Source organism: Microbacterium sp. GXF7504, from assembly GCF_054798235.1.
Window position 1 is genome coordinate 398,724 of sequence record NZ_JBSJZI010000001.1, and the last position, 54,790, is coordinate 453,513.

Sequence of the window (54,790 nt, forward strand, 5' to 3'; positions counted from 1 at the left end):
ACGTCCCGCAGGGCGCCGTCGTCGACCGTGAGGGTCATGAACGTGTGGTGCGGCTGCCGGCGACGGTCGGTGGGCGAGCCCGGGTTCAGCAGGCGCAGGCCCTGCGCGGTCACGGTGTCCCACGGGATGTGGCTGTGCCCGAACACGAGCACGTCCGCATCCGGATACGTGCGGTCCATACGCGCCTCGCGACCGGTCGCAGCACCCGTCTCGTGCACGACCGCGAACCGCACACCCTCGATCTCGCGCCGGGCGACCTCGGGCAGCCGCGCACGCAGGTCGTCGCCGTCGTTGTTGCCCCAGACCCCGAGCACCTCGCCGTGGGTCTCGAGTTCGTCGAGCACGGATGCCCTCACCCAGTCGCCCGCGTGCACCACGAGGTCGGCGGCGTCGGCCGCGGCGAGCACGGATGCGGGCAGCGCTCTCGCGCGCCCGGGGATGTGGGTGTCGGAGATGAGGAGCAGCCGCGTCGCCATGTCGGCGAGGCTACCCGCCGGATCCCCGGCGAGGTCATTCGGGCGAGCTCACTCGGGCGAGGTCACTCGGGCGCGGTCACTCGGGCGACGTCACTCGGGCGACGTCACTCGGGCGACGTCACTCGGGCGAGGTCGTCGGGTCGCCGGGGCGCACCGGTGCGTCGTCGGCGATGTCGATGCGGGTGACCCCGTCGTGCTCGCTCACCTCGATGCGCGGCTTCGCGTCCTCCTCGGTCGCGTTCGGCGCGGTCGTGAGCTGGTCATGCCGCTTCTCGTCGTCGGTCATGCCGGTGTCGTCGGTTCCCATGCGCCGACCATACGGCCGCGACCGCGGAATGTGACAGCGCTTGACGGGAGGGTGGGGACAACCCGCGGCGCCGGCCCGGTGCGTGGCAGGATGCCGGGAGGGAAGGGGGCCCTGCAGGTGGTGTACTCGGACAATTCGCGCCAGCGACTGCTGGACGCGGCCGTCGAGCTGATCAGCACGGATCCGGACCAGAACATCTCGGTCCGCGAGATCTGCGCCCGGGCGGGCGTGCAGCTGCCGACGCTGTACCACTTCTTCGAGCACAAGCGCGGGCTCCTCGACGCCGTGGCAAGGGTCGGCTACGAGCGGCTCGTCGCCCGCGTCGACGCCGCCCTCGAGACCGCCGGCGACGACCCGTTCGACCGGCTCGCCGCCGCGTGGGACGCGTACGTGGGCATGGGCACGGAGCAGCCCCTGCTCGCGACGTTCATGTACGGCAGGCTCTCCCCGGGCCGGCCCGTGCCCGGGGCGGAGCTGCGCCAGGCGCAACTCCTGACCCTCACCTCGCACGCCGCCGCGAGCGGCCTGCTCACGGTGTCGGCGGAGGAGGCCGCGGCCCGCTTCCACGCGGCCGTGACCGGCGTCGTGGTGCACCTGATCTCGACGGCGCAGCCCGACCCGGCGCTCTCCGCCGCCGCCCGCGCCGCGACGTTCGACGCGATCCGACGCCGGGGCGAGGGGTCCCCGGCGATCGCCGGACAGGAGGTCGCGATCCATGCGGCCGCACTCGCCGCCGCCCTGGAACGGCGACCGAACAGCCTTCCCGCCGAGGAGTCGCAGCTGCTGGTGAAGTGGCTCCGCGCGCTCGCCGTCGGCGCCGCCCGCTGATCCCGCGCCGCGCCCGCGGGACCGACTCCTGCCGGACGTGCCGGAACACGCTGTTACAGAGTCCTCTGTAGATTTGCTATGTTCAGGATCGCGGCCCCGCAGACTCCGTGGCGGGCCGCGAACACAGGGATTCCGATGGACGACGCCGACATCACCGTGGCGGGACCGCCGAGGCGCCGCGCATGAGCGCGGCCGTCGTCGCGGACGCCTGCGAGGCCACCATCCGCGAGAAGGACGTCCGCCGCATCCTGCCGCACCTGCATCCGCGGGTGCAGGTGACCTCGTTCGACGGCGCCGTCCACACCGGTGCCGAAGCGGTCATCGCCTGGATCCGCACGGTGTTCACCGACCCGGGCATCACCGTGACGCTCGTCGAGCGCTACATCGACGAGCCCGTGGCCGTGCTCTCGCTGCTGTGGGTCACCGAGGAGGACCCGCAGGGCACCGAGTACACCGCGGCGCTCATCACCCTCGAGGACAAGCTCGTCCGGGTGACGCTCGACGGCTGATCAGGCCCGCTCGGACGCGAGGAACGCCAGCGCCGCCTCGCGGAACGCCCGCGCGCCCGGTGCATTGAAGTGGTGCCGCCCGGGGATCTCGACGAACCGTCCCTGCGGGCAGGCCTCGGCGAGTGCCCGCGACCCGGCGATGATCGCGTCGAGGGTCCCGGTCGCGAAGAGGATCGGCTGGGTCGGCGCGTGCGCGGGGTCGGGGTCGGCGGCGCCGGAGGAGCGGAGCCCCTCCGCGATGGCGAGCAGGGCGCGCAGGTCGTTGCCGCCGACGCGCTCGATGAGCTGCACGTAGTTCTGCGTCACGCGGTCCTCGACCGGCGTGCCGTGCAGCGCGAACGCACGGGCCTGGTCGAGGTCGAGGCGGCTGAGCGGCACGCCGTCCGGCACCCCGCCGAGCACGACCCGCGGGATGCGGTCGCCCTCCGCCCGGGCGACCTCCCACCCGACGCGCGCGCCGAGGGAGTACCCGACGTAGACGGCCTCGTCGAGGAGGTACGTGTCGAGCACCGTCTCGACGTCGCCGGCGAGCTGCGCCAGGGCGTACTCGCGGGCATCGTGCGGCTTGTCGCTCGCACCGTGCCCGCGCTGGTCCATCGCGAGCACGCGCCGGCCGGCGCGGAGCAGATCGCGCACCCACCCGGTGTTCACCCAGTTGTCGCGCGTGCTCGAGGCGAACCCGTGGACAAGCAGGACCGTGGGGTCGGCGTCGTCGCCCCACGTGTACGTCGCGATGCGGTGCCCGTCGGAGGACATGACGTACACCGGGTCGGGCATCTGCGTCAGCTCGGGGATCACGCTCATGTGACCGATTCTGCCCGGACCCGGTGTGTCGGCGATGTTTCCGACCGGGGCGATCAGGTCTGCCGGCGGATGAAGCGCATGAGCGCCGCGATGATGCCGATGACCAGGATGATGATCCCGATCCACAGCAGGAACTTCACGGCCTCGACGAAGATGCCGAGGAACAGCAGCACGAGACCGATGATGACCAGGAGGACTGCGAGGGCGACCATGCCGACAGTGTGCCCGGGCGCCCTGCGCACGGCGGCATCCCTTCCGCCGGAGCCGCCGACGCACTACCCTCGTGCGGTTCGGGGTGCAACCGGGTGACACGGCCGGTCGCCGCTGCGACGCTGCTGCGATGACCGAACACACGCAGACCGGACACGCCCACTCCCCCGAGAACCACGAGAACCACGAGAACCACGAGAACCGCGAGACGCTCGTGCGCCTCATGAAGGACTTCCGTTTCGCGATGCTGGCGACCGTCGCACCCGACGGCAGTCTCGTCGCGCACCCGCTCACCGTGCAGGACGCCGAGTTCGACGGCGACCTCTGGTTCGTGCTGTCCACCCGGTCGACCACGGCGCAGAACCTCGCGCGCGACCGGCAGGCGAACGTGTCGCTCAGCTCGAACACCGCCTGGGTGTCGCTCTCCGGCGAGGCCTCGTTCGTCGAGGACCGCGCGAAGCTCGAGGAGGTGTGGAGCCCCGTCCTCGAGGCGTGGTTCCCCGACGGCATCGACGACCCGTCGGTCGGCCTGCTGAAGTTCACCGCCGACGGCGCGGAGTACTGGCACAGCCCCGGCGGTGTGGTCGTCCGCGCGGTCGCGCTGCTGCGCGGCAAGCCCTCGGCGGGCAGCGAGAACGAGACCGTCGACCTGTGACCCTCGCAGGGGGCACCCGGCCGGGTGCGGCAGACTGGAGGGATGAGCGACGTCCCCACCGCAGCCGGATCCGATGACGAGCGGAACGGTTCGCCGTTCGACCAGCTGATGCAGAGTGCGCCGGAGCCCACCGAGGCCCACCACACCTCGTTCACGGTGGGGTTCCGCGGCTACGACAAGCAGGAGGTCGACGCCGCGATCGCGGACCTGAACGCCCGCATCCAGCAGGGCGGCGCCGAGGTCGCCGAACTCGACGAGCGGCACCGCCGCGAGCTCGAGCAGCTCCGCGAGGAGCAGAACGCCGTCGTCGACCAGCTTCGCGCCGAGCACGACGAGGCGCTGCAGCGGCTCGCGGCCGAGCTCTCCGCCGCCCGCGCTCAGGCTGCCGACGCCGAGCAGCAGGTGTCGACGCTCACCGCGCAGCTCGTCGACGCACCCGCCCGTCCCGAGGACGACCCGCAGACCCGCCAGCAGTTCGAGGCGGTGCTCCGCGTCGCCGAGGAGCAGGCGAGCGTGCTCGTGCAGAACGCGGCCGCCCAGGCCGAGCGGATGCTGGAGGCCGCGCGCGAGGAGGTCGCCACCCAGCGCGCCGCCGCCGAGGCCGACGCCGCCCGGCTCAAGGCCGAGGCCCAGCACGACGCCGACCAGGTGCGCCTGCGGATGGAGACCGAGTTCGCCGCGCACGAGGCCCGCATCCAGCGCGAGGCCGCACACGCCGCCGAGAAGGTCGCGCAGGCCGAGCAGGAGGCCGCCGCGGTCCGCACCGAGGCGGAGAAGGGCGCGGCCGCCCTCCGCGCCATGGTGACGCGCGAGACCGCACAGCTGCGCGCCGACGCCGAGCGCGACGTGCGCGAGATGAACGCCCGCGTGCTGGAGTTCGAGGAGACCCTCACCCGCCGACAGGACGACGCGCAGCAGGAGTTCCTGCTGCTGCACAACCAGGCGGTCTCCCACGCCGAGCGCATCACCACCGACGCGAACGAGCAGGTCGCCGCATCCCTCGAGCACGCGCAGCGCATCTCGGCGAAGGCCGACGACTACGAGCGCCTCATGCGCGCGCAGGCCGCGCAGATCGAGGCCGACGCGCAGGTGCGGGCACGTGAGACCCTGGACCGGGCACGGGTGAAGGCGCAGAAGATCGTCGACACCGTGATCGGCCACACCACCGGCGTCCTCCGCGACGCCGAGGACCGCACGCGTCAGCTCCGCTGGCAGCAGCAGCAGCTCGGCAGCTTCATGGCCGAGGTACGCGAGCTCATCCGCCCCGAGGGCGTGCCCGCCGACGCCGAGCAGTCCGACGCGGCACAGTCGGACACGGTGCAGTCCGACGCGGCGGACGCGCGGCAGGAGGACTGACCCGGACCGCGCAGAGGACCCGGACAGCTCTGTCGGGGTCCTCTGCTGGGGGTGTCGCACTCCACAACCGGTGGCCTTCGCGGGGTACCGGTTCGGGACGAGTATGACCCCATTCCGGCACGGAAGCCAGCCCCGCCGAGGGCGTTTCCGGACGGGACCGCTCCCGCGCGTGACTGATGTGACCGGAGTGGCTCAGGAGGCCAGTGCGTGGCCGGTCCCGGCCTTCCCGGCGTCGCCGTCGTCACTGCGCGATGCATCACGGGGTTCGGTGCGCGCTTCGGTGAACTGGCGCTGCGGCACGGTCGCACTGTCGGCGACGAAGTGGTCCAGCGCGTCCGAGAGGTCGTCGAGGAACGCGACGACACGGCCCGCCGCGCCCTCGTCGAACCGCTCCGCGACACCGATGGCGGTGTCCGACACCCCACCGTAGATGTCGTCGATGCGCTCGATCGCCTCGGGCGTCGCCTCGAGCACGAGGCTGCGGCGGTCCTTCGGATGTGGAAGACGGACGAGGTGTCCCGCACGCTCGAGGTGATCGACCATGATCGTCACCGCCGCGGATTTCGTCTGCAGGTGCTGCGCGACATCGGTCGGGGTGACGTACTCCCCCGCCCGCTGCCGGCGGATGACGTACCGCAACGCCTGCAGGTCGTTCTCGGTCACGTTCATGGCGCGCGCGCTGCGGGCGCGCATGGCGGCCTCGGCCGCCTCGAACCGGCGCAGCGCGTGCAGCACACGGTGCGCGCGCACGGCCGCCGGATCGCTCTCGTCCCAGGGCGTCGTCTCGATCTCAGTCCACATCGGTCCAAATCCTAATATGAGGCGGTTCTCATGAATATCCGTTTGCGATGTAGCTAGCTTAGTGAGTAAGTTCAGGTCTAGGAAGTCCGAGTGAAGGGAAAACTGCAATGGGGAAGTTGTTCTACGGCACGAACTCGGCGCCGATCGAGATTCCTGACCGTCTCCTCGCTCACGTCAAGGTCGTCATGGCCACCAAGCTCCGCCGCGGCGAAGCGTTCACGCTCAGCTGGACCACGGCCCAGGGCCGCGAGTCGATCTGGGTGCAGCAGTCGATCCCGATGCGCTTCGTCTTCTCGTCGCCCGAGCCCGAGACGCTCGACCCCGAGCTGCTCACCTCGCTCGCGAAGGCCGCGAACGTCGCCGGCAATCTGCCGATCGACCTGCGCGACGTCGACGTGCCCGCCGAGGCCGCCCCGGCACCGGTGTCCGCCCGTACGGTGTCGGCACGCACCGCCCGCCGTCCGGTCGCAGCGTGAACACGACCATGAGCATCACCGCACCACCCCCTCCCCCGTCCGTCGCCCCCACGTGGGCACAGGTCGACCGCGGCTTCTTCGTCGCGTCGACCGAGGGACGCTTCATCGGGTCCGTCGACCGCACCTCGCGCGGTCGGTACCTGGCCCGGGACGGGCAGGCCGCGAAGATCGGCGTGTTCGCCACCATGGTCGAGGCCCAGCAGGCCGTCATCGACCGGAGCTAGGAGCCCGGACGGGCTCGGCGTGCCCCGGCGTCGCCTCGATGCCGTACGCTGGGGCAGAGCAAGGGGAGTACTCCCACGCGGTGAGGTCGTCAATACGGATGCGTCGACGCATCCCGGCCCACCGGTCCGCGCTCGCGGATGGAGGAGACCTTGGGACGCATCATCACGCCCCGAGGAGTCTCGCTTGGACATCACCCCTGTCACCTGGATCATCACGATCGCCGTGACGATCGCCTTCTTCGTGTACGAGTTCTTCGCGCACGTCCGCACCCCGCACGAACCCGGCATCCGCGAGTCGGCGAAGTGGTCGCTCTTCTACATCGGCCTGGCGGTCGTCTTCGGCATCGGCGTCGGGGTCGTCAGCGGATGGGGCTTCGGCGGGGAGTTCTTCGCGGGGTACCTCACCGAGAAGGCGTTGTCGATCGACAACCTGTTCGTCTTCCTCATCATCATGACCGGGTTCGCGGTCCCGCGCGCCTCTCAGCAGAAGGTGCTGCTCATCGGGATCGCGATCGCGCTCGTCATGCGCGGCGCGTTCATCGCCCTCGGCGCCGCGCTCATCGAGAACTTCTCCTGGGTCTTCTACGTCTTCGGCGCCCTGCTGCTGTTCCTGGCGTGGCGTCAGGTGGCCACGCACGGGCACGAGTCCGACCCGACGAAGAACCTGTTCGTCCGCGTCGCGCGACGCACCCTCCCGGTGACGGACGAGTTCCACGGCGACCGCCTCTCGGTGCGGGTCGACGGGCGCCGCATGTTCACGCCCATGCTGCTGACGATCGTCGCGATCGGATTCATCGACCTGGTGTTCGCGCTCGACTCGATCCCGGCGATCTACGGCCTCACGAACGAGGCGTACCTCGTGTTCACCGCGAACGCGTTCGCGCTCATGGGACTCCGGCAGCTCTACTTCCTCGTCGGCGGCCTGCTGGAACGCCTCGTCTACCTCGCGCAGGGGCTCGCCGTCATCCTCGCCTTCATCGGCGTGAAGCTGCTGCTGCACGCCCTGCATGTGAACGAGGTGCCGTTCATCAACGGCGGCGAGGGCGTCGCGTGGGCGCCGGAGATCCCGATCTGGTTCTCGCTCGCCTTCATCGCACTCACGGTCGCCGTCGCCACCGCGGCGAGCCTCATCGCCACCCGGCGGAAGGCAGCGGCCGAGGTGGAGTGAGCGCGATCAGACGAGCTGGTCGACCCGGGCGAGGAGTTCGCGCGAGGAGAAGGGCTTCGTGACGTAGTCGTCGACGCCGACGGAGAACGCCTGCTCCCGGTCCGTGTCCTTCGCACGGGCGGTGAGCATCATGATCTTCGTGCCGAGGAACCGGTCGTCGGCGCGGAGCTCCGCGCACACCTCGATGCCGTTCTTGCGCGGCATCATCCAGTCGAGGATCACGAGGTCCGGCACCGTCGCCCGGGCGGCCTCGATCCCGGCCTCGCCGTCCGGGGCGACCTCGACCAGGTGCCCCGACGACGACAGGCGCAGGCTGATGAGTCCGGCCACGTCGGCGTCGTCCTCCACGACGAGAATGCTCGCCACCGTTCCCTCCCAGGATCGTCTCGTCCTCGACGCTACCGGCAACCGCGCCGACCGCGCATCTCGACCGGGCCGGGGAACCGACCCCGCTCCCGCCGGACGGATGGTGGGAACACCGGTGTCGCCGTCGACCCGGGGCCGTCCGTTATACGGTGCGTATATGGAGCGCGCCTTCCGACCCGAACGGATCGCCGCCGCCGAACCTTCGCCCCGTCCGCTCACGACGTGGGCGTGGCCCGTGGCGGCGGTGGGCATCTTCCTGCTCGCGGCCGTCGGCGTGAACTTCCGGCCGGACGGCGCGAACCTCGCCATGTGGTGGCCCGCCGCCGGTGTCTCGGTGTGGCTCGTCATCCGCGCCGGTCGCGACCGCCGCTGGCCCGCGCTCGCGATCGTCTTCGCCGGGGTGTTCCTCGGCAACCTCGTCACCGACTGGAACGCGGTCTCGGCCGCCGCCCTCGGCCTCACCAACGCGGCGGAGGCCCTCGTCGTCTCGGTGCTCCTGCACCGCCACACCCGGGCCTTCCGCGTGCGGTCGGTGCGGAACGCCCTGTGGTTCATCGCGGTGGCGTGGCTCGGCGCCGTCGTCGCGGGCGCCGGCGCCGCCACGGTTCGCGCGCTCGGCGCCGGCGGGGCGGTGGCACCGGCGGACCTGTTCGTCCTGGTGGTCCACGGCTCGGCCTCGCACCTGTCCGCGGTGCTGCTCATCGCGTCGTTCGCGGCCCTGCCCGCCCGCTCGGAGGCATGGCCGCGCGGCGAGGTCGTCCTCCAGACCGTGCTGCTGGCGTTCACCCTCACGTTCGTGTTCGCACCCGGCATGTTCCTGCCGTTGTCGTTCCTGCCGTTCGCGTTCATCGTGTGGGCGGCGTTCCGGTTCCCGGTGCGGTTCGCGCTCACCCAGGTGCTCGTGGCCTCGGTCATCGTGATGGCGCTGACCCTCGCCGACGGCGGCCCGTTCGCGCAGGTCGACCTCACGCCGCGCGGGCTCATGCTCGTCGTCGAGGTCTACCTCATCGTCCTCGCCGTCATCACGATCATGCTCCTCGCCGCCCGGTACGCCGCGCGGCAGGCGGAGCGTGCGGCCCTCAGCATGTCGCAGGTCATCACCGGCGGCTTCGTCGCGTCGCGGGTGGGGCTCATCATCGCCGAGGAGGAGGACGGCCGGATCGTCGTGCTGTGGGCCAACCGCGCCGCGGTCACCGTCATCGACCCGGAGCTCTCCGCCGACGGCACCTGGGACGGCCCGCTCGCCCGCATCGCACTGCGCTCGATGATCGAGGGCGTGGAGGCGATGCACGAGGACCGCACGTCCGGCACCACCGTGAGCCTCGTGGCCAGCCGCATCCCCGGCGAGGCGTCGCGCTTCTCCGCCCAGCTCGTCGACGTCGGCGCCACCATCCGCACCGCGCAGGCCCGGCACGACGCCGAACGCGAGCGCGCGGCGGCACGGTCGACGCTCGTCGACCTGGAGCGTCAGCGCGACGACTTCGTCGCCACCACGAGCCACGAACTGCGCACCCCCGTCACCAGCATCGCGGGCTACGCCGAACTGCTCGCGGAGTCCCCCACGCTGTCTCTGCACGAGCGGGCCTGGGTCGACATCATCGTCCGGAACGCCGCCCGGCTCACCACCCTCGTCGAGGACCTGCTCACCCTCGGCCGGTCCGGGATCGCGCCGCCGCGGGCGAGCGAACTCGACCTCGGCGACCTCGCGCGCGAGGTGGTCGCCATCCACCGACCCATGGCGGACGCCCGCCGCATCCGCCTCGAGCTGGAGGTGGCGCAGGGAGCGGCCGCGCACTGCGCGGTCGACGACGCGACCCGGGCCCTCGGCAACCTCGTCTCGAACGCCGTGAAATTCACCCCGCCCGGCGGGACGGTCCGCATCCGGTCCGAGTCGGTCGACGGCCGGGTGGCGCTGTCGGTCGTGGACACCGGACCGGGGATGCCGCCGGAGGTGCTCGACCACGCGTTCGACCGCTTCTACCGCGGGCAGGACGCGGTGCAGGCGAACACCCCCGGAACGGGCCTCGGGCTCGCGATCGCCGCGCAGCTCGCCCGCCGCAACGGGGCCGAGGTGCGGCTGTCGCTGCCGGCGGGCGGCGGGCTCGCCGCGACACTCGTGTTCGCCGACCCGGCGCCCGCACCCGCCGACCGGGTGCTGGAACCCATGGGGGAGGCCGACGGCGAGCTGGCACCCGCGGCGGACGCCGACGCGGTGCTGGAACCGACGGGGGAGGCCGACGTCGAGCTAGAACCCGCGGCGGACGCCGACGCGGTGCTGGAACCGATGGGGGAATAGAACGGACGATGGACAAGCGCCTCTACCCGATCCGTCACGATCTCAGCGCCGCCCTCGCGCACATCGAGGACGCCCGCGAGATGTACCCCGACGGCCCCGTCGTCTGCGCCCTCGACGCGCTGCAGGATGCGGTGAGCCGACTCACCGACCTGGTGCAGGAGCAGCTCGATCCGCCACGGCCGTCCGCACGGCGCGTGCGGTGAGCCGAGGGCTCAGAGGATCGCGTTCAGATAGCTGATGATCGAGGCGTAGACCAACGCCGCGACCCCGAGTGCCAGCAACCCCACCCCGACGTACAGTGCCCACCTGGAACGCCCGCCGTTCGGGTCGCGGATCTCATCGCGCGTCATGCAGGCATGGTACCGACAAAGCGCTGCGGGCACGGCATTGCGGCGGGCGTTCGCGGATCTATAACCCGGGCGCGCGAGGGGTGTCAACCCTCGATCCGAGACCCGGCCGCATCCCCATACTTGAGACAGCAACACCGCACGCCGACATGTTCGGGTCATGAAGGCGAGCGAAGACGCGGAGAGGCAACGCCCCGCGTATGAGATCCCCTCCCGGTCCCCCAGCCGGGAGGGGATCTCAGCGTGCGGGAGGCGCCGGGTGCGGCGACGCACGCCGCGCGCTACAGTCGAGGCGGTAGATCCGCCAAACCCTGGGCCTCGGCTCCGCCGGGGCTGGCGGCGCCCGCGGCCTCCGGCAACCACCCAGTGCCGGGGGCCGCTTCGTGTTCCGCGCCCGCCGCGGGCGGGGTCCGCGTCAGCGTCGGACGCGGTGCTGCCCGCGCCACGGACCGCGCGCGGCGACCACCGCGACCGCGGCGATGACGGTCGCCGTCGCCGCGAGGAACAGCGCCACCCCCAGCAGCCTCGGCGCACCCGCGTCCGCGGTCACGAGCGCCGCGACCCAGGCGCTCAGCAGCACGACCTCCAGCGCCGCCAGCACGGCGACGACGATCTGCATCCGACGGTCCATGAGGAACTCCTTCGTCCCGAGAAGCGCCGCGCGGCGGGCGCGCGGCGCCGTGCGCCGAGTCTAGGAGCGCGACCGCCCGGGAGCGGGGACCTTCCGCGCGACGCGCCGTGACCGTCCCGAACGGGCGAGTGCGGCGAGCGCGTCAGCGGACGACGGCGGTGACCGCGGCGAGGTGCGCGAGCACCTCCTCGCTCACCGACCCGAGGAGGAACCGTGCGATCCCGGAGCGGCCGTGCGAGCCGACGACGACGAGCGACGCGGTGGCCGCATGATCGCCGATGACGCCCGCGGGGTCACCCTCATCGACGTGCGCGCTCACCTCGAGCCCCGGATGGGATGCGGCGACCGCCTCGACGACGCGGTCGACGTTGCCCCGCGTGATGCCCTCGAGATCGGACAGGTACACCTCGGGGTAGACGCCGAAGTCGCCCGGCACCGCGACCGGCATCCACGCCGCGACCACGCGCAGCGGTTCCCGGAGCCGCTCGGCCTCGGCCGCCGCGAACGCGATCGCCGCGTTGGAGGTCTCGGACCCGTCGACGCCCACCACGACCCCGTGCCGCTGCTCGTCACCCGGCTCGGGCACGACGACGACCGGGCAGTGCGCGGCGGCGGCGATCCGGGCGCCGTGCTGGCCGCGACGGCCCCGCCCGCGCGGTTCGCTGCCGATCACCAGCAGCGCAGCGTCCTTCGACGCCTCGACGAGCAGCCCCACCGGATCGCCGTGCGTCACGCGCGGTTCGACCTCGACACCAGTCGCCGCGATCTCGCGGGCGAACGCGGTGAGCCGCTCCTCGGCGGTCGTCACCACGCGGTCGACGAGCTCGCGCTCCCCCACCGCGCCGACCGCGCCGCCGACGACGGCGAACAGCAGCACCCGCTGGCCCAGCTCACGGGCGCGTCGCGACGCCCAGTCCACCGCACGGCGCGAGGCCGCGGCATCGGTCACACCGACGATGATCGTGTCCGCCATGGAACGCCCTCCCCTGATCAGGGCCAGGCTAGCGCGTCGATGTCGGCGGACGGGATGCCGCGACGGCACGCCGATGCTGCAGCACCGCGAGCAGCACCATCCCGAGGCACGCACCCGCCGTGTTCGCGACGATGTCGAGCACGCTCGGGGTTCGCTGGGCGAGCAGCAGCGCCTGCACGCACTCGATCGTCACGGTCGTCAGGAACGCGACCGGCAGGACGAGCCACGGCGTGCGGCGGAGGATGAGCGGCAGCAGCAGCCCCAGCGGCACGAACAGCAGGATGTTGGCGCCGAACTCGATCCGCGCATAGGTGAGGAACGGCAGATGCCGGGTGACCGCCGCGAGCACGCGCCCGAGGCCCTGGTCGACCGGCACCGGCCACACCGCGATGAGCGTCAGCGCGACGCCGTAGAGGGAGAGGAGCACACGAGGGTCGCGCAGGGCCCGGGCCATGGCGGGGATTCTACCGATTCCACGGCCCACCCCGCGCGGGCGCCGGTCCCCGCGCCGATACGATCGGACGGTGAGCTCCTCGCACTCGCTGCGCCGCCGGCGCCGTACCCGGAAGCGCCTGCTGATCGGCGTCGTCGCGCTCGGCGTCGTCGCCGTGATCGCCATCATCGCGACCGCCGGCTGGTTCGTGTCGACCGGCCTGCAGGCCATGGCCGCGACCCCGCCCGGCGTCGGCACCCTGATCGTCGCCCCCGAGGAGTCCAAGGCCGCGAAGGCGGCCGCCGAGGGAACCCTCCCCCGGGCCGAGCAGGAGGCCGCGGAGTACCTCGCCGCGCAGCCGACCGCGTACTGGCTCACCCCCGAGATCGACCCCATCGGCGAGGTGGGCTACCGCATCCTGAACCTGGCCGAGCAGGCGCGGGCGCAGGATGCGGCGCTGACCGTCGTCGTCTACGGACTGCCGGAGCGCGACTGCAGCGAGACCCACTCGGCGGGCGGTCTGGACGACGCGTCCTACGACCGCTGGACCGGCGAGATCGGCGACGCGCTGCGCCGCGCCGGCGGGGTGCAGAAGATCGTCGTGCTCGAGCCCGACAGTCTCGCCCAGGCACCCGACTGCGGCAACGTGGAGGCGCGCGTGGACCAGCTGCGCCAGGCGGTCGACCGGCTCGCCGGCACCGACACCTGGATCTACCTCGACGGGGGCCACTCGAACTGGCGCTCCGCGCAGGACCAGGCCGCGCTCATCGCCGCGGTCGGCCTGTCGGGGAAGGTCCGCGGCTTCGCGCTCAACGTCTCGAACTACAACACCACCGTCGACGAGTTCGCCTACGCGCACGCCCTGACCGCGCAGCTCGGCGGCGGCCACGCGCTCATCGACACGTCCCGGAACGGCGCAGGACCCGCCGGCGGCGAGTGGTGCAACCCGCCGGGACGACTCATCGGCGACCCGGGCGGCACGTACGGCGACGACGTCGTCGACACGAACCTGTGGATCAAGCCGCCCGGAGAGAGCGACGGCACCTGCAACGGCGGTCCCGTGGCGGGCGCGTGGTGGCCCTCCGGCTCGGTGGAACTCACCCGGGAGGTCACCCGGTGATCCACGCAGAACCCGGCCGGGCGCGCCGGGAAGTGTGGAACAATGGCGACGCGCGGGACACCCCAGGGGGGCGTGGGCTCCGCGGCCGTACTCCGTGAAGTCGAGGCCTTGGTGACATGAGCGATGCTCTAGAGGGACAGAAGACCGCAGTGATCGTCGAGGACGATCCGGATGTCCGTCACCTGCTCGTCGAGGTGCTCGAGGCGGCCGGATTCTCGACGGTCTCCGTCGGCAACGGCATCGACGGCGTGCGCGCCGTGCTCGCCTACCAGCCGCTCATCACCACGCTCGACGTGAACATGCCCGGGATCGACGGCTTCGAGGCCGCCCGCCGCATCCGCGAGCAGAGCAACACGTTCATCATCATGCTGACCGGCCTCGCCGATGAGGCCGACGTGGTGCTCGGCCTCGGGGCGGGTGCCGACGAGTACATCGTGAAGCCGTTCCGCCCGCGCGAGTTCCGTGCGCGGGTCGAGGCGCTGCTGCGCCGTCCGCGGCCGACCCCCGCCGCCGCCGGCGCCCAGCCGCGGCAGGAGAGCGCCGGTCCGTCCTTCCCCGGTGTCCGCACGGGCACGCAGACCGGCGCGACGCCGGTCGTGCCCGACGCCCCGTCGCCCCGCGACTACCCGGCCGAGGCGGCCATGCCGAACCGCACCCAGCCCGCGCCCGCCATCGCCGCGCAGGCGTTCGCGACCCCCGGCGCGCAGGCAGCGATCCCCATGGCCGGTGCCGGCAGCGAGGTCGCCGTCCCCGCCGGACGCGCGGTCGTCCCCGGCGGCGGGTACTGGATCACCCACCGCGACCTGCAGCTGAACCCCGAGACCCGCATCGTCCTCAGCGGCGGGCAGGAGGTGGAGCTCACCCGCACCGAGTTCGACCTGCTCGCGACGCTCATGGAGTCCAAGCGGCGCGTGCGCAGCAAGGCCGATCTGACCCTCGTGCTGCGCGGCGAGTCGTACGTCACCTCCTATTACGTCGGCGAGGCCGACAAGCGCGCGGTCGAGGCGCACATGACGAACCTCCGCCGGAAGCTGGGCGACAACCCCACCAACCCGCGGTACATCGAGACGGTGCGCGGCGTCGGCTACCGGCTGACCACCGAGCTCCTCGCGCCCTGACCGGGGCCGCTCACTCCGCCTCGCCGCGGGCGTCGGCCCCGGCACGCGGCTTGCGGCTGTACGTGTTGATGAGATCGAACAGCTCCGGCCCGACCTTGCGCAGCGCCCGGTGCAGGTGGGACTCCACGGTGCGCACCGACAGCACCAGGTCCCGTGCGATCTCGGCCTGGGAGAGACCCGACACGCTCATGCGCACGATCTGGCGCTCCCGGGCGGTCATCGCGTCCTCGACCGACCCGGTCGGCGGCTCGAGCACGGCGCCGATGCGCTGAGCCTCGTCATCGGCGCGCCGTGCGGCGGGCCCGGTCGTCACCGCTGCGAACCGGCGCCAGGCCGCGCGCGCCCGGCCGAGCTGACCGAGTTCCTCCAGCACCCCGGCCGCCCGGCCCATCGCCGCGACGTCACGGGCGACGAGCGCCTCGACGACGGCGGCGTGGGCGCGGATCCCGTCGGCCGAGACGCTCTCGATCCGCGCGCGCATCTGCGCCAGGCGTTCCGGGCCCGGGCAGTACCAGGCGGCGATCACCGCGGCATAGGCGGCGTGCACCGCGGCACCGCGCGCGGCCGCCCGGTCGGCGAACACGGCGAGGGCCGCCGACGCCGCCTCCTCGTCGCCGTCACGGCGGAGGTCCGCCGCATGCCACCACTCGGCGCCGGAGCCGATGATCCCGCCGGCCGCATCCGCCACATGGGTGCGCAGCAGCCGGCCGTCCGCGTGGCCGGCCATGGTCAGCAACGACCCCGCCGCCCCGCGCAGCAACGCGGTCCGGTGGGAGGGGCCGACGTCGGTCCGCAGCGCATCGACGGCGTCGTCGACGCGGTCCAGGTGCCCACCGATGACAGCCGCCAGCACCTCGAGGTAGGCGAAGTCGTGCATCGGTTCGATGAGCGCCTGCCGGGCGAGATCGTCACGCCGGCGCGACGCGATGCGCATCGCGTTCGCGGTGCGGCCCTGCGCGACCTCGACCAGGCAGGCCAGGACGAGCACGGCGTCGTCATCGGGGAAGTCCCGCAGGAGTGCGGGCAGGGCCTCGTCCACGGCGGCCACGTCGCCCCGCGAGTACCGCGCGAACCCGCGGGCCCGCCGCAGCTCCGCCTCCACCGCGGGATCCGGATGCTCGTCGGGGAGGTCGTCCGCGTCGACGACGCCGTCGTGGAAGGACTGCAGCACCGCCGCGCGGGCGCGCAGCCGGATCCCCAGGGGATCATCGCCGGCGCGGGCCAGCAGCCCCGCGTACGCCTCGCCGCTGCGACCACGCGAGCGCAGCAGCGCCACCCGGACCCGTTCCTCGTGCAGCCGGGCGGCATCGTCGGCGTCGAGGTCGGCGGCGGTCTCCAGCATCCGTTCCGCGCCGTCGTAGTCGCGCAGCCGCCACAGGCATTCTGCGACCGCAGCAGCGGCGTGCCGGGTACGGCGGCGTCGCCACGCGTCCACGGCCAGGGCGAGCCGGACGCGGGGAATCATCGCAGGCTCCGGCAGGAGCGGCTCGTGCGCCACCGGCTCCCCCGGCTCCGCCGCCAGGGCGTCCAACGCGGCGTCGACGAACAGCAGGAACCCGGCGCCGATGTCGCTGTGGAGGAAGTGAGCGAGGATCGCGGGGCGACCGACCCGGACCGAGGGCTCACCGTCACGGACGCCGAGCACGACCGATCCGGCCCGCTCCAGCGCACGCAGCACGTCCGGGTCGATGACCTTCGCCGCGGTGTCGAGCGGGATCGGACCGAACCGCGCGACGAATTCCAGCGCATCGCGCTCGGCGGGCCCGAGCGCCGCGAGGAGCCGTTCCAGGGTCGCGGACAGCCGGGCGGTCCAGAGCGTCCCCTCCAGCGCGACGCGGCCGCCCCGCACGGTGAGCCGCCCCTCCTGCTCGGCATCGGTGATCATCGCCATCGCGATGCCGATGTTGCCGCCGGACTTCATCATGATCGCGGCGAGGGTGGCCGCGTTGAGGTCGGCGCCGCACCGTCCGCGCAGGGCCAGCGCGAGCTCCGGCGTCGTGAAGGGGTCGAGCTGCACCCGCGCGACGTGGAGGTCCTGCGCGGCACGGTCGATCATCGACGTGTCCAGCCGCGTCGTCACGATCGGCACGGCCGCGCGGTCGCGCACGAGTCGGAGCACGGACCGGCTGGCGCGGTCGAGACGATCCCAGTCGTCGACGGTGATGACCGCACGCCCGCCGACGAGGCGGGCGACCAGTGCGTCGACGGTCTCGGCGGGCGATGCGACGTCGACGCCCGCGAACGCGAGGCCCGACAGCTCGGAGTCGACGAGCGCCGGGGCGCCGGAGACGTCCAGGACGTCCCAGTGGAGCGCGGCGAAGTGGTCGCGGACCACCCGGAGGACGTGCGAACGACCGGACCCCGGTTCGCCGGTGATGTCGACGCTCACACCGCGACCGGCGAGCGCGATGGCACGCAGCACATAGCGCTCGCGCAAGGGCATGCCCACCTCCACGTCGGTGCGGCGCAGACCGCGGCGCACCCTACCGAGTATGACCCATGGCCGACGCGCCGGCCGGGGCCTCCTGCTGTGCGCGGGAGAGCGCGAACACGCCGCTGACCGCCACGGCGCCCGCCACGATGAACGCGGGGATCGCCCAGAGGGGTGCACCGGCCGCCTCGCCGAGGATCGTGATGCCGAGCACCACGGCGACCGCGGGGTCGATGACGGTGAGCCCCGCGACGACCGACTCGGGACGGTTGTGCGCGTGGGCGAGCTGGACGAACCAGATCGACAGCCCGCCGGCGACCGCGATGCCGACCAGGCACCCGAGGGTCAGGAGGTCGTCGAGGTTCCAGGCGAAGGACCCGGCCTGCAGGAGCGTCTGCACCCGCAGGATCACCGTCTTCCCGAGGGTCGCGACGAACGCGGAGAAGACGCCGCCGAGCAGCACCCACAGCACGGGCTGCGCCTGGTGCGTGCGCCCGGCCCACACGATCACCCCGGTCGCGACGAGCACGCCCACGAGGACGAGCAGCACGGCGGCGAGCTGTCCGTCGGTGATGGCGCGCTGGGTGCTCACGAGCGCCGCGACCGTCACGAACGCGGCGACCCCCAGGACGCACAGGGCGATGGCGCGCACCACCTGGGCGCTCGGCCGCCGGTGGGTGGACAGCGCGGTCGCGATCGCCGTGAACACGAGGGCGGCGACGCCGATCGGCTGCACCACGATGAGCGGCGCGAACGTGAGGCTGCCCAGCTGCAGCAGGATCGCGACGCCGAGCAGCACCGCGCCGAGGAGCCAGGCGCGGTTGCGGAGCAGGTGGCCGACCTTCGACCCGTGCCCGTCGGCGGTGCGGTGCTCCATGATGCGCACGCCCCGCGCCTGCAGCAGGTTGCCGACGGCGAGCGCCGCCGCCGAGCCCACGGCCAGGGCGATGCCCGCGAGGGGCAGGGAGCCGAGTTCGTCCATCACTTCTCGCTTTCCAGGTGCAGTTTCACACTGAGCTCGTAGGCGTCCAGCTCGTCCATGACGTAGCGCAGCGCGGCCGTGCCGTACGCGCCCGAGCGACCGACCTCGTGCAGCCGCGCCCGCATCACCGCGATCAGCGCGAGCTCGAACTCGAGCCCCTCCGGACCCGCGGACTCCTCGCGGGCGTCGAACGGCACCAGGATGCGGGACACCGGCAGTGCGTACACCTCGTCGGAGAACGCGGCCCCGCCGCCCCGGCGCAGCAGCGAGCGGTCCGCGATCGCCGCCTGTGCCGCCTCGCGCAGGGCCTCGTCGATCCGGCGGACCTCGTCGCGCGGGAGCCCGCCGCCGCCGCTGCTGCGCAGCCCCAGCATCCGGACGACCGCCGGCAGGGTCAGCCCCTGCACGAGGAGGCTCCCGGCGGCGACGAGGAAGGCGATGAAGATGAGCAGGTCGCGCTCGGGGGTGTCGTCGGAGAGGGTCTGGGCGGCCGCGAGCGTGACCGCACCCCGCATCCCCGCCCACACGATCACCGCGCTGTGCCGCCAGGTCAGCGGGTTCGCCTCGAAGTAGCGACGGTCGGTGTGCAGGCGCTCGGCCTTGCGCGTCCCCTCGTCGACCCGGTCGACCCGACGGGCCATCGCACGACGCACCCGCACGGTGTGCAGGGCCGTCATCGGGAACACGTACAGCGCACGCACCACGACGAGCAGGACGAACGCGAGCGCCGCGATCCACAGGCCGCGGCCGAGCCCCTCGTCGTCGGCGATGTTCTTCTGCACGATGCCCCACAGTTCGAGGCCCATGATGAGGAACACGGCACCCTCGAGGACGAACTCGATCGTGCGCCACGTGAGCTTGTCCGAGATCCGCTGCTCGGGGGTCAGCCACCGCACCGACCCCTGCCCGCAGATCACCCCGGCGGTGACCGCCGCGACCAGGCCCGACCCGCCGAGGAGTTCGGTGGGGACGTAGGCGAGGTAGGGCACGGTGAGCCCGAGGGCGGTGTTCGCGGTGGCGGTGCTCGCCCACGCCCGGAGGCGCAGCGCGACGAGTCCGGCGAGCGCGCCGACCACGATCGCGGCGAACACGCTCCACGCGAACGAGCCGAGCGTGGTGAGGAACGAGAACCCGGATGCGGCGGCGACGATCGCGGTGCGCAGGATCACCAGCGCGCTGGCGTCGTTGAGCAGGCTCTCCCCCTCGAGCACCGTGACCACGCGCCTGGACACCCCGACCTTCTTCACGATCGTGGTGGCGACCGCATCCGTCGGGCTGAGGATCGCCCCGAGCGCGACCCCGAGCGGGTAGCCGAGGCCGGGGATCGCCCACGCGAAGAACGCGCCGAGCACGAGCGCGCTGACGATGACGAGCAGCACCGCGAGCCCGCTGATCGCGGTGAGGTCGCGGCGGAACTCGATCGCCGGCGCCGACACCGCGGCGGAGAACAGCAGCGGCGGCAGGACCCCCATGAGGATGACCTCGGGCGCGACCGACAGCGAGGGGACGCCGGGGAGGAGGCTCACCCCGACCCCGATCGCGACGAGGATGAGGGGGCCGGCGACGCCGGTGCGCCGCGACAGCGTGTTGGCGAAGACGATGACCAGCACCGCGGCGACGAGGACGACCAGCAGACCGAGGCTCACCTCACACCGCCAGGTCCGCGACGCCGGAACCGATGAGCTTCACCCCGAGGATGAGGAAGAGCACCGTCATGATGACGGCATGGTGGGCGACGAGCCACTCCCGGGTGCTCGACAGGCGCTGCTCGACCTTCGTCGGGGAGACGACGCTGATGATCCACGGCACCGAGACGGCGAGCACGCCGATGAGCCCGAAGACGAGGATCGTCGCGACGATCTCGGGCGTGGGGAGCGAGGCCTGCGAGATGCGGCCGCCGGCGGCGATGAGGAGCGGCAGGTCCTTCGGCGAGAGCGGCCCGGAGATGATCACGCCCAGCAGGAAGGCCTTCAGCACCGTGAGCCCGTCCAGCCCCGCCATCCACTTCGGGGTGCCGGTGTGGTTCCGGCCGCGCCACTGGATCGCGGCGAGCACGAGCAGCCCGACGCCCAGCACGATCTCGACGACGTCGACCGTGATGTTCGCCTCCGAGTCGACCTCGTCCGCGCCCGACGACCGGCCGAGGAGCACGAGCAGGCCGACGAACACGATCGCGAACGTGTAGCAGCCGAGCACGAACGCGGTGCCGTTCGTCCGCCCCTTGCCGGAGGTCGCCATGAGGATGACCGCGACGATGGCCAGCGGGCTGATGGCGACCGCGACCCCGATCGTCAGCAGGTCCGCGAGCAGCGCGATCATGGCCGCGCGTGCTCCCGGCCGAGCGCCTGCACGTTCCGCAGGAACAGGATGATCCAGGCGAAGATCATGACCGCGGCGACGAGCTCCACCGCGGTGAGGTTGTAGATCCCGGTGAAGAAGAGCACCGCGAGCACGACGATGACCGCCGTGAACACGTAGCCGAGCGCGAGGAACACCCGCGGCATCCGCGGCATGAGCCAGGGCAGCCCGATGACGAGCACGCCGTAGGCGACGGCCATGCCGGTGGCCACCGTGTTGTGCAGCAGGAAGAACCGGTCGACCGGGAAGATGCCGACGCAGGCGAGCATGATCCCGAGCAGCACGAACATCGAGCGGACGATCGTGCGGCGGGTGCGCTCGGGCCGGGTGTCGGCGGGGACGGACGCCGTGCCCACCCGCGCGATGGTCGTGACGATGACCCCCGACACGATGAGTGTGAGGTTGAACGTCAGCGACGAGATGTCGTGCGTGATGCCGAGGGCGGAGAGGTTCATCTGCCACCACGCCGGGTCGCTCGAGCTGAGCATCGCGGTGACGACGCCGACCACGAGGAACACCGCGAGCACGAGCGAGAGCTGCCCGGCCGACAGGTTCATGCCGACCACGTACCCGAGGTAGGCGCTGAGCCCGGTCGCGGTCGCCGCGAGCAGCATCGCCGGCGTCGGGTAGAGCTCGGCACCCTGGAAGCTGCCCCCCATGACGGTGGCCACGCCGATCCAGCCCATGAGCGCCGTGAGACCGATCGCGACGGCGAGCGCGGCGACGTCGAACCACTGGAACCGGGCCGTGGGCGCGGCCTGTTCGCGGCGGATGCGGGCGAGCGCCCGCGCGGCGACGACACCGACGGCGGCGGCGAGAGCGCCGGCGACGGCGGAGAAGTCGCCGAGCGAGCCGCGACCGGCGATGGCGAGGTCACGGCCCCAGAACACCGGCAGGGCGACGAGGAAGCCGACCGCGAAGGCGGCGACGCCGACCAGCAGCGCCCACGATTCGTCGTCGAGCCGCCGGGCCGGGGCGCCGGCGGTCGCGACCGTCGCGGCGGTCACCGCGTGGCCGCCGCGCGGGCGGCGCGGGTCGCGTCGGGCAGCACGATGAGCGAGGCGAGGAAGAAGCAGATCGCACCGATGAAGGTGCCCCACTGGGCGAGGACGTCGTTCAGACCGCTGCCGTCGGGGAGGATGTACGCGCCGATCGCGCTGACGCCGAAGGCGACGCAGCCGATCCAGTTCACGAGCGTCGACCACCAGTTCTTGTCACCGAGGTCGACGGCGCGCCTGTTGGCGTGGGCGTAGGCGACGAACGCCATCGCGCCGGAGACGAGGAACGCGACCGACCCGCCCGCATCCGGGGCCCAGACGAAGTCGTCCTGCGCGCTCACGCTCTTGGCGGTGAGGGCCGCGGTCGTGGACACGTTGAAGAGCAGGGTGCCGAAGGACTGGCTGGATGCGGTGAGCCACTCGGCGCGCACCATCCGGCCCGGCGGGTAGGGCACCGGCACCGACACGGCACCGGAGAGGAGCAGCTGGATGAAGCCGGCGCCGGTGAAGAACCAGGCGCCGACGAAGCACATGAGGTTCGCGCCGTTCGAGCCGAGCAGCTCGCTGAGGCCGGGCGTCGTGCTCAGGCCGAACAGGAGCGAGCCGATCATGAAGCCCCAGCACTGCTTCACCAGGGTCGGCAGGAACACCCCCCGTGTGCGGGAGGTGCCGGTGGTTGCCGAGGTCATGGGAGTCTCCTCCGCCGGCCGGGCCGGCGATCGTCGGTCGGGGGCGCGGACGGGGAGGGCGCCGGATGACGCCCTCCCCGTCCGATGCGCTCAGTGGTGGAAGTGCGAACCGCTGGAGGCCTCGCGCGGGAGCGGGGTCTGCAGCGAGTCGAGGAACTCGACCTCGCCCTTGATGTCGGCCAGCAGGGCGCTCGCCAGGTCGTGGCTGAGGCCGACCTTGACGACGATGCGCTGCAGCACCATGTCGGAGAGGTCGTCCGCCATGGGGTAAGCGGGCACGAGCCAGCCCTTCATGCGCAGCCGGTCGGCGAGGTCGTACAGGCTCCACTTGTCGGTGTAGCCGTCCTTCAGGATCCACGCGAACACGGGGATGGTGTCGCCGCGGCTGACCAGCTCGAACGGGCCGATCTTCTCGATCTCGCTGGAGAGGTAGGTGGCCACGTCGATCGAGTTCTGCTGCACCGCGCGGTAGCCCTCACGGCCCAGACGCAGGAACTGGTAGTACTGCAGCAGCACCTGGGCGCCGGGGCGCGAGAAGTTCAGCGCCAGGGTGGGCATGTCGCCGCCGAGGTAGCTGACGTGGAAGATCATGCTCTCCGGCAGCACCGCGGTGTTGCGCCACACGACCCAGCCGACACCGGGGTAGACGAGGCCGTACTTGTGGCCCGAGGTGGAGATCGAGTTCACACGGTCGAGCTGGAAGTCCCACACCAGGTCGGGCTGGCAGAACGGCGCCACCATGGCACCCGAGGCGCCGTCGATGTGCATCTTGATGTCGAGCCCGGTCTTGGCCTGGATCTCGTCGAGCTTCTTCGAGATCGCGACCGCGTCGTCGTACAGACCGGTGAAGGTCTGGCCGAGGATCGACACGACACCGATGGTGTTCTCGTCGACGTAGTCCTCGAGGTTGTAGCCGTCGAGGACGAGGTGGTCCTTGTTCACCGGGATGTAGCGGGGCTCGACGTCCCAGTAGTTGCAGAACTTCTCCCACACGACCTGCACGGCCGCGGACATGATGAGGTTCGGCTTGTCGGTCGACTTGCCCTCGGCGCGACGCTTCTCCTGCCACAGGCGCTTGAGCGCCAGCCCACCGAGCATGCACGCCTCGGAGGAGCCGATGGTCGAGGTGCCGATCGTGTCGTTCGCGTCCGGCACGTGCCACAGGTCGGCAAGCATGCGCCAGCAGCGGTCCTCGATGGCCGCGGTCGCCGGGTACTCGTCCTTGTCGATCATGTTCTTGTCGGCGGCCTCGAGGTACAGCTTCTTGGCCTCGTCGTCCATCCACGTGCCGACGAACGTCGCCAGGTTCAGTCGCGAGTTGCCGTCGAGGATCGCCTCGTCGTGCACGATCTGGTACGCCGTCTCGGGCAGGCTGGGCTGCTCCGGGAGCGTGAACTTGTCGAACTCGGTGGCCTCCCCCGGACGCACGAACACGGGGTTCACGCTGAGGGTCGGGTCGAGGTTCGTGTTCTGACGCGCCTTGCTGGTGTTTGAAGTCACTTTCACTCCTGAGACTGCGGTTGACGGGTGGATGGTGGATTCGGGTCAGAGCGTGTGCTTCACGATCCGGCCGTTCTTGACGATCAGCGGGAAGTTCGCGTCGGGGTCGGCGATGAGGGAGAGGTCGGCGAGGGGGTCGCCGTCGACCAGGATGAGATCGGCCCACGCGCCCTCGGCGATCACGCCGAGCTTGGCGTCCCGGTAGGGGTTGCGTTCGCCGGAGAGCTCGAACAGGCCGGCGTTGCCGCTCGTGAGCATGCGCAGCGCCTCGGCGTTCGTGTAGTGCTCACCCAGGCGTGCGGCCATGACGCTCTGCCGGTGCGCCGAGGCGGGCTCCAGCAGCAGGTCGGTGCCCCAGGCGGTCTTCACGCCGTGCTGCTTCGCCCACGCGTACACCTGGTCGGTGCCGTGGCAGATCTCCGCGTTCTTGGCGGCGCGCACCGGGTCGGGGTAGTGGTGGTCGTCCTCGGCGAACGGCTGGATCGACAGCCAGACGTCCCGCTCCGCCAGCAGGCGCACAGTCTCCTCGTCGGCGAGGTGCCCGTGCTCGATCGAGCGCACGCCGGCCTCGACCGCGCGGCGGATCCCGGCGGGCGTGTACACGTGCGAGGCGACGTAGGTGCCGTAGTCGGCCGCGGCCTGCACGGCGGCGGCGATCTCGTCGGGCGTGTACTGCAGCGTGTACAGCGGGTCGTACATGGATGCCGCGCCGCCGCCGAGCGTGAGCTTGATCTGGGTCGCACCCTGGCGCAGCTGCTCGCGCACCGCCGCGAGCACCTGCGGTACCCCGTCGGCGACCCGGGTGAAGTGGAGGTCGTCGGTGCGGCTCGGCCTGCCGCCGAACGCTCCCGGCACGTCGTAGACCCACGCGAAGTCCGCGTGACCCGAGGTCTGCGAGATCATCGCCTGGCTCGGGAAGATGCGGGGCCCGTCGAACGTGCCCTCGTCGATGAGCGTCTTCACCGGCGCGAGGTCGCCGCCCATGTCGCGCACGGTCGTGAACCCGCGCAGCAGCATCCGTCGCGCCTCGGCGATCGTGTTGCCGTACAGGACGCCGGTCGCGCCCTGGACGAAGTCCATCATGCCGTTGGCGTTGCCCATGAGGTGCACGTGGGCGTCGCTGAGGCCCGGCATGAGGACGCGGCCGCGGCCGTCGATCTCGAGCACACCCTCCGAGGCGTCCCCGGCGACCGGGTTGTCCGAGACCGCCACGACGTGCGCGCCCTCGACGAGCACGTCCGCGCCGTCCTGCGTGCCGTCATGGAGACCGTCGAACACCCGCACGTTGCGGATGATCATGCGCTGCGGCGCCATCGGGACGGGGCTCATGGCGGCGAGACTATGCCGCGGGCCGGAGCGGCCGACGTGACGGGATCGAGAATTCGCCCGGCCCCTCCCCCGCCGCCTCACCCGCGTCATCGCCCGGGCTTCACCCGATGTTCATCCGGGGAGACCGAGGCGCGCGATGTGGCTACAGTCCCCGGTACCGACGCCCGTCGGACCCGAGGAGGACCCATGGCCGGCAACGACACCGAGCAGAGCGGCAAGGCCGTCAGCGGCAAGGCGATCACCGCCATCATCATCGCGATCGCGGCGCTCGCGTTCGTGTTCTCGAACGTGGGGCCGGCGACGCTGCGCTTCCTGTTCCTGCAGTTCACCATGCCCGCGTGGGCGTGGTTCCTCGCCGTGCTGGTGGCGGGCGTCGTCATCGGCTCGCTGTTCCCCTGGTTCCGCCCGAGGAACAAGAACAAGCAGTGACGCGGATCCGCTGAGGAGACGGCATGGACACCGGAGGGACGAAGGCGCTCGACGAGCTGCGCAGGGCCGTCGCCGGCGGTAACCCCGCCACGATCGCCGAGACCGTCCTGGCGAACGTCTGGCCGCTGTTCAGCATGCACTACGAGGAGCTCGTGGCTGCGGTCGTGGCACTGCCGCCGACCGTGCTGCAGCGCCACCCCGTGCTGCGGGTGCTGCATCCGATGACACCGGTGCTCGCCCGCACCGGGCGACCTTTCAAGCCGCTCGTCGGCCCCGAACTCGCCCGCACCCTCACCGCGGACGAGCTCGACATGCTCACCCTCGTGCAGATGGTCGCGTTCCGGCTGAGCGGCGACGTCGCCGCCGCGCATATCTATGCGCGGCGGCTCCAGGACCGCATCCACCAGATCCGCGCCGAGTCGCGGGACCGCCTCGACGGGCCGCTCTGGTACTACCACCACCAGATCGGCTCCACCCTGCTCCTCGCGGGCGACACGACGGGCGCGCTGCTCGAGTTCGGCACCGCCCGCCAGCTCGCCCGCCTCGCCCCGCAACCGGACGCGGAGCGGGTCGCCCTCGGCCGCACCGCGCTCGCGCACGCCCTGCGCGGCTCGCTCGAGGAGGCCGAGGCCGTCCTCGACGAGACGCTGCTGCTGCCGGCGCCGACCGCGGCGCACGCGCTCTCGTGCGCGGCGACCGAACGCACCACGGCCGCGCTCATCGCGGTCGAACAGCTCGCGGACGACGTCGACGCCCGGCTCGCGGCCCTCGAACCGTACGACAGCGTGCAGCTCACGTGGCCGTTCGCGCTCCTGGCCCGCACCCGCGCGCATCTCGCGCGGCACCGCCCGGACGAGGCGCTGGAGGCGGTGCGGCTCGCGAGCGGCGCACATCCGGACCGGCACGGCTCGGTCGGCTCGGCCGTGATCGCCGCCGCCACGATCGAGGCACTGTGGGAAGCCGGCGACACGACCGCCGCGACCGCGGAGGCCGCCGCGATCCGGCGCCCGGGAGCGATCACCGCGATCTCGGTGGCACGGGTGGCCCTCCAGCGACGCGACCTCGAGACGGCGACCCGATGCATCCAGCAGCTCACCGCCGACTCGTCGCTCGGCCCGGGACAGCGGGCGGAGCTGCAGCTGCTGACGCTGTGGCTGGAGGCGAGCCGCAGCGACGAGATCGGCCCGCATCGCGCCGAGCAGGTCGCCCGGCTCGCGACCCGCCCCGGCAACCGGCGGATGCTGTCGACCCTCCCGGTCGACCTCGTCGGCCAGGTGCGGGCGCACCTGCCGGCGGACGACGCGGTCGGGTTCGAGGAAGCCGTGCGCGGGCTCGTGTTCGCCCAGCCGCACCTGCGCCCGCAGCTGACCGACGGCGAGCTCCGGGTGCTCGCCGCGCTCCCCCACCATCCGACCACCGCGGCGATCGCGGGCGCCTTCCACATCTCGCCGAACACGGTGAAGTCGCACCTGAAGTCGCTGTACCGCAAGCTCGGGTGCTCCAGCCGCGACGAGGCGGTCGCCCTCGCGCTGCGGCTGCACCTGCTCCCGCCCGAGCCGGACCTCGAGGGCGTCCGCGGTCATGGGCGCTGACCGGCCGCAGCTCGGCCGCCGCATCCGGGCCGCGTTCGCCGCCGTCCGCGCCCCGGGCGACGACGGCCGGGTGGTCGTGGAGCGCTCCGACGTCGTGCACATGCTGGGCGAGACCGGCTCGGCGCTGCTGGCCGCGTCACAGGCGACGAGCGACGTCGAGGACACGCTGCGCCGGCTCGCCGCGACGTACGGCCGCCCGGAGCTGCGCATCTACGTGCTGCCGACGCTCATCCTCATCGAGCAGCCGGACGGCACCGCGCAGACGGCGATCTTCCCCGCCGGCTCCGACGCGCTCCGGCTCGACCAGTGCGGCGCGGTCGACCACCTCGTGCGCACCGCCCTGCGCGACCGGCCGGCCCCGGACGCCGTCGTCACGGACATCGCCGCCATCCGCGCCGGCGCGCCCCGGTTCGGTCCGGCCGTGTCGGTGCTCGGCCACACGCTGCTCACGATCGGGTTCGGCCTGGTCCTGAACCCGACCCTCACGGCGCTGCCGGTCTACGCCGTGCTCGGCGCGATCGTGGGACTCATCGTGCTCGTCGGCAACCGGCTCCCCACCCTCTCGCTCATCCTCCCGGTGGTCACCTCGTTCACGGTGACCCTGCTCATCTCGCTCGTCGTGCGTCCGCTCGTCCACGACGACGTGCTGCGACTGGTCGCGCCGTCGCTCGTGTCGTTCCTGCCCGGGCTCACGCTCACGATCGCCGCGGTCGAACTCACCACCGGGCAGGTGATCGCAGGCGCGAGCCGACTCGTCTACGGCTTCGCCCGACTGGGCCTCCTCGCCTTCGGGGTGTTCGCCGGCATCTCCGTGGCGGGACCGCCGCCGTCGGCCTCGCCGAGCCCGGAGACGCTCGGCTGGTGGGCGCCGTGGATCGGCATCCTGCTCGTGAGCCTCGGCTACCACCTGTACTCGTCCGCGCCGAAGCGGTCGCTGCCCTGGATCCTGTTCGCGCTCGTCGTGGCCTACGCCGGGCAGCTCCTCGGGCACCTGCTCGTCGGCGCCGAGCTGTCGGGACTCATCGGCGCGCTCGTGGTCATCCCGGTCGCGTACGCCGCCGCCCGGTGCAAGGCGGCGCCGCCGCCCGCCATCATGCTCACCTGCGCCTACTGGCTGCTCGTGCCCGGCTCGCTCGGGTTCATCGGGCTGAGCGAGATCGCGTCCGGCGCGGCCGGCGCATCCGAGACCCTGCTGCGCACCCTCGGCTCGCTCATCGCCATCGCGATCGGCATGGTGCTCGGGGCGGGCCTCTCCCGGGACGCGGGAGCGATCTCGCGCGGCTGGCGCGAAGCACGGCAGTGAGCGGGCAGGACCCCGCAGACCGGGGGCCGCACCCCGGCAATGACCGCGGCCGACCACTGCAGCCACCCGACCCCTCACCCCCGGTTTCACCCTCCCCGCTAGCGTGGGCACTGGACTGGGCGTCCACCACACGCCCGGGGGAACATCTGGGGGCACCGTGAACTTCAACGACGCCACGACCGCCGAGGCGGAACTCGACCGCGCACTCGACACCGGTGATCCGCGCACCATCGTGCGCGCCCTCCTCACGCACGCCTGGCCGCTGTACCACGAACGGTACGAGCGCCTGGCCGCCGCGCTCTCGGCGATGCCGGCCTCCGTGCTCGACCGGAACCCGGCGCTCGCGGTCGTGCACCCGATGACGCCGATCCGTTCGCGCACCGGCCGCTCGACCGTGCCGATGCTGAACCCGGACGACGCCCGCGCGATGACGGCGGACGAGCTCGACCTCATGGTGCTCGTGCAGGGCGTCGGCGCCCGGATCAGCGGGGACGTCGAGACGGCCGTGTCGTTCGCGCACCGCCTCGCCGACCGGCTCGCGCAGGTCGACGCCGATTCCCGCGACCGCGCAGACGGGCCGCTGTGGTTCCTCCACCACCAGATCGGTTCGACCTACCTGCTCGCCGGCGACACGGCGGCCGCGCTGCAGGAACTCGCGACCTCCCGCCAGCTCGCCCAGGTGTCGCAGTACCCGTGGGCGGAGCGCCTGGCACTGGGCCGCACCGCCCTCGCGCACGTCGTCCGCGGCTCACTCGAAGAGGCGCAGCGCGCACTGGAGCAGGCCCGCGACCTGCCGGAACCGACCGCCGCACACCGCAACGCCGCCCGGGCGACGGAGGCCACCGCCGCCGCGCTCATCGCCGTCGAGCTCATGTCGGACGACGTCGAGGAACTCCTCTCGCAGCTCGAGCCGTACGACACCTACGAACTCTCCTGGCCCTTCGCGCTCCTCGCGCGCTCCCGCGCGGCGATGGCCGAGCACCGGCCGTACGACGCGCTGGAGCAGGCGAAGCTCGTGCGCGACGCGCACCCGGCGCAGAGCGTGTCGTTCGGCACCGACGCGGTCGCCGCGACCCAGATCCGCGCGTACACCGCGATCGGCGACGTCGACCGCGCCCGGTACCTCGCCGAAGCCGACCAGCGGCCCGGCATCCTCACCCGGCTGGCCATCGCGCACCTCGCCCTCCACGAGGGCAACGTGGATGCGGCGCGCCGGGCGCTCCGGTCGATCGCCGACGTGTCCGGTCCCGCCCAGCGCGCCGAGGCGGTCGTCCTGTCCGCCTGGGCCGACCTCACGAACGCCGGCGACATCGACGGGTACACCGCCCGTCAGATCCTGCGGCTCGCGGCCCCGCCGGCGCGGCGGCGGCTGCTGGCGGGCGCGCCGCGGCACCTCATCGAGCGCGTGCGCGCGCACCTGGATCCCGCCGACGCGGCGACCCTCGACCGGGCGGTCGAGGGCCTGGCCCACCCGGAGGTGCGCACGCGCCCGCCGCTCACCCCGAGCGAGGTGCGGGTGCTGTCCGCGATGCGCCTGTACAGCACGACCGCCGAGATCGCCGCAGCCCTGCACGTCTCACCGAACACGGTGAAGTCGCAGCTGCGCTCGCTCTACCGCAAGCTCGGATGCTCGACGCGGGACGAGGCGATCATGGCCGCCGCACGCTGGCGCCTGGTGTCGCCGGAGCCGGGATCCGGGTCGGTCAGCCGTGAGCCGCGGTCGACCGCCGCCGCGGGCGCCCGGCGCCCCGTGTCGACGCCCGCACGATCTGCACGATTCCGATGACGACGAGCGCGATGCCCAGCAGCCAGGCGAGGAACTCGATCCCCCACAGCGGCGCGAAGAGCATCGCGATGCCCGCGAGGATGCTGATGACGGCGGAGACGATGCGCCAGCCCTTCGAGGTCGCGCCGGAGAGGGTGGTGAGGATCACGATGCCCTCGACGAACCAGACGGCGCCGACGACGATGCCGAGCACGAGGGCGAGCGCGAGGGTCGTCGCCCGCAGGTTCGAGAACGCGATGACCGCCGCGATGACGAACACCACGCCGAGGATGATGTTCCCCGCCCGCGACCAGCCGCCGCGGGTGCGCGACCAGATGCCGATCGCGACGTAGACGACACCGGCGGCGACCGCGTAGACCGCGACCAGCACGGTCACCGCGATCGCCGTCTTCGCCGGCCAGAACAGCACCAGCGCACCCGCGATGAGGGCGATGATGCCGCCGATGCCGAGGGCGATGCGGATGCCACCGTCGGCGCGGGTGGCGTGATCGGCGGTGCGGGGGGAAGACGTCATGGTCACAGCTCCTGCTGGGTCTCCGTGCCGGATCCGGCACACGGGTGCAGCCGCGACACTAGCCGCGCCGGGCATCCGGAGCCCCCGGCGGTGCGGCGAAATCGCCCGGCCCCTCCCCCGACGGTTCACCTGCCTTTCACCCGTGCGTACGGTTCGCGTGCGCACCGTTATCGTGTGGCCATGACGATGGACGCGCAGCGCGTGACGCTCGAGGGCACCTTCAACTTCCGCGACACCGGCGGCATGCCGCTCGTCGGCGGCGGGGTCTCCGCATCCGGGATCCTGTACCGGTCGGACGCACTGAGCGAGCTCACCCCGGCGGGGCTCGACGCGCTCTCGGCGAGCCCGATCGGCGTCGTCGTCGACCTCCGCACCGACCCGGAGCGGCAGATGGCGCCGGACCGGCTGCCGACCGACCGTCCGTTCCGGGTGGTCGAACTGCCGCTGCTGCAGGGCGCCGTCACCGGCGCCGCGAAGCAGGCGGGCGCCGCCATGACCGCCGGTGCCGACCCGGCGAAGGTCGCCGCCGCCATGCAGGAGGCGCTCGCGCAGATCCCGCCGCTCGGCGAGATGTACGTGCAGATGCTCCAGGGCGGCGCCGACACGTTCGCGCAGTTCGCGCGGCTCGTGTCGGTCGCGACCGACGAGCCGCCGACCGCCGTCCTGGTGCACTGCACCGCCGGCAAGGACCGCACCGGCGTGAGCACCGCGCTCGTGCTGGATGCCGCCGGGGTGGAACGCGACGCGGTCGTCGCCGACTACGCGAGCTCGCAGGACCGTCTCGCCGGCCCGTGGGCGGACCGGATGCTCGGCATGGTGACGCAGATGGGCGTGCCCCTCGACGACGAGATCCGCGACCTCGTCGCCGGCACCCCCGCATCCGCGATCGAGCAGGCGTTCGCCTGGATCGACGCGCAGGGCGGCTCGGCCGCATACCTGCGCTCCGGCGGGCTCACCGACGCCGAGCTCGACGCCCTCCGCGCCCGCCTCGCCGCCTGACCCCCGCCCGGCGCGGGCGCTGCGAACCGCGAGACTGCAACGGGTCGCCGAGACTGCGGGGTAACCCCGCTGTCTCGGCGGTCAGATGCAGTCTCGCGGCCCGGGGCGCTACCGCGCACCGGCGCGCCGGGAGTAGAACGGGGCGATGACGGCAACCACCGCGGGAACGACCGTCCGGGTGTTCCCCTTCATGGAGCGGCCGGGCATCGGCGCGCTCCTCGCCCTCACGGCGGGCACGCTCAACGCGTGGTCCCTCGCCGCGACCGGGACCTTCGCCACCGTGCAGTCCGGCAACCTCGTCGTCGCCGGCTTCGCGGCCGCCGGCGGCGACCTCGCCCGCCTCGCGATGGTCTCCACCTCGATCCTGTGCTTCGGCCTCGGCGCGGCGCTCAACGCGGTCCTGGTCACCCTGCTGTTGCGCGCGGGCCGCAGCTACAGCCCGGCCGTGCTGTTCGGCCAGGCCGCCGTGCTGCTCGTGATCGCGGTGCTCGCGGCGACCCAGGCGCTGCCGGCCACCGTGCTCGTGTTCGGGGTGAGCTTCGTCGCCGGCTCCCAGGGCAACGCGTTCCACCGCGACCACGGGATGCTGTACGGCAACGTCGCGGTGACCTTCGTGGTGCAGTCGTTCTTCAGCCTCCTCGGCCGCATCCTCGTGCCCGCCTCGCCCGAGGGCAGGCGGACCGACCTCCGGTCGCTGGGGATCTACGGCGGCGTGCTCGTCGCGTTCGCGGCGGGCGCGGGGCTCGGTTTCGGCGCGCAGGCACTGCTGCCGGCGGGTGCCCTGTGGCTCGGGATGCTGCTCACCGCGGCGCTCGGCGGTGCGGCCCTCAGACGGGCAGGGCGGGTGCCGGTGGATCCGTCGCAGAACGCCCCGACCCCGTGACGAGCGCCCGCCGGCCGGGCAGGCGGCAGCAGAGCGCGCCGAGCACGAACGCGCACACCCCCGCGACGAGCACGCCGATCCGCGCCTGCGCCTGCGCCTCGGCGCCCGACACCGCGATGTCGACGACGTAGAGCGAGATCGTGAACCCGATGCCGCACAGCGCGCTGCCGCCGGCGAGCCGCCGGTAGTCGATCCCCGCACCGAAGTCGCCGATCCGCAGCATCCGGAGCAGCACGGTCGACCCGAAGACGCCGACGGTCTTGCCGACGACGAGGCCGGCGACGACACCCCAGACGAGGGGCGACGCGAGCGCACCGGGCAGCGTCTGGCCGTCGACCTCGAACCCGGCGTTCGCGAGCGCGAACAACGGCAGGATGACGAACGAGGTCCACGGTGCGACGGCTGCCCGCATCCGGTCGTTCAACGGCACCGCGGTGCGCACGCTCCGCGACGCCCGCCGCGCCTGCGCCGGCGTGGCGGTCTCGTCGAGCGCGTCGGCGAGCGCGGCGGCCTCCCGCATCCGTGCTGCGTCGGGTTTCGCCACCGGGAGGACGAGCGCGATCGCGACGCCGGCGAGGGTCGGTTCGATCCCGGATGCGGCGACGGCGAGCCAGATGCCGACCCACAGCAGGGCGTAGACCGGGCGGCGCCACACCACCGGCAGCCGCCGCGCCGCCCACAGGGCGACGAGGCCGACGGCGGCGAACGGCAGCGGCCACCAGCGGAAGTCCGCGCCGGTGTAGAACACGGCGAGCGCACTCAGTGCGCCGATGTCGTCGACGACCGACAGTCCGAGGAGGAAGGCGCGGAGCCTGCCCGGCACCCGGGGCCCGACGAGCGCGAGGGCGCCGAGGAGGAACGCCGTGTCGGAGGAGATGACCGCGGCCCACGCGTGCGGCTGCCCACCCTCGCCGACGTTGCATGCGAGGAACACGAGCGCCGGCAGCGTGAGCCCCGCGACCGCGGCGACCACGGGGATGACCGCCTTCGACCAGGTGGTGAGCTCCCCGACGACGAACTCCCGCTTCACGTCGAGCCCGACCGCGAAGAAGAACACGGTCATGAGGGCGTCGTTGATGACGTCGTGCAGCGTGAACGACGCGTCGCGCCCGCCGAGGCCGACGTCGATCGTCGTCTGCCAGAGCGCCGCGTACCCGAGGCCCGGGACGTTGGCCCAGCCGATCGCGACGGCGGTGGCGGCGAGGAGGACGAGCGCGGCCGTCCGTGCGTCGTCGCGGGTGCGACGACGCCGCCCGGTCATGCCGCGGACCGGGGTCTGCCCGCCGCCTCCAGGATGAGGTCGGCGATCTCGCGGGGATGGGTGACGAGCGAGAGGTGGCCGCTGTCGAGCTCGATCGTCGTGGCCCCCATCCGATCGGCGAGGAACCGCTCGAGCTCCGGGGCGGTGGTGTGGTCGTCGCGCGAGACCGCGTACCACGCCGGTTTGTCGCGCCAGGCGGCGGCGGTCGTGCGCCCTGCGAACAGGGTGCCGGAGATGCGCCCCTGCACCGCGAAGAGCACCTTCGCCTGCGCCGGGTCGACGCCGTTCGCGAAGTCGGCGAGGAACGCGTCCTCGCTCAGCTGCGCGAACCCGTCCGCCTCGTGCACGAGCCCCGCGTTGGCGGCAGGCGTCGGGAAGCGACCGGCGAGCGCGGCGTAGTCCTCCCCCGCATCCGGCGCCCTCGCAGCGACGTACACGAGCGCGGTCACGTTCGGGTGCCCGCCGGTCTCGCTGATGACGGTGCCCGCCCACGAGTGCCCGACGAGCACCGTCGGTCCCGGTTGCAGGTCGAGGATGCGGCGGGTGGCCGCCGCGTCGTCGGCGAGCGAGGTGAGCGGGTTCTGCACCGCGGTCGCCCGCAGGCCCGCCGCCTGCAGCAGCGCGATCACCCCCGCCCAGGAGGAGCCGTCCGCGTAGGCGCCGTGCACGAGCACCACGTTGTCCGCCGTCGGTGATGCCATGTCGCCCTCGTCCCCACATCGGCGAAAACCACTCTTGACCAGACCGTTATACGCCCCGTACCGTGCCGGGCACCAGGGTTTTCCGTTCTTTCGCGCTCCACCCCACCCACTCGCCGCGACCCCGAGGACCCGCCATGGACGAACCCGCCCCGCACCACGAGACCCCCGTGCTCGGAAACCCAGACCTGCCGCAGGAGGGCGTCGCGAACACCGCGGGCGACCCCGCGGCGACCAGGATGACGGGTCCTCGGAACCCGGCGCTCGAGACCCAGTTCCCGAGCTCGATCGTCGCCCCCGGCACCGACATCGGCACGCAGCCGTTCTTCTGGTCGTCGTTCAACCTGTCTCCGCGACGCGTGCAGGCGGGCGGCTGGGCCCGCGAGGTGACGCAGCCCGACTTCGCGATCAGCGAGGAGATCGCCGGGGTGAACATGTACCTCGAACCGGGGGCGATCCGCGAGCTCCACTGGCACCGGACGGCGGAGTGGGCGCTCATGACCCGGGGGAAGTGCCGCATCACGACGCTCAGCCGCACCGGGCTGCCGAGCGTGGAGGACGTGTTCGCCGGCGACCTGTGGTTCTTCCCGGCCGGGCTGCCGCACTCCCTGCAGGGGCTCGGTCCGGACGGCGCGGAGTTCGTGCTGGCGTTCGACGACGGCGAGCAGTCCGAGTCGAACACGCTGCTGCTCACCGACTGGTTCGCCCACACCCCGCCCGACGTGCTGGCGAAGAACTTCGGCGTCGCGCAGGACGTGTTCCGCGACATCCCGCTGCACAACCTGTGGATCTTCCCCGGCGCGGAGCCCGGGCCGCTCGAGGACGACCAGGTCGCCGCCGGCGTGCAGTGGGGCGACGACCAGCCGGTCATCTTCCGGCTGTCGCAGTCGGAGCCGGTGCACCAGAACTCCGGCGGCAGCATCCGCATCGCCGACAGCGTGAACTTCCCCGCCTCCACCTCGGTCGCCGCCGCGCTCGTCCACGTGGAACCGGGCGGGATGCGGGAGCTGCACTGGCATCCGAACGCGGACGAATGGCAGTACTACCTGCAGGGGTCGGCGCGCATGACCGTGTTCGACACCGGCCCGCACGCCAACACGATGGACTTCCACGCGGGCGACGTGGGGGTGGTCAAGCGCAACAACGGCCACTACATCGAGAACACCGGCGACGAGACGCTCGTGTTCATCGAGACCTTCCGCGCGTCACGGTACGAGGAGGTGTCGCTCGCGAACTGGCTGGCCCACCTGCCGCCGCAGCTCGTCGCGGCGCACCTGAACATCCCGGTCGACACGCTCGCCACCTTCCCCCGCACCACCCAGGGGATCGTGCCGCTGCCCGGGCGGGACTGAGCGGGCACCCACCGTGCCATGACCGCGCCGCCCACCGCCCCGTCGCGGTTCGCGGCGCTCGCGGTGCCGAACTACCGCCGGTTCATCGCGGGGCAGGGCATCAGCCTCATCGGGTCGTGGACCGAGACCGTCGCGCAGGGCGTGCTCGTGCTCATGCTCACCGGGTCGCCGTTCGACCTCGGCCTGCTCGCCGCGCTCCGGTACGGCCCGGTGCTGCTGCTCGGCCCCCTCGCCGGGGTGCTCGTCGACCGGCACGACCGCCGGCGGCTGCTCGTGCTCACCCAGACCCTCCTCGCCCTCCTCGCCCTCGGGTTCGGGCTCGTCATCCTCGCCGGCCGCGAATCACTGGTGCTCGCGATGGTCGTCGCGGTCGTGTTCGGGATGCTGACGGCGGTCGACAACCCGGCACGGATGGCGCTCATCCCCGAACTCGTCGGCACCCCGGCCCTGCACAGCGCAGTGACGCTGAACAGCATCCTCGCGAACGTCGGCCGGGGCGTCGGGCCGGTGGTGGCCGCATCCCTCATCGGCACGGTCGGGATCGGCTGGTGCTTCATCGCGAACGCGGCGAGCTTCGCGCTCGTCATCGCGCTGCTGGTGTCGATGCGCTCGAGCGGCATCCACTCCGAGGGACGCGCGCCGAAGGCACGCGGACAGCTGCGGCAGACCCTCGGGATCGTGCGCCGCGACCCCGAGCTCCTCGGCCCCCTCGTGATGATGGCGGTCGTCGGCACCCTCGCGTACGAGTACGAGGTGAGCCTGCCCGTGTTCGGCGAGCACTCCCTCGCCGGCGGCGCGGACGAGTACGCCTGGCTCACCGCGGGGTTCGGCGCCGGGTCGATCGCCGCGGGACTCCTGCTGCTGTCGTGGCCGCAGACGGGCCTGCACCGCATGACGTGGATCAGCCTCGGGTACGCCGTCGCGCTCGCGGCGACCGCGGCGGCACCGTCGACGCTCGTCGCGAACGTGACCATCGTGTTCGTCGGCGCGTGCAGCATCGGGTTCCTCACGACCGGGAACGCGACCGTGCAGCTGCACGCCCCGGCCGGCATGCGCGGCCGGGTGACGTCGCTCTGGACCACCGCGTTCATCGGTTCCACCCCGGTCGGCGCGCTCATCGTCGGCGGCATCGGGATGCTGCTCGGCGGCCGCGCCGCGGTCGGGGTGGCCGCCGCATCCTGCCTCCTCGCCGCCGCCCTCGGCCTGCTCGTCCGCCGCCGGGGGTGACCCCGCGCGCGATACCCCCGGAGACCCGCCTGGACCGCGAGACTGCATCTGCGCCACGAGACTGCATCCAATGTCAGCAGTCTCGTGCGGGAGATGCAGTTCTCGCGGCCCTCTGCGCCGGCGCGGCGATAGCGTGGCCGCATGACGCTTCCGGTGCCCTCGCTCATCGAACGCTTCCACGTCGAGGTGGAGCTGGGTCCGCTCGAGGACCACGGCATGACCCGCGCCGGCCACCGCCGGGTGGTGCCGATCACGGGCGGCACCGTCACCGGGGCGCTCGAGGGCGAGATCCTCCCCGGCGGTGCGGACTGGCAGCTGGTGCGCGCGGACGGCGCGGTCGAGGTCGACGGGCGCTACACCGCCCGCACCCGTGACGGCGCCCTGCTGTACCTGCAGGCCCGCGGGGTGCGCAGCGGCGACCCGGCAGTGCTCGAGGCGCTGCTGCGCGGCGAACATGCGGACCCGGCCGCGTACTACTTCCGCACCGTGCTGACGATCGAGACGTCCGCACCGGAGCTCGCGTGGCTGGAGCACCGGCTGTTCGTGTGCGCCGCCGAGCGCGAAGCGGACGCGGTCCGCTACACCGCCTACGAGGTCGCCTGACCCCCGCGGACCGCGAGACTGCATCTGCGCGACGAGACTGCGGGGTAACCCCGCTGTCTCGGCGGTGAGATGCAGTCTCGCGGTCCGGTGACGGCCCGGTCAGGATGCGGGCGGCGTGGGGCGCTTCGCGCGGCGCGCGGTGACGATCCACACGATCGCGCCGGCGAGGATCACCACGACCAGCGCCACGATCACCCACACGAGCACCGGCACCCCGCCGTCGACGGGCGCGGAGATCGGCACCGCGGTGACGGTCGGGGTGGGGCTCGCGGCCGCAGTCACGGTGAGGGTCGCGGTCGCGAGCACGGTCTCGCCGTCGCCGACCGAGATGACGATGTCGCCGGCCTCGGACGGCGTGAACGTCGTGGTCGCGGTCCCCGCGGTCACCGGCACCTGCGTGCCGTCGCCGCCGTCGGCGAACGTCCCGCTGCCCGGGCTGCCCGTGCCGACGGATGCGGTCTCGAGCCCGCCGAGACCGGACACCGTGACGGTGACCTTCTCGCCGACCGCCACGCTCGACGGCGTGAGCGACACCTTCGCCTGGGCCTCGGGCTGCGGCGCGGGTGCCGGCGCGCCGCTGACGGTCACCTCCACCGTGCCCAGCACCGTCTCACCGTCGGTCACGGCGATCGTGATCGTCCCGCTCGCCCCCGCGAGGAACGTCGCCGACGCCTGGCCGCCTGACACCGGCGCCGTGTACGAGCTGTCGCCGCTCTCGGTGAACGTGCCCGCCGACGTGTCGCCCAGCCCGAAGGAGGCCTGCTGCAACCCGCCGAGTCCCGTCGCGACGACCGTGGTGGTCTCCCCCACCGCGATCGACGACGGTGTCGCGGTCAGTTCCGCCGCGTGCGCCGCACTCGGCACCGCGACGGCCAGCGCCGCCCCGACCACCGCCGCGACCGCGACGCCCAGCATCCTTCGCACGGCACCGCCGCGCGTCGTCCTCGTCCCCAGCACTTCCGACGTCCCCATGTGTCGTCCCCTCGGTGTCCGCGGCGGCACCACGCCCCCAGCGCTGCAGGCATCCTTCCGCATCCGCCCGCCCGCTCGCCACAGGTTTCCGACGGGTGACGCCGGATGACGACGGATCGATATGATCCGAGACGACCCGACCAGGAGGCCGCCATGCCCGAACTGACCCCCGGCACCGTCGTGCCCGGCGCGACCGTGACCGCCGTGCACGAGCTGCTCCCGGCCGACCAGGTGGTCGCCGGCACCCCGACGACGGCGACGGTGGAGCTGGGCGGGTTCGCCGGCGTCGAGCTCGGCGTCTGGGAGATGACCCCCGGCACGGCGACCGACGTCGAGGCCGACGAGGTGTTCGTGGTGCTCTCCGGCCGCGCCCGCGTCGTCTTCACCGACCGCGACCTCGCGCCGATCGAGATCGGCCCCGGCGACATCGTGCGACTCGAGCACGGCATGCGCACCGAGTGGACGGTCACCGAGACCCTCCGCAAGGTCTACCTGGCCTGACCGCCCGCGCCGGTCCGCCCGCGCCGGCCCGCCCTCACCCGACGCGGTTCTCCTGCACGACGTGCTCCAGGGCCCAGGCCAGCCGCGACAGCGAGACGAACGCCTCGACCTGCGGCAACAGCGCGTCGAACGGCACCCGCGGCAACTGATCCAGGATGAACGTGTCGCCGGGGCCCGGGGCGACCTCGGTCGCGAACGAGCGGCGGGCGGATGCGGCGAGACCGCGCAGGTGCGCCAGCGCATCGTCGAGGGCGGTCGCCGCATCCCCCCGCAGCACCCCCGCGCGGCGGCCCGTCGACACCGCGATCGCCGCCTGCGCGTAGCCTTCCGCCGCGCGCGTGGCGACGTACAGCAGGTGCACCACCGGTCCGCGCTGGACGCGCCGGGCGCCGACCATCGCGACCGACATCGCGCTGACGAGGGTGTCGACGTCGGCGAGCGCGGCCCGCAGCGTCTGCGACGCCGCGAGCACGTCGGCGTCCTTCCCGGCGCCGGTGAGTGCGGTGCGTCCGGTGTCGAGCAGCCGGTCGAGGGCGTCGAACCAGGCCTGCACCGTCGCGAGCCGGCTGGGCCGCGAGTTGGCGGAGAAGATGAGGTACGCGCACAGCACGCCGATGACCGCGCCGGCGAGCGTCTCGCCGATCCGCAGCTCCAGCACCTGCTCGTCGAGCACGCCGATGAGCCCGTACATGGCGACCAGCAGCATCGTGATGAAGAAGGCGCTGTAGAGATAGAGGAGCGGCCCGAAGTACATCATCCCGAAGGCGGCGACCACGCAGATCGCCACGAGCGCCGGCTTGCTCTCGTGCACGAGGAGCACGAGGACCACCCCGACCACGAGCCCGGCGGCGGTGCCGGCGACGCGATTGTAGGCGCGGGTGAGGATCGACCCGCGGGTGGAGGCGCCGACGAAGACGATGAACGCGGTCAGCACCGCCCAGTACCAGCGGCTCGCGGAGATGAGCTCCCCGACCCCCGTGGCGATGACGGCCGCGATCGTCACCTGCACCGCGAGCCGGGTCGTCAGCCGCCAGTGCCGCCAGTCCCACCAGCGGGCGGTGTCGGACGCGGGCGTCGACCCGGTCGGGGCGGGTGCCGGCGCCGTCGCGGCGGGGACGGAGCGGGGGTCCGGACGACGCCGCACCGCGTCGCGGAGGTCCGCGTGGGCGAGGACGCTGCGGGTGAGCCGCCCGACGAGCGCCCGGTGCGGGGATGCGGGTGTGAGCGCCGCGAACAGCTCCCGCGCCCGGTCGGTCGCGGCCAGCACCTGCACCTCGCTCGCCCGGTTGTCGAGCATGGTCGTGAGCGCGGCGAGCGCCGCGGAGCGCGCGGGGTCGGCAGGCGCGTGCCCCGCATCCCGCACGAGTTCGGCGCACGCCTGCTCGACGTCGATGCGGGCCTCGAGCACGAGCGAGGCGAAGGTGGTCTCGTCCGCGTCGACGTAGCGCGCCGTCGGGTTGTCCTGCTGCCAGCGGGTGATCGCCTGTGCGACGTCGTCGAGGCGGGCGAGCCGCGTCCGGAGCGTCTTCGGGTGCTTCGGGTCGGGATGCCGCGCGGCGGCGAGCGCGGCCGCGGACGCGTCCCGCAGTTCCCGCAGGAGCAGCGCGAGCTCGCGGCCGGGACGCTCGACGAGCAGCAGCGCCCGCATGAGCGCGAGGGACCCCACCGCCCCGCCCGCGACGAGGAGGAACCCCGGCAGGTCGGTGATCGTGAGTTTCAGCAGGAGCGGGAAGAAGCAGCCGAAGAACGCGCCGAACCCCAGGGCCGTGGCGCGCGGGCCGTAGCGTCGCACCCAGGTGGCGATCCCGGCGATGCACACGAGCAGCGCGATCTCGAGGACCCGCTGCTCGGCCAGGAGCACGGCGAGGGTGGCCGCGGCGCCGGTCGGCACGATGAGGAGCACCGTCGTGACCAGGCGGCCCCTGCCGGTCGCGTCGTGCGGGGTGAGGCCCATCTGCATCGCCATGAAGATGCCGATGGTCAGCAGCGACGGGTCGGCGTGCAGGAACGTGACGGCGGCCCACGCCGACAGCGCGCTCAGCAGCATCCCGGTGGCGATGGCGACCGCGAGCTTGAGCCTGCCGCGTCCGGGATCCGTCGCAGACAGGCTCTGTCTGATGGCTGCGGTCACCCCCACACGCCCACCCTGACACAGCCCACTCGCACGGACGCGCCCCGTTCACCCGCCCCGTCCTCCACCCCTCACCCGGCGCGAGCCCGGGCGGCCCGGGTCAGCGGAAGGCGGACTCGCCGGTCAGGAGCTGGCCGAGCACGAGCGTGTGCATCTCGACCGTGCCCTCGTAGGTGAGCACCGACTCTAGGTTGTTCTGGTGGCGGATCACCGGGTACTCGAGGGAGATGCCGTTCGCACCGAGGATCGTCCGCGCGGTGCGCGCGATCTCGATGGCCTCGCGCACGTTGTTGAGCTTGCCGATCGACACCTGCTCCGGCCGGAGCGTGCCGGCATCCTTCCGCCGCCCCAGGTGCACCGCGAGCAGCACCCCCTTCACGTATTCGAGGGTCATGTCGGCGAGCTTCTGCTGCGTGAGCTGGAACCCGCCGATCGGGCGGCCGAACTGCACGCGCTCGATCGAGTACCGCCGCGCGACCTCGAGGCACGACCGGGCCGCGCCCATCGCACCCCACACGATGCCGTACCGGGCATCGTTCAGGCACGCGAGCGGCCCCTTCAGCCCGCGAGCCTCGGGCAGCACGGCGGATGCGGGCAGCCGCACCCCGTCGAGCACCAGCTCCCCGGTGGCCGAGGCCCGCAGCGACAGCTTGTGCCGGATCTCCGGCGCGGAGAACCCCGGGGTGTCGGTGGGCACCACGAACCCGCGGACACCCTCGTCGGTGTTCGCCCAGACCACCGCGACATCCGCGTACGGCGCGTTGGAGATCCACATCTTGCGGCCGTCGAGCATCCAGTCGTCGCCGTCGCGGCGGGCGAAGGTCGTCATGCTCGCGGGGTCGGAGCCGACGTCGGGTTCGGTGAGCCCGAAGCATCCGATCGCCTCGCCCGCCGCCATCCGCGGGAGCCACTCCTGCTTCTGCTCCTCCGAGCCCCAGCGGTGGATGGCGTACATGGCGAGCGACCCCTGCACCGACACGAGCGAGCGCAGGCCCGAGTCGGTGGCCTCGAGCTCCATGCAGGCCAGGCCGTACTCGACGGCCGACATGCCCGCGCAGCCGTACCCCTCCAGGTGCATGCCCAGCACGCCGAGCCTTCCGAGCTCCCTCGTGAGGTCGCGGATGCCGGGGATGCCGCCCTGCTCGAACCACTCCGCGATGTGCGGCTCGACGAGCGCGTCGAGCGTCTGCCGCACCGCGCCGCGGATCGCCTTCTCGTCGCCGCTGAGCAGGTCGTCGAGCCCGGCGGGATCGGACGGGTCCGGCGCGGGAAGGCGCATCGGGTCGGCGTGGGTCATCGCTGGTCCTCCTCGTGCAGCGGGTCACCCGAAGCGTACGCGAGGCGGCGGCGCGGGCGTGCCGCGGTGGGCGGGGGATGCTGCCCGGAAACGCCGGAACCCCCGACGGATCGGGGGTTCCTCTGGCGGAGACGGAGGGATTTGAACCCTCGGTCCCCTTACGGGGACTCCACCTTAGCAGGGTGGTGCACTAGGCCTGACTATGCGACGTCTCCAGGTGCGCACGGATGCGCACGTCCGTCCATCATACCGGGTGCACGGGCCCGCGCCGAACGGCTACCCGTTGCCGTTCGAACAGGTCTCCTGCGCGGCCGTCTGACCGGTGATGCTGGAGGGCAGCTCGACCGCATCCGTGGCCGGGGTCTCCTGCGCCGGCGCCTCGCCGCCCTCGGCGGGCTGCTCCGCGGGCTGTTCGGCCGGCTGCTCCGACTCGACCGCCACGACACCGCCGTTCGCGGCCACATCCCCGGTGAGGACGATCTGCTGGTTCGCCGCCAGCGCGTCGAACAGGGCGGTGGCCGCCGACTTGTTCGGCACGACCTTGTTCGGATTGTCCGGGTCGGTCAGCGTCGGGTACTGCACGAACACGATCTGGTCGAGCGAGACGCCCTTCATGGTGAGGGCGAGCTGCACCATGGTGAGCGGGTTCGCGAGGTTCGAGCTCGGCGTGACATTGTCGACCGTCGTGCCCGCGAGCGAGTAGAGCCGACCCACGTCGGAGAGGGTGTCCTCGCTCATGATCTTCTTCACCAGCCGCGACATGTACTGCTGCTGGTTCGAGATGCGACCGAGGTCGGAACCGTCGCCGACGCCGTGGCGGGTGCGGAGGAACTCCAGCGCTTCCACACCCTGCAGCGTGTGCATGCCCGGTTCCAGGTCGAGGCCGGTGTAGATCGGGTCGTAGATGCCGTTCGCGACGCAGACCTCGACGCCGCCGACGGCGTTCGTGATCTCGATGACACCGCCCCAGGTGACCTTCGCCGCGTAGTCGATGTTCTCGCCCGTCAGCTGCGAGATCGTCTTGGCGACGCAGGAGAGCCCGCCGTAGCCGTACGAGTCGTTCAGCGGCTGCTTGCTCATCGCCGACGAGGTCGACCCGTTCTCACGGGTGCACGACGGGATCGGCAGCATCAGGTCGCGCGGGAACGAGACCGCCGTGACCCGCCGCGGCTCGTCGGAGACGTGCAGCAGGATGTTCACGTCGTTGAGCTCGCCCTCGGCATCCTTGCCCGTGCAGCGGCCCGGGAAGTAGTGGGCGTACTGGTCCTCGCACGCGTCGGTGCCGACCAGCAGCAGGTTGAAGCCGCCCTCGAGCTCACCGATGGTCGGCGGCGCGGCGGTCTGCCCCTCGAGTTCGACGGCGTTGCTCGACAGGGTCGAGAACAGGTTCCAGGTGTTGTAGCCGACGACACCGACGCCGGCGACCAGCACGACCGCGAGCGACACGGCGAGGATCTTGAAGAACTGCGAGACCGGATGCGGGGAGCGCAGCTGGCCGTGGCGCGCCACCGTCTGGCGGCGCCCGCTTCGGGTCGTCGGGCTCACTCGGGTCCTCTCGATCGCCGGCAAGGGCGTCGGCTGCACACACAACCGTCGGGCAGTTTATCGACCGCGCCGGGAAGCAGGCTGCGAACTCGCTGGCGGTGCGGTGGACGCCCGCCGACCGGCCTCCGTCCGCACGGCGACGAGCGGGCCGTGACGATCACGCGAAACACGCTCGTGCTACGTTCCCGCGGGGGCGGCACCCGGCCGCCCGCGAAGGGGAAGCTGTGAGCGCATACGACGAGACCACGCTGCTGGCACGGGCACGCGAGATCCTGGGCGAGGGCGAGGAGGTGCTCGCCGCGGGGATCTTCGGACTCGCCGAGCTGAGCGGCGCCGCCGCGATCGGCATGGTCGCCGGCAACACCGCGGCCGATCTCATCCCCGGCGGCGACAGCATACTCGGCAGCCTCATCGGGACGCTCCTCGGCCGCCGCGCGGCGATCAAGGCCACCGCCGAGCAGCACGGCGCCACCGTGCAGCTGCTCGTCGCCGTCACGCCCGACACGATCCACGTGCTGAACGCCGACACCCAGGGCCGCCTCGACCCGGAGCTCACGAGCTTCCCGCGCGCGACGACCGACGTCACGGTGAAGACGTTCGGCGCGAGCCGCCACCTGACCTTCACGGACGGCGACCACGTGCTGAAGCTGCACGGCACCGGCGCCGGCATCAGCCCGCTCGTCGCGGGCGACAAGCTCGTGATGGACCTCCTCGCCGAGCCGAAACCCGTGTCCTGAGCCCCGGTCGCGCGGCGCGCGCCGCATCCTGACCCCGGCCGCACGGCACGCCGCCGCATCCGCCGAGCCACCCCTCTTTCTGCGACCCACCCCTCTTTCTGCAGCAGAAAAGGGGGTGGGTCGCAGAAAAGGGGGTCGCTCGGCATCGAACGCACCGGTCAGCGCAGCGCGTCAGCGCAGCGGGATCACAGCGGAGGGTGTGGGATTCGTCCCCACCGCCCCTCCACGCCCCGCTTCGCGGGACGCGGAGCCTCCGGCGGCGTGGGCCCACCCGAGGGTTCGAACCCGCCGAACCGAAAGCGCCCGCGGCGGCCCCGAGGGGCCTTCGCAGGCACTGGCGGAGGGTGTGGGATTCGAACCCACGGGACATTGCTGCCCACTGGTTTTCAAGACCAGATCCTTCGGCCGCTCGGACAACCCTCCCGGACGGACGCCGCGGCATCCGTCGCCCCGCGAGTCTAGCCCGCGGCGGCGGTCACAACGCGCGCAGCACCGCCGCGACGCCGCCCTCGGTGACGGATGCGGTGACCTCCCCAGCGGCCTCCAGCACCTCGGCCGGGCCCTGGCCCATGGCGACCGCGCGGCCGCCGTTCGCGCGCGCCCACTCGAACATGCCGACGTCGTTGCGACCGTCGCCCATGACGAGCACGCGGGTCGGGTCGACGCCCAGCCAGCGCTGCACGAGGGCGAGCGCGCTGCCCTTGTCGACGCCCTTCGGCGCGATGTCGAGCCACGCCGTCCAGCCGACCGCGTACGAGACCTGGTTGAGCCCCACCCGCTCGACGAGCTCGACGAAGTCGCGCTCCGTCTTCTCCGGCGACACCACGACCACGCGGGTCACGGGCCGGCGGGCGAGGTCCTCGAACGCGACCCGCTCGGCGCGGTCGAGGTTCCAGTCGTCCATGTAGTCCGTGTACAGGCGTCGGCCGTCGGGGAGCTCCACGAGGTAGTGCGCCTCCGGGAGGTGGCGGCGCAGCATCCGCAGCACGTCGGCGGCGTCGAACGTCTCGACGTGCACACGCTCGTAGTCGCCCTCCGCGGTGCGCTTGAGGATCACCGCGCCGTTCGAGCAGATCGCGTAGTCCGGGGCGATGGCCAGCACGTCGTGGATGCGGCTGGTCGCCTCCCAGCTGCGGCCGGTCGCGAGCATCACCCGGTGCCCGGCGCGCTCGGCGTCGCGGACCGCGTCGACGATGCCCGGGCTGGCGGTCTCGTCCTCGAGCAGCACGGTGCCGTCGATGTCGAGCACCACGAGCATCGGCTCGGCCGCCTCCGCGACCTCCTCGACGAGTTCGGCGGCGTCCTCGACCGACTCGGTCTCGACCTCGCCGGGTTCGGGCAGCCGCGGGTCGGTCACGCGATCGGCTCCAGCACCTCGAGGCCGCCCAGGTACGGGCGCAGCACCTCGGGCACCGTCACCGACCCGTCGGCGCGCTGGTGGGTCTCCAGCAGCGCGACGATCCAGCGGGTGGTCGCGAGGGTGCCGTTCAGCGTCGCGACGTGCTGCGTCTTCCCGCCGTCCGGGCGGTGCCGGATGTCGAGGCGACGGGCCTGGTACGTGGTGCAGTTCGAGGTGCTGGTGAGCTCGCGGTACGCGTGCTGCGTGGGCACCCACGCCTCGACGTCGTACTTGCGGGCGGCCGATGAGCCGAGGTCGCCGGCGGCCACGTCGATCACGCGGTACGCGAGGCCGAGGTCCTGCAGCATCCCCTCCTGCATCGCGACGAGCTTCTCGTGCTCGGCCTCCGCCTCGGCGGGGTCGGCGTAGACGAACATCTCGAGCTTGTTGAACTGGTGCACGCGGATGATGCCGCGGGTGTCCTTGCCGTAGGAGCCGGCCTCGCTGCGGTAGCAGGTGGACCAGCCGGCGTAGCGCTTGGGGCCGCGGGCCAGGTCGATGATCTCGCCCATGTGGTACCCGGCGAGGGGCACCTCGCTCGTGCCGACGAGGTAGAGGTCCTCGTCGTCGAGGTGGTAGACCTCGGCGCTGTGCTTGCCGAGGAAGCCGGTGCCCTGCATGACCTCGGGACGCACGAGCGTCGGCGGGATCATCGGGGTGAACCCGGCCTGCAGGGCGCGGTCGAGACCGAGGGTCATGAGCGCGAGCTCGAGACGCGCGCCGACGCCGGTGAGGAAGTAGAAGCGGCTGCCGGACACCTTCGTGCCGCGCTCCATGTCGATCGCGCCGAGGAGCTCGCCGATCTCGAGGTGGTCGCGCGGGGTGAAGTCGAACGTCGGCACCTCGCCGTGCGTGCGGAGCGTGACGAAGTCGTCCTCGCCGCCGGCGGGCACCCCGTCGATCACGATGTTCTCGATCGCGGAGAACGCCTCGGCGAAGCCCTCCTCCGCCACGGTCACGGCCTGCTGGGCGGCCTTCACGCGCTCGCTGAGGTCCTTGGCCTGGGCGACGAGCGCGGCCTTCTCCTCCTTGGGCGCCTTCGCCACGAGCTTGCCGTGCGCGTTCTGCTCCGCGCGCAGCTCCTCGAAGGCGACGATGGCCGCGCGGCGGGCCTTGTCGGCCTCGAGCGCCGCGGTGACGGTGTCGGGCGACTCCCCCCGCGCCACCTGCGAGCGGGTGACAAGCTCGGGATTCTCGCGGAGAAGTGTCGGATCGATCATCCCCCGAGTCTACTGAGCCGACCGGCCGCTATCGTGTGAGCCATGACAGCGGATGCGGGGGCCGGACGCCGCGCCGCACTCGTCTACAACCCGGTGAAGGTCGACGCCGCCCGCCTCCGGCAGCAGGTGACGGATGCCGCCGCCCGCGCCGGCTGGGCCGAACCGCTGTGCTTCGAGACCGCCGTGACCGACCTCGGGCAGGGGTGCGTGCGCGCGGCCCTGGACGCCGGGGCGGAGGCGGTGCTGGTCGCCGGCGGTGACGGCACGGTGCGCGCGGTCGCGGAGGCGCTCACCGGCACCGGGGTGCCGTTGACGATCGTGCCGAGCGGCACCGGCAACCTCCTCGCCCGGAACCTCGAGCTGCCCCTCGACGACCCGGTGCGGGTCATCGCCGCGACCTTCGACGGCGAGCATCGCCCGGTCGACATCGGGATGGCGACGATCACGCGGGTGGACGGCACCACCTCGGAGGCCGCGTTCGTCGTCATGGCCGGGATGGGCCTGGACGCGGCGATGATCGCGAACACGCGCCCGAAGCTGAAGAAGGCGGTCGGCTGGGTCGCGTACGTCGACGGCGCCGCCCGTTCGCTGCCGAAGGCGAAACCGTACCGGCTCGTGTACCAGCTCGACGCCGAGCGGATGCGCACCACCCGCGTCTACAGCGTCCTGTTCGCCAACTGCGGGGCGCTGCCCGCCGGGATCGCGCTCATCCCCGACGCCGCGATCGACGACGGCACGATGGACGTCGTGCTCATCCGCCCCCGCGGCTGGTGGGGCTGGCTCGCCGTGTGGCGCCGCGTCTGGTGGGACAACTCGGTGCTGCGCCGGTTCAAAGCCGGCCGCCTCGTGCTGGAGCGGCGCCGCGACCAGTCCGTGCGCTATCTGCAGAGTGCGCGGGCGGAGGCCGGCGCGAACCCGCCGCAGGCCGTGCAGCTCGACGGCGACGAGTTCGGGGTCGCGGTGCGGATGACGTGCGAGGTCGTGCCCGGCGGGCTCCTCGTCGCCCTCCCCAAGGGCCACCGTCTCCCGAACCGCTGAGCGGGACCCCTGCGCTCGGCGCGCGGGACTGTCAAGCCACGGGCGCGGCGCGGCCGACCGACGTAACGTCGCTCCATGAGCACCACCCTCGTCTGGTTCCGCGACGACCTGCGGCTGGCGGACAACCCGGCCCTGCACGCGGCGCTCGAGCGCGACGAGCCGGTCGTGTGCCTGTACGTGCTGGACGAGGTCTCGCCCGGGTTCCGGCCGCTCGGCGGCGCCGCCCGCTGGTGGCTGCACCATTCCCTGGCCTCCCTCGGGGAGCGCCTGCGCGAGCGGGGGTCGGTGCTGCTGCTGCGGCGGGGCGCCGCATCCGAGGTCGTGCCGCAGGTGGTCCGGGAGACCGGCGCTACCGCCGTCGCCTGGAACCGCCGGTACGGCGCCGCCGAACGCGACGTCGACCGGGCGCTGAAGGACGGGCTGCGGCGCGACGGTGTGGAGGTGCGCTCGTTCGCCGGGTCGCTGCTGTTCGAACCGTGGACCGTGCACACCGGCGCGAACACGCCGTTCGCGGTGTTCACCCCGTTCTGGCGGCGCTGCCTGCACCTGCCGCCGCCGCGGCACCCGCTCCCCGAGCCCGACCGCATCCCGGGTCCGGCACAGGCGCCGGCCTCCGACGACCTCGCCGACTGGGGGCTGCTGCCCGCGCACCCGGACTGGGCCGGGGGGCTCCGCGAGACGTGGGAGCCCGGGGAGCCCGCCGCGCAGGCACGGCTGCGTGAGTTCCTCGCCCGCGACGCCGACGCCTACGAGACCGCCCGCGACGAACCGGCCGCCGGCGCCACGTCCCTCCTGTCGCCGCGGCTGCGGTGGGGCGAGCTCAGCCCGTACACCGTGTGGCACGCCGCGCTCGACGCCGACGCCGACACCGGGCGGTTCCTCTCCGAACTCGGCTGGCGCGAGTTCGCGTGGCACGTGTTCTTCCACCATCCCGACCTCGCGACCCGCAACCTCCACGCCGAGTACGACGCGTTCCCGTGGCCGCCGCACGACGAGGACCGGATGCGGGCGTGGCGCCGCGGCCGCACCGGGTACCCGTTCGTCGACGCGGGGATGCGGGAGCTCTGGCACACCGGGCACATGCACAACCGGGTGCGGATGGTGGTCGCGTCGTTCCTCGTGAAGAACCTCCTCATCGACTGGCGCCGCGGCGAGGAGTGGTTCTGGGACACGCTCGTCGACGCCGACGCGGCCAGCAACGCGTTCAACTGGCAGTGGGTGGCGGGATCCGGGGCGGATGCGGCGCCGTACTTCCGCGTCTTCAACCCGGAGCTGCAGCGGGCCAAGTTCGACCCGCAGGGGTTGTACTGCGCGCGCTGGGCCCCGGATGCGGCCGACATCCCGCCGATCGTCGACCTCGCCGTCTCGCGGAACGCGGCGCTGCGCGCCTACGAGCGGGTCAAGCGCGCGCGCTGAGCGAGGGCGCGCGCGCCGGGAATGCCGGGCGCGGGCCGTGCGTTCCGGGTGAGCGATGCCGACTTCACCCGCCCTCTCCGTGCTCGACCTCGTCCCCGTCCGCACCGGGCAGACCAGCCGCGACGCCTTCGCGTCGTCCATGACGCTGGCCGCCCGTGCCGACGAGCTCGGGTACCACCGCTACTGGTTCGCGGAGCACCACAACATGCCCGCGGTCGCCTCCACGTCGCCGCCGGTGCTCGTGGCGGCCGCGGCGGCCCGCACCGAGCGCATCCGCGTCGGCTCCGGCGGGGTCATGCTGCCCAACCACGCGCCGCTCATCGTCGCCGAGCAGTTCGCCGCGCTGGAGGCCATGGCCCCGGGCCGGATCGATCTCGGCATCGGGCGCGCGCCCGGCAGCGACCCGGTGATCACGCAGCTGCTGCACCGTTCCGGCACCACCAGCGAGGTGGACCGGTTCCCCGACCACATCCGCGACATCCTCGCGCTCACCTCGCCCGACGGCGCGTCCGTGCGGTTCACCTCCGGCGGCACCTACGAGCTGCGGGCGACCCCCGCGGCCACCGGCGCGCCGGAGCTGTGGCTGCTCGGGTCGAGCGACTACTCGGCCCAGCTGGCCGCATCCCTCGGCCTGCCGTACGTGTTCGCGAACCACTTCTCCGGCGAGGGGGTCGAACGGGCGCTCGCGCTGTACCGGGAGCAGTACCGCCCGAGCGAGGCGCACCCGGAGCCGGTGACGTTCCTCACGACGAACGCGGTCGTCGCCCCGACCCGCGAGGAGGCGGAGGCCCGTGCGCTGCCGCAGATCCGGATGATGGCGCGGCTGCGCAGCGGCCGACCGCTCGTCGCGCTCGAGACCGTGGAGCAGGCGCAGGCGGCGGAGGCCGAGGACCGTCTCGGCGCACCGTTCGCCGCGACCGCGAAGGAGCGCTGGATCCTCGGCACGCCCGAGGAGGCCGCATCCGAGCTGCGCGCGTTCGCCGCGACGTACGGCGTCGACGAGGTCATGGTCTCGCCGGTCGCCGGGTCGACCGACGACGAGCCGATGGATGCGGCGACCGGCCGCATCCAGACGCTCGAGCTCCTGGCCGCCGCCCTCTCCTGACCCGCTCGCGCGCCGACGCGCGCCGACCGCGATTCATCCGTCGCGAATGCCGCATGTTCGCGCGCGGGATGCGGCATTCGCGACGGGTGAACCGGTGCTTCGCGAGGCCGGGGGCGGGGGTCAGGCCTCGGGTTCGCCGGTGATGAGGCCGCGCAGCCAGTCGCGCGCTTCGACGAACACGTCGTCGGAGTAGCGGTCCTGGTAGCGGTTGATGGCGCGGTCCGCGCGCGGGTACGAGCCGAGGAACAGCACCTGCGGGCTGAAGCGGCGCAGCCCCATGAGCGCGTCGGCCATGCGCTCGTCGCGGATGTGGCCGTCGGCGTCGATCACGAACCGGTAGCGGCCGAGGGCGTCGCCGATCGGCCGCGAGGCCAGCAGGCTGAGGTTGATGCCACGGGTGGCGAACTGCTCGAGCATCTCGAGCAGCGCCCCGGGATACTCCTGCGGCAGCTCGACGATGAGCGAGGTCTTGTCGGCGCCGGTCGGGGCCGGCGGGGCGACCGTGCGCTGCACGAGCACGAAGCGGGTGACGGCGTCCTTGTTGTCGCCGATGTCCTCGGCCAGCAGGGTCAGGTCGTCGTGGTGCTCCAGGATGCCGGGAGGAGCGATCGCGGCATCCGCGTTGCTCGTCCCGTCGATGAGCCCGAGGGCGCTCGCGACGTTGCTCGCGGCCGGGAGGTGCTGGTGCGCCGGCAGGTGCTCGCCGAGCCAGCCGAGGCACTGCGCGTAGGCCACGGGGTGCGCGGCGACGAGCGAGACCTCGTCGAGGCTCACACCGGGACGGGCCACGAGCACGAAGCTCACCGGCACGAGGTACTCCCCCACGATCCGCAGACCCGGCACCGTGGCCAGGGCGTCCTGCGCCGTGGAGACGCCGCCGTCGACCGAGTTCTCGATCGCGATCATCGCCGCGTGCGCGCGGCCCTCGACCACATCGCTGAGGGCCTCGCCGACGTTGCGGACGGGCTTCCAGATCTGGCCGCGGGCCTCGGGCACCTGCGCGAGGGCGGCCTCGGTGAAGGTCCCGGCGGGTCCGAGGTAGCTGTAGGTACGGCGTTCGGGCTCGGGCGCGGCGTCGGGTGTGCTCACGGGCACTCAGCCTAGACCTGCGGCGCTGCCGCGAGGCGACCTCCAGCGGTTCCGGAGGTTTCAGCGCAGACCGCCGCGACGGGGGTCGGTGTCGTCGTCGAACGCGTCGCGACGGTGCGTGCTCCGCAGCACGCGGAACAGCGCGAGCACGAGCAGCACGAGCACGACCGCGCAGGCGCCGAGGAGCACGACGAGGAGCGCGAACGGGTCCATGCGGGCTCCTCCTCGGTCGTGGCGATCCGGCAACAGTACCCACCGCGACCGCGACGTCCGCCGCCGGTCAGCCCCCGAAATCGGTGGTTCCACCGTCGACGGTGGCGGATGCGGCAGCGCCCCGGCCTGCGGGGAGGAGCCGCCCCACCGCGCGCGCCGCGGCGGTGTCGAGCAGCGCCGCGAGCCAGTCGCCGACGGCGTCGAGGTCGAGGTCGTCGCGGTCGCCGGCGTCGTCGAGGAGCAGCACGTCCACGCCGCGCTCCCGCGCCCGGGAGGCCGCGGCGACGACCGCGGGCGTCGCGAGCCGGCCCGCACGGAGTTCGTCGCGCAGGCGCCCCTCGACGGCGAGCGCCGTCCGCCGGCCCTCCGCCGGGAGCTCCTCCTGCGCGGCGATCCGCTCGAGGACCGGACCGGCGAGCGACACGGCCCGCGCCGCCCGGCCGCCGAGCTCCTCGCGCGCCGCGGCGTCCCAGGCCGCGCGCTCCTCGTCGCGGACGGCCCGCTCGTGCAGCCGCCCGGTGCGCGCCTGCATCCGCGCCACCACCCGGGTGAGCGCGACCGCGATGAGGACGACGGCCACGGCCCGCACGCTCGCCATGAACACGAGCGCGGGAGCCGCGTCCGCCCAGGCGCCGGCCGCCACGACGACCGCGAGGAGCCCGACGGCACCGGCCGTCGCCCATCGGAGACACCCGCGCATGGCCACGGCGACGAACACGAACGCCGCGGTCGTGACGAACCACAGGTGGGCGTACGTGAACGGCGACAGCGCCACCCCGGCGACGACGACCGCGAGGGTCAGCGCCGTCACGGTGGCGAGCCGGGCACGCGTGGGCACGGCGGTCGGCGAGCGGCGCAGCACCTCGGTCGCGGTGAACAGCCCGAGGCACACGGCGAGCGGCACCCACCAGAACCGCGCCGTGGGGATCGCGAGGATCGCGAGCGCCAGCTGGGTGACCGTGAAGACGACGGCGATGACGGCGACCCCGACGCGCAGCATCCGGGGATCCGCCGCATCCGGGATCGCCTCGGCCGTCGGCGCCGACCAGGTCAGCCGCACCGAGGCGCCCCCGCCGGGCCGGGAGACCACCTCGGCCTCACCGCCGGCGTCGCGCACACGCCCGCGGATGCTGACCCGCACCCCCAGCCGGTCCTCGGGGACGGCGGCCGGGTCGAACCCGACGCCGTCGTCGGTCACCGTGACCACGACGCCGCGGGCGCGCTGGGCCACGGCGACGGTGCGGCTCGCGGCCGGCCCGGCATGGCGGATGCTGTTGTCCACCGCCTGCAGCGCCGCGCCGAGGAGCGCGGCGTGCACGTCGTCGGGGAGGCCGTCGGGCATCTCCCCGGCGACCACGACGCGGGCGCGCGGATCACGGCCCGTCACGGCGGCGGCGAGCTCGTCGGCGAACGTCCCGGGCGCGGTGAGCGTGCCGGCGGCGAGTTCCCGCACGCTCCGCAGCGCCCGGCGCGCCTGCTCCGCGAGCCGGTCGCGCGGGATCGGCAGGCCCGACCCCGCGAGTGTGAGCGTCGCGAGCACGTCGTCGTGCACGACGGCCGCGGCGCGCGTCCTGGCGGCGAGCCGCCCTCGCGCGGACGAGGCGGCGGATGCGGCGGCGGCACGTTCGGCGACCGCCTCGTCCAGCCGGCGGCCGGCGTCGAGGGTGATCGCGCCGATCGCGGCGACGACGACCCCGACGACGAGCGTCTGGGTGTCGTTCACCCACCCGCCGAAGGTGACGTCGCCGAGGAGGGACCGGTGGACCAGCACGAGCAGCGACGACAGGAGCTGCACGACCCAGGCGGCCACGAGTCCGCCGGCGACGAGCGCCGCGGCCACGGCGGCCGCCGAGGCGGTGAGCACCCACGGCGTCAGCACCGCCTGCCCCGCGGTCTGCCACAGCATCCCGAGCTGCAGCAGCACCCATCCCGCCGCCGCGACCCCGGCCATGATCCGCAGCCCGCGCGCCGGCACCCACGGGGCCGCGAGGCCGGTGACGGCGATGAGGCCGAGCGCGACGAGCATCCACAGCTCGCTCGGGTGCACCACGAGGCCGCGCTGCAGGGCGGTCAGCGGCGTGAAGGCGGCGAGGAT

The 54,790-nt window shown here is 72.8% G+C and carries 55 protein-coding genes and 2 tRNA genes (2 of these 57 only partly in view); 25 read left to right on the forward strand and 32 right to left on the reverse strand.

What is annotated here, in order from left to right:
- Together ACWAUO_RS01915 and ACWAUO_RS01920 are read right to left on the reverse strand one after the other, a co-directional pair.
- A protein-coding gene (locus ACWAUO_RS01915; RefSeq protein WP_460772593.1) for a metallophosphoesterase family protein crosses the window boundary here: on the reverse strand, window positions 1–476 show its 5' portion. The gene continues 19 nt to the left of window position 1, outside the view; only the first 476 of its 495 coding nucleotides appear in the window; its start codon is at window positions 474–476; the stop codon falls past the left edge of the window.
- A gap of 118 nt (window positions 477–594) precedes the next feature.
- Window positions 595–783: a hypothetical protein gene (locus ACWAUO_RS01920; RefSeq protein ID WP_460772595.1), complete on the reverse strand. Its 189-nt coding sequence runs from the start codon at window positions 781–783 to the stop codon at window positions 595–597.
- A gap of 90 nt (window positions 784–873) precedes the next feature.
- Here ACWAUO_RS01920 and ACWAUO_RS01925 point away from each other — a divergent pair, with 90 nt between their 5' ends.
- On the forward strand, window positions 874–1,611 hold the full coding sequence (locus tag ACWAUO_RS01925) for a TetR/AcrR family transcriptional regulator (RefSeq protein WP_460772596.1): 738 nt from the start codon (window positions 874–876) through the stop codon (window positions 1,609–1,611).
- Between the two features lie 182 nt (window positions 1,612–1,793).
- Entirely contained in the window at window positions 1,794–2,120 is a 327-nt protein-coding gene (locus tag ACWAUO_RS01930) for a hypothetical protein (protein ID WP_460772598.1), read from the forward strand.
- On the opposite strand, the gene ACWAUO_RS01935 is transcribed toward ACWAUO_RS01930, so the two are convergent.
- Both ACWAUO_RS01935 and ACWAUO_RS01940 read right to left on the reverse strand, forming a co-directional pair.
- Window positions 2,121–2,924, reverse strand: a complete 804-nt coding sequence (locus ACWAUO_RS01935) for an alpha/beta fold hydrolase (RefSeq protein ID WP_460772599.1) — start codon at window positions 2,922–2,924, stop codon at window positions 2,121–2,123.
- 53 nt (window positions 2,925–2,977) lie between these two features.
- Window positions 2,978–3,136, reverse strand: coding sequence for a hypothetical protein (locus ACWAUO_RS01940; protein WP_460772601.1), 159 nt, complete (start codon window positions 3,134–3,136; stop codon window positions 2,978–2,980).
- A 128-nt stretch (window positions 3,137–3,264) separates the two neighbouring features.
- Here ACWAUO_RS01940 and ACWAUO_RS01945 point away from each other — a divergent pair, with 128 nt between their 5' ends.
- Complete coding sequence (locus ACWAUO_RS01945; RefSeq protein ID WP_460772602.1) at window positions 3,265–3,789, forward strand: pyridoxamine 5'-phosphate oxidase family protein; 525 nt, start codon at window positions 3,265–3,267, stop codon at window positions 3,787–3,789.
- 42 nt (window positions 3,790–3,831) lie between these two features.
- Complete coding sequence (locus ACWAUO_RS01950) at window positions 3,832–5,145, forward strand: DivIVA domain-containing protein (RefSeq protein ID WP_460772603.1); 1,314 nt, start codon at window positions 3,832–3,834, stop codon at window positions 5,143–5,145.
- A 192-nt stretch (window positions 5,146–5,337) separates the two neighbouring features.
- On the opposite strand, the gene ACWAUO_RS01955 is transcribed toward ACWAUO_RS01950, so the two are convergent.
- Window positions 5,338–5,946, reverse strand: a complete 609-nt coding sequence (locus tag ACWAUO_RS01955) for a MarR family winged helix-turn-helix transcriptional regulator (protein ID WP_460772605.1) — start codon at window positions 5,944–5,946, stop codon at window positions 5,338–5,340.
- Between the two features lie 107 nt (window positions 5,947–6,053).
- On the opposite strand from ACWAUO_RS01955, the gene ACWAUO_RS01960 reads away from it, so the two are divergent.
- From ACWAUO_RS01960 to ACWAUO_RS01970, 3 genes are all read left to right on the forward strand, one after another.
- Window positions 6,054–6,422 (forward strand): DUF7882 family protein, encoded by a 369-nt coding sequence (locus tag ACWAUO_RS01960; RefSeq protein ID WP_460772606.1) that lies wholly within the window; start codon window positions 6,054–6,056, stop codon window positions 6,420–6,422.
- Window positions 6,419–6,646, forward strand: a complete 228-nt coding sequence (locus ACWAUO_RS01965; protein WP_460772608.1) for a hypothetical protein — start codon at window positions 6,419–6,421, stop codon at window positions 6,644–6,646. Before ACWAUO_RS01960 ends, ACWAUO_RS01965 begins: the two co-directional genes overlap by 4 nt.
- A 184-nt stretch (window positions 6,647–6,830) precedes the next feature.
- Window positions 6,831–7,814, forward strand: a complete 984-nt coding sequence (locus ACWAUO_RS01970; RefSeq protein WP_460772610.1) for a TerC/Alx family metal homeostasis membrane protein — start codon at window positions 6,831–6,833, stop codon at window positions 7,812–7,814.
- 6 nt (window positions 7,815–7,820) lie between these two features.
- Here the strand turns inward: ACWAUO_RS01970 and ACWAUO_RS01975 are convergent, their stop codons facing one another.
- Window positions 7,821–8,180 (reverse strand): response regulator transcription factor, encoded by a 360-nt coding sequence (locus ACWAUO_RS01975; RefSeq protein ID WP_460772612.1) that lies wholly within the window; start codon window positions 8,178–8,180, stop codon window positions 7,821–7,823.
- Window positions 8,181–8,337: 157 nt separating this feature from the next.
- On the opposite strand from ACWAUO_RS01975, the gene ACWAUO_RS01980 reads away from it, so the two are divergent.
- Window positions 8,338–10,476 carry an ATP-binding protein gene (locus tag ACWAUO_RS01980; RefSeq protein ID WP_460772613.1) on the forward strand — a complete coding sequence of 713 codons (2,139 nt, stop codon included), beginning with the start codon at window positions 8,338–8,340 and terminating at the stop codon, window positions 10,474–10,476.
- An 8-nt stretch (window positions 10,477–10,484) separates the two neighbouring features.
- Window positions 10,485–10,679, forward strand: coding sequence for a hypothetical protein (locus ACWAUO_RS01985; RefSeq protein WP_460772615.1), 195 nt, complete (start codon window positions 10,485–10,487; stop codon window positions 10,677–10,679).
- 9 nt (window positions 10,680–10,688) lie between these two features.
- Here ACWAUO_RS01985 and ACWAUO_RS01990 read toward each other — a convergent pair whose 3' ends face one another.
- The 4 genes from ACWAUO_RS01990 to ACWAUO_RS02005 all read right to left on the reverse strand — a co-directional run bounded on the left by ACWAUO_RS01990 (window position 10,689) and on the right by ACWAUO_RS02005 (window position 12,881).
- Window positions 10,689–10,826, reverse strand: a complete 138-nt coding sequence (locus ACWAUO_RS01990) for a hypothetical protein (protein WP_460772616.1) — start codon at window positions 10,824–10,826, stop codon at window positions 10,689–10,691.
- Between the two features lie 412 nt (window positions 10,827–11,238).
- Entirely contained in the window at window positions 11,239–11,454 is a 216-nt protein-coding gene (locus tag ACWAUO_RS01995; protein WP_460772618.1) for a hypothetical protein, read from the reverse strand.
- A 142-nt stretch (window positions 11,455–11,596) separates the two neighbouring features.
- Window positions 11,597–12,427, reverse strand: a complete 831-nt coding sequence (locus ACWAUO_RS02000; protein WP_460772619.1) for a universal stress protein — start codon at window positions 12,425–12,427, stop codon at window positions 11,597–11,599.
- A gap of 28 nt (window positions 12,428–12,455) precedes the next feature.
- Window positions 12,456–12,881: a VanZ family protein gene (locus tag ACWAUO_RS02005; protein ID WP_460772621.1), complete on the reverse strand. Its 426-nt coding sequence runs from the start codon at window positions 12,879–12,881 to the stop codon at window positions 12,456–12,458.
- Between the two features lie 70 nt (window positions 12,882–12,951).
- On the opposite strand from ACWAUO_RS02005, the gene ACWAUO_RS02010 reads away from it, so the two are divergent.
- On the forward strand, window positions 12,952–13,980 hold the full coding sequence (locus ACWAUO_RS02010; protein ID WP_460772622.1) for a glycoside hydrolase family 6 protein: 1,029 nt from the start codon (window positions 12,952–12,954) through the stop codon (window positions 13,978–13,980).
- Between the two features lie 116 nt (window positions 13,981–14,096).
- Window positions 14,097–15,098, forward strand: coding sequence for a response regulator transcription factor (locus ACWAUO_RS02015; RefSeq protein WP_460772623.1), 1,002 nt, complete (start codon window positions 14,097–14,099; stop codon window positions 15,096–15,098).
- 10 nt (window positions 15,099–15,108) lie between these two features.
- On the opposite strand, the gene ACWAUO_RS02020 is transcribed toward ACWAUO_RS02015, so the two are convergent.
- The 8 genes from ACWAUO_RS02020 to ACWAUO_RS02055 form a co-directional block, all read right to left on the reverse strand.
- Complete coding sequence (locus tag ACWAUO_RS02020; RefSeq protein ID WP_460772625.1) at window positions 15,109–17,541, reverse strand: sigma factor-like helix-turn-helix DNA-binding protein; 2,433 nt, start codon at window positions 17,539–17,541, stop codon at window positions 15,109–15,111.
- Between the two features lie 40 nt (window positions 17,542–17,581).
- Window positions 17,582–18,511, reverse strand: coding sequence for a DMT family protein (locus tag ACWAUO_RS02025; protein WP_460772627.1), 930 nt, complete (start codon window positions 18,509–18,511; stop codon window positions 17,582–17,584).
- Window positions 18,511–20,157 carry a cation:proton antiporter gene (locus ACWAUO_RS02030; protein WP_460772628.1) on the reverse strand — a complete coding sequence of 549 codons (1,647 nt, stop codon included), beginning with the start codon at window positions 20,155–20,157 and terminating at the stop codon, window positions 18,511–18,513. Before ACWAUO_RS02030 ends, ACWAUO_RS02025 begins: the two co-directional genes overlap by 1 nt.
- A 1-nt stretch (window position 20,158) precedes the next feature.
- Window positions 20,159–20,830, reverse strand: a complete 672-nt coding sequence (locus tag ACWAUO_RS02035) for a GAP family protein (protein ID WP_460772630.1) — start codon at window positions 20,828–20,830, stop codon at window positions 20,159–20,161.
- Window positions 20,827–21,876: a DUF998 domain-containing protein gene (locus tag ACWAUO_RS02040; RefSeq protein ID WP_460772632.1), complete on the reverse strand. Its 1,050-nt coding sequence runs from the start codon at window positions 21,874–21,876 to the stop codon at window positions 20,827–20,829. Before ACWAUO_RS02040 ends, ACWAUO_RS02035 begins: the two co-directional genes overlap by 4 nt.
- On the reverse strand, window positions 21,873–22,556 hold the full coding sequence (locus ACWAUO_RS02045; protein WP_460772634.1) for a hypothetical protein: 684 nt from the start codon (window positions 22,554–22,556) through the stop codon (window positions 21,873–21,875). The genes ACWAUO_RS02040 and ACWAUO_RS02045 overlap by 4 nt, the downstream gene beginning before the upstream one ends.
- Window positions 22,557–22,646: 90 nt before the next feature.
- Window positions 22,647–24,056, reverse strand: a complete 1,410-nt coding sequence (locus ACWAUO_RS02050; RefSeq protein WP_460772635.1) for a glutamate decarboxylase — start codon at window positions 24,054–24,056, stop codon at window positions 22,647–22,649.
- Window positions 24,057–24,101: 45 nt separating this feature from the next.
- Complete coding sequence (locus tag ACWAUO_RS02055; protein WP_460772638.1) at window positions 24,102–25,385, reverse strand: metal-dependent hydrolase family protein; 1,284 nt, start codon at window positions 25,383–25,385, stop codon at window positions 24,102–24,104.
- 186 nt (window positions 25,386–25,571) lie between these two features.
- Between ACWAUO_RS02055 and ACWAUO_RS02060 the strand changes: the two genes are divergently transcribed.
- The 4 genes from ACWAUO_RS02060 (at window position 25,572) to ACWAUO_RS02075 (ending at window position 30,495) form a co-directional block, all read left to right on the forward strand.
- Entirely contained in the window at window positions 25,572–25,814 is a 243-nt protein-coding gene (locus ACWAUO_RS02060; RefSeq protein WP_460772640.1) for a lipopolysaccharide assembly protein LapA domain-containing protein, read from the forward strand.
- A gap of 23 nt (window positions 25,815–25,837) precedes the next feature.
- Window positions 25,838–27,406: a helix-turn-helix transcriptional regulator gene (locus ACWAUO_RS02065; protein ID WP_460772641.1), complete on the forward strand. Its 1,569-nt coding sequence runs from the start codon at window positions 25,838–25,840 to the stop codon at window positions 27,404–27,406.
- Window positions 27,396–28,709 (forward strand): threonine/serine exporter family protein, encoded by a 1,314-nt coding sequence (locus tag ACWAUO_RS02070; protein WP_460772643.1) that lies wholly within the window; start codon window positions 27,396–27,398, stop codon window positions 28,707–28,709. Before ACWAUO_RS02065 ends, ACWAUO_RS02070 begins: the two co-directional genes overlap by 11 nt.
- Before the next feature lie 157 nt (window positions 28,710–28,866).
- Window positions 28,867–30,495: a LuxR C-terminal-related transcriptional regulator gene (locus tag ACWAUO_RS02075; RefSeq protein WP_460772645.1), complete on the forward strand. Its 1,629-nt coding sequence runs from the start codon at window positions 28,867–28,869 to the stop codon at window positions 30,493–30,495.
- Here ACWAUO_RS02075 and ACWAUO_RS02080 read toward each other — a convergent pair.
- Window positions 30,413–31,009, reverse strand: a complete 597-nt coding sequence (locus tag ACWAUO_RS02080; RefSeq protein WP_460772646.1) for an HdeD family acid-resistance protein — start codon at window positions 31,007–31,009, stop codon at window positions 30,413–30,415. The genes ACWAUO_RS02075 and ACWAUO_RS02080 overlap by 83 nt on opposite strands.
- Before the next feature lie 180 nt (window positions 31,010–31,189).
- Here ACWAUO_RS02080 and ACWAUO_RS02085 point away from each other — a divergent pair, with 180 nt between their 5' ends.
- Together ACWAUO_RS02085 and ACWAUO_RS02090 are read left to right on the forward strand one after the other, a co-directional pair.
- Window positions 31,190–32,008, forward strand: coding sequence for a tyrosine-protein phosphatase (locus tag ACWAUO_RS02085; RefSeq protein WP_460772648.1), 819 nt, complete (start codon window positions 31,190–31,192; stop codon window positions 32,006–32,008).
- Window positions 32,009–32,153: 145 nt separating this feature from the next.
- On the forward strand, window positions 32,154–32,891 hold the full coding sequence (locus tag ACWAUO_RS02090) for a YoaK family protein (protein WP_460772650.1): 738 nt from the start codon (window positions 32,154–32,156) through the stop codon (window positions 32,889–32,891).
- Here ACWAUO_RS02090 and nhaA read toward each other — a convergent pair.
- Window positions 32,836–34,152, reverse strand: a complete 1,317-nt coding sequence (nhaA, locus tag ACWAUO_RS02095) for a Na+/H+ antiporter NhaA (RefSeq protein WP_460772651.1) — start codon at window positions 34,150–34,152, stop codon at window positions 32,836–32,838. The two genes, ACWAUO_RS02090 and nhaA, sit on opposite strands and share 56 nt — an antisense overlap.
- Window positions 34,149–34,853: an alpha/beta fold hydrolase gene (locus ACWAUO_RS02100; protein ID WP_460772652.1), complete on the reverse strand. Its 705-nt coding sequence runs from the start codon at window positions 34,851–34,853 to the stop codon at window positions 34,149–34,151. Before ACWAUO_RS02100 ends, nhaA begins: the two co-directional genes overlap by 4 nt.
- Before the next feature lie 134 nt (window positions 34,854–34,987).
- Here ACWAUO_RS02100 and ACWAUO_RS02105 point away from each other — a divergent pair, with 134 nt between their 5' ends.
- The 3 genes from ACWAUO_RS02105 (at window position 34,988) to ACWAUO_RS02115 (ending at window position 38,032) form a co-directional block, all read left to right on the forward strand.
- Window positions 34,988–36,202, forward strand: coding sequence for a cupin domain-containing protein (locus ACWAUO_RS02105; protein WP_460772654.1), 1,215 nt, complete (start codon window positions 34,988–34,990; stop codon window positions 36,200–36,202).
- An 18-nt stretch (window positions 36,203–36,220) separates the two neighbouring features.
- Window positions 36,221–37,429: an MFS transporter gene (locus tag ACWAUO_RS02110; RefSeq protein WP_460772656.1), complete on the forward strand. Its 1,209-nt coding sequence runs from the start codon at window positions 36,221–36,223 to the stop codon at window positions 37,427–37,429.
- Between the two features lie 141 nt (window positions 37,430–37,570).
- Entirely contained in the window at window positions 37,571–38,032 is a 462-nt protein-coding gene (locus ACWAUO_RS02115) for a DUF3237 domain-containing protein (RefSeq protein ID WP_460772658.1), read from the forward strand.
- A gap of 99 nt (window positions 38,033–38,131) precedes the next feature.
- On the opposite strand, the gene ACWAUO_RS02120 is transcribed toward ACWAUO_RS02115, so the two are convergent.
- Window positions 38,132–39,004, reverse strand: coding sequence for a hypothetical protein (locus ACWAUO_RS02120; protein ID WP_460772659.1), 873 nt, complete (start codon window positions 39,002–39,004; stop codon window positions 38,132–38,134).
- 153 nt (window positions 39,005–39,157) lie between these two features.
- Here ACWAUO_RS02120 and ACWAUO_RS02125 point away from each other — a divergent pair, with 153 nt between their 5' ends.
- Window positions 39,158–39,505 carry a cupin domain-containing protein gene (locus tag ACWAUO_RS02125; RefSeq protein WP_460772661.1) on the forward strand — a complete coding sequence of 116 codons (348 nt, stop codon included), beginning with the start codon at window positions 39,158–39,160 and terminating at the stop codon, window positions 39,503–39,505.
- A 34-nt stretch (window positions 39,506–39,539) separates the two neighbouring features.
- Here ACWAUO_RS02125 and ACWAUO_RS02130 read toward each other — a convergent pair whose 3' ends face one another.
- From ACWAUO_RS02130 to ACWAUO_RS02145, 4 genes are all read right to left on the reverse strand, one after another.
- Window positions 39,540–41,636, reverse strand: coding sequence for an FUSC family protein (locus tag ACWAUO_RS02130; protein ID WP_460772663.1), 2,097 nt, complete (start codon window positions 41,634–41,636; stop codon window positions 39,540–39,542).
- A 100-nt stretch (window positions 41,637–41,736) separates the two neighbouring features.
- Window positions 41,737–42,933, reverse strand: a complete 1,197-nt coding sequence (locus ACWAUO_RS02135) for an acyl-CoA dehydrogenase family protein (protein ID WP_460772665.1) — start codon at window positions 42,931–42,933, stop codon at window positions 41,737–41,739.
- Window positions 42,934–43,056: 123 nt separating this feature from the next.
- Window positions 43,057–43,148 (reverse strand) — tRNA-Ser (locus tag ACWAUO_RS02140).
- 61 nt (window positions 43,149–43,209) lie between these two features.
- Entirely contained in the window at window positions 43,210–44,478 is a 1,269-nt protein-coding gene (locus tag ACWAUO_RS02145) for an LCP family protein (protein WP_460772666.1), read from the reverse strand.
- 224 nt (window positions 44,479–44,702) lie between these two features.
- On the opposite strand from ACWAUO_RS02145, the gene ACWAUO_RS02150 reads away from it, so the two are divergent.
- Window positions 44,703–45,215, forward strand: coding sequence for a hypothetical protein (locus tag ACWAUO_RS02150; RefSeq protein WP_460772668.1), 513 nt, complete (start codon window positions 44,703–44,705; stop codon window positions 45,213–45,215).
- A gap of 335 nt (window positions 45,216–45,550) precedes the next feature.
- On the opposite strand, the gene ACWAUO_RS02155 is transcribed toward ACWAUO_RS02150, so the two are convergent.
- From ACWAUO_RS02155 to serS, 3 genes are all read right to left on the reverse strand, one after another.
- A tRNA-Ser gene (locus tag ACWAUO_RS02155) sits at window positions 45,551–45,638 on the reverse strand.
- A 52-nt stretch (window positions 45,639–45,690) separates the two neighbouring features.
- Window positions 45,691–46,572 (reverse strand): HAD family hydrolase, encoded by an 882-nt coding sequence (locus tag ACWAUO_RS02160; RefSeq protein WP_460772670.1) that lies wholly within the window; start codon window positions 46,570–46,572, stop codon window positions 45,691–45,693.
- Window positions 46,569–47,834, reverse strand: coding sequence for a serine--tRNA ligase (serS, locus tag ACWAUO_RS02165; RefSeq protein WP_460772671.1), 1,266 nt, complete (start codon window positions 47,832–47,834; stop codon window positions 46,569–46,571). Before serS ends, ACWAUO_RS02160 begins: the two co-directional genes overlap by 4 nt.
- Before the next feature lie 42 nt (window positions 47,835–47,876).
- On the opposite strand from serS, the gene ACWAUO_RS02170 reads away from it, so the two are divergent.
- From ACWAUO_RS02170 to ACWAUO_RS02180, 3 genes are all read left to right on the forward strand, one after another.
- A complete protein-coding gene (locus ACWAUO_RS02170) occupies window positions 47,877–48,872 on the forward strand; it encodes a diacylglycerol/lipid kinase family protein (RefSeq protein ID WP_460772673.1) in 996 nt (331 codons plus the stop codon).
- A 75-nt stretch (window positions 48,873–48,947) separates the two neighbouring features.
- Window positions 48,948–50,288 carry a cryptochrome/photolyase family protein gene (locus ACWAUO_RS02175; protein ID WP_460772674.1) on the forward strand — a complete coding sequence of 447 codons (1,341 nt, stop codon included), beginning with the start codon at window positions 48,948–48,950 and terminating at the stop codon, window positions 50,286–50,288.
- A gap of 55 nt (window positions 50,289–50,343) precedes the next feature.
- On the forward strand, window positions 50,344–51,393 hold the full coding sequence (locus ACWAUO_RS02180; RefSeq protein WP_460772676.1) for an LLM class flavin-dependent oxidoreductase: 1,050 nt from the start codon (window positions 50,344–50,346) through the stop codon (window positions 51,391–51,393).
- 120 nt (window positions 51,394–51,513) lie between these two features.
- Here the strand turns inward: ACWAUO_RS02180 and pheA are convergent, their stop codons facing one another.
- The 3 genes from pheA to ACWAUO_RS02195 form a co-directional block, all read right to left on the reverse strand.
- A complete protein-coding gene (gene pheA, locus ACWAUO_RS02185) occupies window positions 51,514–52,482 on the reverse strand; it encodes a prephenate dehydratase (protein ID WP_460772677.1) in 969 nt (322 codons plus the stop codon).
- A gap of 60 nt (window positions 52,483–52,542) precedes the next feature.
- Window positions 52,543–52,695, reverse strand: a complete 153-nt coding sequence (locus ACWAUO_RS02190) for a hypothetical protein (protein ID WP_460772679.1) — start codon at window positions 52,693–52,695, stop codon at window positions 52,543–52,545.
- A gap of 67 nt (window positions 52,696–52,762) precedes the next feature.
- Window positions 52,763–54,790 carry the 3' portion of an ATP-binding protein gene (locus tag ACWAUO_RS02195; RefSeq protein ID WP_460772681.1) on the reverse strand. 81 nt of this gene lie beyond the right edge of the window, so 2,028 of the gene's 2,109 nt are visible here — the last part of the coding sequence; the start codon falls outside the window, past its right edge; its stop codon occupies window positions 52,763–52,765.

What these genes read in the sequence shown, in the direction of transcription:
- ACWAUO_RS02000 (WP_460772619.1), bottom strand. Translation starts at nt 12,427, where the DNA reads ATGGCGGACACGATCATCGTCGGTGTGACCGATGCCGCGGCCTCGCGC.
- ACWAUO_RS02125 (WP_460772661.1), top strand. Translation starts at nt 39,158, where the DNA reads ATGCCCGAACTGACCCCCGGCACCGTCGTGCCCGGCGCGACCGTGACC.
- ACWAUO_RS01960 (WP_460772606.1), top strand. Translation starts at nt 6,054, where the DNA reads ATGGGGAAGTTGTTCTACGGCACGAACTCGGCGCCGATCGAGATTCCT.
- ACWAUO_RS02110 (WP_460772656.1), top strand. Translation starts at nt 36,221, where the DNA reads ATGACCGCGCCGCCCACCGCCCCGTCGCGGTTCGCGGCGCTCGCGGTG.
- ACWAUO_RS02025 (WP_460772627.1), bottom strand. Translation starts at nt 18,511, where the DNA reads ATGGACGAACTCGGCTCCCTGCCCCTCGCGGGCATCGCCCTGGCCGTG.
- ACWAUO_RS01925 (WP_460772596.1), top strand. Translation starts at nt 874, where the DNA reads ATGCCGGGAGGGAAGGGGGCCCTGCAGGTGGTGTACTCGGACAATTCG.
- ACWAUO_RS01945 (WP_460772602.1), top strand. Translation starts at nt 3,265, where the DNA reads ATGACCGAACACACGCAGACCGGACACGCCCACTCCCCCGAGAACCAC.
- ACWAUO_RS02135 (WP_460772665.1), bottom strand. Translation starts at nt 42,933, where the DNA reads ATGACCCACGCCGACCCGATGCGCCTTCCCGCGCCGGACCCGTCCGAT.
- nhaA (WP_460772651.1), bottom strand. Translation starts at nt 34,152, where the DNA reads ATGACCGGGCGGCGTCGTCGCACCCGCGACGACGCACGGACGGCCGCG.
- ACWAUO_RS02015 (WP_460772623.1), top strand. Translation starts at nt 14,097, where the DNA reads ATGAGCGATGCTCTAGAGGGACAGAAGACCGCAGTGATCGTCGAGGAC.
- ACWAUO_RS02045 (WP_460772634.1), bottom strand. Translation starts at nt 22,556, where the DNA reads ATGACCTCGGCAACCACCGGCACCTCCCGCACACGGGGGGTGTTCCTG.
- ACWAUO_RS02005 (WP_460772621.1), bottom strand. Translation starts at nt 12,881, where the DNA reads ATGGCCCGGGCCCTGCGCGACCCTCGTGTGCTCCTCTCCCTCTACGGC.
- ACWAUO_RS01930 (WP_460772598.1), top strand. Translation starts at nt 1,794, where the DNA reads ATGAGCGCGGCCGTCGTCGCGGACGCCTGCGAGGCCACCATCCGCGAG.
- ACWAUO_RS02115 (WP_460772658.1), top strand. Translation starts at nt 37,571, where the DNA reads ATGACGCTTCCGGTGCCCTCGCTCATCGAACGCTTCCACGTCGAGGTG.
- serS (WP_460772671.1), bottom strand. Translation starts at nt 47,834, where the DNA reads ATGATCGATCCGACACTTCTCCGCGAGAATCCCGAGCTTGTCACCCGC.
- ACWAUO_RS02105 (WP_460772654.1), top strand. Translation starts at nt 34,988, where the DNA reads ATGGACGAACCCGCCCCGCACCACGAGACCCCCGTGCTCGGAAACCCA.
- ACWAUO_RS01935 (WP_460772599.1), bottom strand. Translation starts at nt 2,924, where the DNA reads ATGAGCGTGATCCCCGAGCTGACGCAGATGCCCGACCCGGTGTACGTC.
- ACWAUO_RS02190 (WP_460772679.1), bottom strand. Translation starts at nt 52,695, where the DNA reads ATGGACCCGTTCGCGCTCCTCGTCGTGCTCCTCGGCGCCTGCGCGGTC.
- ACWAUO_RS02180 (WP_460772676.1), top strand. Translation starts at nt 50,344, where the DNA reads ATGCCGACTTCACCCGCCCTCTCCGTGCTCGACCTCGTCCCCGTCCGC.
- ACWAUO_RS02085 (WP_460772648.1), top strand. Translation starts at nt 31,190, where the DNA reads ATGACGATGGACGCGCAGCGCGTGACGCTCGAGGGCACCTTCAACTTC.
- ACWAUO_RS02120 (WP_460772659.1), bottom strand. Translation starts at nt 39,004, where the DNA reads ATGGGGACGTCGGAAGTGCTGGGGACGAGGACGACGCGCGGCGGTGCC.
- ACWAUO_RS02020 (WP_460772625.1), bottom strand. Translation starts at nt 17,541, where the DNA reads ATGCCCTTGCGCGAGCGCTATGTGCTGCGTGCCATCGCGCTCGCCGGT.
- ACWAUO_RS02065 (WP_460772641.1), top strand. Translation starts at nt 25,838, where the DNA reads ATGGACACCGGAGGGACGAAGGCGCTCGACGAGCTGCGCAGGGCCGTC.
- ACWAUO_RS02055 (WP_460772638.1), bottom strand. Translation starts at nt 25,385, where the DNA reads ATGAGCCCCGTCCCGATGGCGCCGCAGCGCATGATCATCCGCAACGTG.
- ACWAUO_RS02035 (WP_460772630.1), bottom strand. Translation starts at nt 20,830, where the DNA reads ATGATCGCGCTGCTCGCGGACCTGCTGACGATCGGGGTCGCGGTCGCC.
- ACWAUO_RS01995 (WP_460772618.1), bottom strand. Translation starts at nt 11,454, where the DNA reads ATGGACCGTCGGATGCAGATCGTCGTCGCCGTGCTGGCGGCGCTGGAG.
- ACWAUO_RS02100 (WP_460772652.1), bottom strand. Translation starts at nt 34,853, where the DNA reads ATGGCATCACCGACGGCGGACAACGTGGTGCTCGTGCACGGCGCCTAC.
- ACWAUO_RS01955 (WP_460772605.1), bottom strand. Translation starts at nt 5,946, where the DNA reads ATGTGGACTGAGATCGAGACGACGCCCTGGGACGAGAGCGATCCGGCG.
- ACWAUO_RS01950 (WP_460772603.1), top strand. Translation starts at nt 3,832, where the DNA reads ATGAGCGACGTCCCCACCGCAGCCGGATCCGATGACGAGCGGAACGGT.
- ACWAUO_RS02170 (WP_460772673.1), top strand. Translation starts at nt 47,877, where the DNA reads ATGACAGCGGATGCGGGGGCCGGACGCCGCGCCGCACTCGTCTACAAC.
- ACWAUO_RS02060 (WP_460772640.1), top strand. Translation starts at nt 25,572, where the DNA reads ATGGCCGGCAACGACACCGAGCAGAGCGGCAAGGCCGTCAGCGGCAAG.
- ACWAUO_RS02070 (WP_460772643.1), top strand. Translation starts at nt 27,396, where the DNA reads ATGGGCGCTGACCGGCCGCAGCTCGGCCGCCGCATCCGGGCCGCGTTC.
- ACWAUO_RS02175 (WP_460772674.1), top strand. Translation starts at nt 48,948, where the DNA reads ATGAGCACCACCCTCGTCTGGTTCCGCGACGACCTGCGGCTGGCGGAC.
- ACWAUO_RS01990 (WP_460772616.1), bottom strand. Translation starts at nt 10,826, where the DNA reads ATGACGCGCGATGAGATCCGCGACCCGAACGGCGGGCGTTCCAGGTGG.
- ACWAUO_RS02080 (WP_460772646.1), bottom strand. Translation starts at nt 31,009, where the DNA reads ATGACGTCTTCCCCCCGCACCGCCGATCACGCCACCCGCGCCGACGGT.
- ACWAUO_RS01940 (WP_460772601.1), bottom strand. Translation starts at nt 3,136, where the DNA reads ATGGTCGCCCTCGCAGTCCTCCTGGTCATCATCGGTCTCGTGCTGCTG.
- ACWAUO_RS02090 (WP_460772650.1), top strand. Translation starts at nt 32,154, where the DNA reads ATGACGGCAACCACCGCGGGAACGACCGTCCGGGTGTTCCCCTTCATG.
- ACWAUO_RS01920 (WP_460772595.1), bottom strand. Translation starts at nt 783, where the DNA reads ATGGGAACCGACGACACCGGCATGACCGACGACGAGAAGCGGCATGAC.
- ACWAUO_RS01980 (WP_460772613.1), top strand. Translation starts at nt 8,338, where the DNA reads ATGGAGCGCGCCTTCCGACCCGAACGGATCGCCGCCGCCGAACCTTCG.
- ACWAUO_RS01985 (WP_460772615.1), top strand. Translation starts at nt 10,485, where the DNA reads ATGGACAAGCGCCTCTACCCGATCCGTCACGATCTCAGCGCCGCCCTC.